This is a genomic window from Alkalicoccobacillus gibsonii (assembly GCF_016798245.1).
Lineage (GTDB): Bacteria > Bacillota > Bacilli > Bacillales > Bacillaceae_D > Alkalicoccobacillus > Alkalicoccobacillus gibsonii.
Map to the genome: position 1 here is coordinate 561,857 of NZ_JAEUZA010000001.1, position 57,671 is coordinate 619,527.

Here is a 57,671-nt window from a genome sequence, read left to right on the forward strand (position 1 = left end):
AAAAGTGTTTCTAACAGCTTCTGTATCAGAACGTGCGCGTAGACGTCATGAAGAGCAGCTAAAGAAAGGAATGTCGTCTGATTACGAACAACTTAAGGTTGATATTGCAAGGCGGGATGAGCTTGATTCAACAAGAGCATTTGCCCCTCTGAAAAAAGCGGAGGATGCAATTGAGATCGATACAACTACTTTATCCATTTCAGAAGTTGCCCAAGCTATTACTGATTTAGCGAAGGAGCGAACAAGCTAAATGGGATTATACCAATTTGGTCAGTTTGTTTGTCGAACCTATTTATCGGCACTTTATAAGATTGAAATTGAAGGTAAAGAAAATATTCCTGAGCAAGGTGGAGTTCTACTTTGCTGCAATCATATTAGTAATTTTGATCCGCCGTTTCTTGGAGCCTATATTAAACGTCCTACACGATATATGGCTAAACAAGAGCTATTTGAAAAGCCAATCTTAAAGCAATTGTTACCTAAGCTAGGAGCATTTCCGGTTAAGCGTGGTGGGGCTGATAAGCAAACATTACGTAAAGGAATGAACTATCTAAATGATCAAGAAATCTTAGGGTTGTTTCCTGAAGGAACAAGAAGCAAAGACGGGAAGCTTGGAAAAGGATTAGCAGGTGCAGGTTTCTTTGCATTAAAAACCGATGCGGTCGTCATTCCATGTGCGATTATTGGATCTTACAAGCGCGGAAAACGCTTAAAGCTTGTATATGGAAAACCGTTGGATTTATCCATACAGCGAGAAACAAAAGCAAGCTCAGGAGAAGTTACAGAGCTTATTATGAGTGAAATTCAAGCATTATTAGACACACACAAACAACCTCACGATTAAAATGCTTTCACTTTAGTTGAAAGTTTTTTATAAATATAGTTTCATTACCACTGTACGTAGTGGGTACTGAAGGAGGCAAATGTCAATGATTGAAGATATGAATAATGAAGTATCAGAACTGAAATCATTTACTGTAGGAGACATTGTGACGGGGAAGGTAACAAAGGTTGAAGATAAACAAGCCTTTGTTGATGTAGGCTTTAAAGTAGATGGTATTTTACCAATTAGTGAACTATCTAGCTTACACATTGAAACCGTTGGTGATGTTTTGGCAGTTGATGATGAACTGGAGCTCAAAATTCAAAAAGTCACTGATGAAGAGTTGGTCCTCTCTAAGCGAGCTGTACAGGCTGAAAAGGCATGGGAACGACTTCAAGACGCCTATTCTTCAGGGGAAATTATTGAGGCTGAAGTAGCTGATGTTGTAAAAGGTGGACTTGTAGTAGACGTAGGCGTTCGTGGATTCATTCCAGCCTCTCTCGTTGAACGTCACTTTGTAGAAGATTTCTCTAACTATAAAGGTCAGACACTCCGATTAAAAGTTGTGGAGCTGGATCGGGATAATAATAAACTTATTCTTTCACAACGTGCCGTTCTTGACGAAGAAGTTGAAACAAATAAGCGTCAGGTCCTTGATTCATTAAAAGCTGGAGACACTGTCGAAGGAACGGTTCAACGTTTAACGAACTTTGGTGCCTTTGTAGATGTTGGTGGCGTTGATGGGCTTGTACACATTTCTCAGTTAGCGCATCATCGCGTGGAATCCCCATCTGAAATTGTCTCTGAAGGCCAGAGTGTCAGGGTGAAAATTCTCTCTGTTGATACGAACAGCGAACGTGTCTCTTTATCTATTAAAGATACAGAACCAGGACCGTGGGAGAAAGTAGCCGAGCAGTTTTCTGTAGGTGATGTTGTGGATGGAACCGTAAAACGACTCGTATCATTTGGTGCCTTCGTTGAAATTGCAGCAGGTATTGAAGGTCTAGTCCACATTTCACAAATTGCTAACCGACATATTGGTACACCTAGTGAGGTCTTATCTGAAGGTGAAACCGTACAAGTGAAAGTACTTGAAGTAAGTGCTAGTGACAAACGGGTTTCCTTAAGTATTAGAGAACTACTTGAAAATGAAGATGGTAGTCAGGACTATGCTCAGTACGAAAGATCACGAGATGAAGATTCTGGTGGATTTTCATTAGGAGATATGATTGGCGACCAATTAAAAAAGTATAAATAAACATTGTTAAAGAGTAGCGTACATATCATTTGGTATGTACGCTACTTTTCTATGCTTTTCTATTCATAATAGGTTTAGTTGCTACTATTTCTGCCCATACTAGCTTATGAAACTAGGGGGGAGAAATGAATGGAAGGGTTATTTATGTTTTGGCTGAGTTGGGTGGCTTGGATTATTGTCACTTTTTTAATGGGGAAGTCAAAAAAGAGAATAATGTTAGCAGGTTTTATCCTACTTTTTATTATCTTTTATTCGGTTCACATACCTGTACCAATGGGAACGATTAATGCAGGGTTTATTTGGCTGGCCTTAGGCTGTTATTGGATGTTTCACAGACAAGCCAGAAAAAGACTGTTTGTTTCATTTTTGTTTGGATGGTTCATTGCAGCTGTCTACGCAGGCTTTTCCTTGTGGACGATGTATGATCCTATAATTATGATTGTTCAAAAGGAATGGATGATGGCTAGTATTCTATTTCTTCTATCCATTTTCTTAATGAAAAATGCTTTACTACGTGTAACGGTTGTTACACTTGGTATGATTCATGGTGAAGTGTTGACACACTTTGTGACAGCGAATATTTGGGGATTTTTTGAGGTTGGAAGTAATCTGTTTTTTGATGGTTTGGCTCTCAGTCTCGTGATTTTGTCGTTGCATATTCTTCTGCAGACGGTTAAAGGCTTCTTACAAGATGCGACAGAGAAATGGCGGAGTGCAACGGAGAGCCTATAAAACCTTTACTGATAGGGTCGACAAGCTCCGTTAGATTTAGTAAGATGAGTAAGTTAGAAACGGCAAAGAATGCACTTATAAAGGTGTGAGCTCGTGTCGTTTTTTCGTATGAACAATGACTGTCTCCTTTTATTTTATAAAGGGATCAGCATTTTAGAGAAAGGTTGTGGCGCTGTGACTAAACCAGTCGTGGCCATTGTAGGACGTCCTAACGTCGGAAAATCTACAATTTTTAATCGTATTGTTGGAGAAAGAATTGCGATTGTGGAAGACATTCCTGGTGTAACTCGTGATCGTATTTATAGTCAAGGTGAATGGCTAGATACAGAGTTTCAGGTGATCGATACAGGCGGAATTGAAATTGGAGACGAGCCATTGCTTGTGCAGATGCGTGCTCAGGCGGAATTGGCTATTAAAGAGTCTGACGTCATTATCTTTATGGTAAATGGACGTGAAGGGATTACTAATGCAGATCAGGAAGTAGCCAAGCTATTATTCCGATCAAAAAAACCAGTCGTTCTTGCGGTGAATAAAATTGATAATGTGGAGATGCAACAGCAGCTGTATGAATTTTATTCATTAGGGATGGGAGAGCCTTTTGGAATCTCTGGATCACACGGACTTGGACTTGGTGATTTATTAGATGAGGTGAAAAGCCATTTCCCTGAACAAGAAGAGGAAGTGTATGATCCTGATACAATCCGTATTGCATTGATTGGTCGTCCAAATGTCGGTAAATCTTCATTAGTAAATGGCATGCTTGGAGAAGATCGAGTGATTGTAAGTGATATTGCAGGTACAACTCGTGATGCCATTGATACACCGTTTACAAAGGATGATCAGGATTATGTGGTTATTGATACAGCGGGTATGCGTAAGCGCGGAAAAGTGTACGAAACCACTGAGAAGTACAGTGTACTTCGAGCACTTAAAGCAATTGAGAGAGCGGATGTTGTCTTGGTTGTGTTAAATGCAGAGGAAGGCATTATTGAACAGGATAAAAAGATTGCAGGTTATGCTCATGAAGCAGGACGCGCGATTCTGTTTGTTGTGAATAAATGGGATGCGGTTCCTGGTAAAGACGATAAAACAATGCAGAACTTTGAACGTAAGATCCGTGAAGAATTCCTTTTCTTAACTTATGCACCTGTATTATTCTTATCTGCTTTAACTCGTCAACGGATGCAGCATTTATTGCCACTTGTTAACAAAGTAGCAGAGAATCATACACTTCGAGTGGCTACTCATGTATTAAATGACATGGTAATGGATGCTGTTGTTATGAATCCAACTCCAACAGACAAAGGAAAACGCTTGAAGATTAATTATGTGACTCAAGTGGCTGTAGGTCCACCTACGTTTGTTTTCTTTGTAAACGAACCAGAATTAATGCATTTTTCGTATCAACGTTTCTTAGAAAATCGCTTGCGTGCAACGTTTGATTTAGAGGGTACACCAGTTAAAATTATTGCTCGTAAGAAAAATGATTAACGTTTTGACAATGGGAGGAGAACATTTATGGGAATAGGCCTTCTGGTTTCCATACTTATTGGTTATTTACTTGGGTCTATTAGCTTTAGTTATCTCATTGGTCGTAAATTACTAAAGCTAGATATTCGCACAATGGGGAGTGGGAATGCTGGGGCTACAAACACACTAAGAGTGATGGGGAAAGGCCCGGCCATCTCCGTCTTAGTGTTAGATATTGCAAAGGGTATTGCTGCTGTATGGATTGGCGTTTGGTTAGGTGCAGGTAATGCATGGGTACCGGCGCTAGCAGGTTTAGCTGCAATACTCGGTCATAATTGGCCCATTTATTTTGGTTTTCGAGGTGGAAAGGGTGTAGCAACCACAATAGGTGTTATTGCCACTCTTGTATTAATTCCTGCTTTAACTGCTGGGGTCATTGCGATTCTAAGTATTGTTTTTACACGTTATGTTTCCCTTGGATCTTTACTATTTGTAGGGTTAACGCCAATTACAGTTTGGTTATTTATGAATGGCTTGAATATACCGGTTGAGTACTTTTATTTAACAATAGCAGTAGCACTTTTATCTTTTTGGAAGCACCGTACAAATATTAAACGATTAACTACAGGTACAGAGAATAAACTAGGATCTAAAAAAGGTGCATAAAACGCGTGTGATAAGGGGTTGATTCATATGACTACGATTGCTGTAGTAGGATCTGGAAGCTGGGGTACAGCTCTAGGGATGGTTTTAGCTGATAACGGACACGACGTTCGCATGTGGGCTAGACGTGCTGATCAAATTGAAGAAATGAATACAAAAAAAACAAATGAAAAATATTTGCCTGAGGTTACACTCCCAGAAAGCATGTGTGGGTTTACAAGCCTTGAGGAAGCCGTTCAACCTGTAGAGGTTGTTGTGCTTGCTGTACCAGTAAAAGCGATTCGTGAAGAAACGAAAAAACTGCTTGAAGTTTCAAGCCGTCCTCTTACGATCATTCATGTGAGTAAAGGGATTGAACCTGGTACACAAAAAAGAGTATCCGAAATGATTGAAGAAGAAGCTAACGGTCATGCAAATCTTCATTCTGTGGTTGTCTTATCTGGACCTAGTCATGCTGAAGAGGTAAGCCGACGACAGCCTACAACTGTTACAGTTTCATCAACAAATCTTGAGTCTGCTCAATATGCACAGGATTTGTTCATGAACCAGAATTTCCGTGTGTATACTCATTCCGATCTAGTTGGTGTTGAGCTCGGTGGCGCATTAAAGAATATTATTGCACTTGTATGCGGTGTAACGAATGGACTGGGATATGGAGATAATACTAAAGCTGCTATTATGACTAGAGGACTCGCTGAGATTACCCGCATGGGTGTAAAGCTTGGTGCAGATCCCTTAACATTCTCAGGTTTGTCCGGTCTCGGTGATTTGATTGTAACGTGCACAAGTGTGCATTCAAGAAATTTCCGTGCAGGCAGGTTAATTGGACAAGGACTATCACTTGATGATGTGCTAGAGCAAATGGGAATGGCTGTTGAAGGTGTTAGAACAACGCAAGCTGCATTTGAGATGGCTAATCGCTTTGAAGTGGAAATGCCGATAACAAGTGCGATTTATCATGTTCTCTTTAATGGAATAAAGCCTGAAGATGCAGCTGGTGAGTTGATGGGCCGAGTGAAAAAACACGAGGAAGAAAAGTTAACTGACTAAAATGTTCTAGGCATTTACCATGCACCATCTTTCTCTGTACGCATACGATATGTTGATACTACGTACGGAGGAGGAGAGAGCACATGACTCAAAACCGAGATTCATCGTTCTTTGACCAGATTCAAAAGAATACGAAGGTTCGACCTGATGAACTATTAAAACTAGCAAACTCTGTAAGTAAATCAAACTTAAAAGACGAAGCAACAGTTAGACAATTAATTCATCAAGTGTCTCAGCTTGCAGGTAAACCTGTTTCTAAAGAAAAAGAAGATCAGCTTGTTCAAGCTATTATTAAAAACAACGTGCCTGCTGATTTTGCTTCCCTTTCAAAAATGTTTAATAAAAAATAGCACTCCGTTAGGCATATGCTCGTGCACTTTCAGTAGTCGTGCATATACTTGTAAGGAACACAAATATAGGGCTTACACATTAGGGTTATGTCATGAGTCGGAGAAAGGCCCCACTTTCTCCGATTTAATTAGTAACATGGACAAGCTTAAGTGAAGTCTATTGAGGAGGAAAAGAATGTCACAAGCCATGCTTCATATGTACATTTCTTTTGCTGGTATGATTTTGATGTTTGTTTCGGCTGGACTGGCTCTTTTTAGTCGGACAAAATTAAAAGGAATCATTCAAAAGATTGTTTTGTCCATTTCATTTGTATGTTTAATGGTTTCAGGAATTATTGTTTTTTATATTGTAGTAGGGGGACCAACGTCAAGCTAGGGAGGAGATACATTATGAAACGATTTCTTTTGAAAGCGTTGTTTTTGGGGAGTCTCCTTTTACTTGCAGGGTGCTTTTATCCACAAAACGAGCGACAAGCTTCTCAAGCAGCGTATTTAGATCAATTGGCTTCAGTTCAATCAGCTGTTGACTCGTTTCAAGAGGATACCGCTGTTTTACCTATTCAGACTTTTGATGAGAACACACCTACGTATCAACGATATGTTATTGATTTTAGGCAGCTGGTGCCACGCTATATGCAGGAACCTCCAGGTACAGCATTTGAAAACGGAGGAATGTATCAATATACTCTTATCGATGTTGAAGAGAATCCGACCGTTAAACTCATTGATTTAAGTTCATTAAAGACCATACAAGAACTAATGAGTCGGATTAATAATTATCGGGCAAATCATACATATGCACCAGTAAATGAGATTGTGGCAGAGGGTTTATTTACGATTGATTTTGAAGCGTTATCCTATAAAGAAGAACCAGTGATTATTAGCCCTTATACTGGAAACAGTCTTCCTTTTCTTTACTCAAACACAGGAGAATTAGTGATTGACTATGCGAGTGATATTAACATTCGTATAAATGAATTGGATGAAATAAATGAAGATGAGGATTTACGCCCGTTGCTATATGAAGAAGCTCCCTTTGTTCCATTTCATTCGGTACCTTATACATTATCCGAATCTGGGGAACCTGAGCTAGATCCATCGTTTGAAGCCGAATAAAAATAATTAAATAGAAAATGGTCTATTCTGCCCCTCCACTAGATATATATACGGTAATGGAAGGGGCATTTTTTTGTTGGTCGGGCTCCCCTTCTCGAAAAAGAGTGAACCGTTTGAATGAAAATCCAAAAAAATAGATCATATTTTTGGGACAACGTTCATAGCATGAACTATGTGAGGATTTCAGCGCAAATGGGAGAACTCTTATATTGAAATGATCGGGAGGGGATCACGTGGAAAAAGTCGACATCTTTAAGGATATTGCAGAGCGCACAGGCGGGGACATTTACTTAGGTGTAGTAGGTGCCGTCCGTACAGGTAAATCTACGTTTATTAAAAAGTTTATGGAGCTAGTGGTTTTGCCGAATATTGAAAATGAGTCAGAGAAGGTAAGGGCTCAGGATGAATTGCCACAGTCGGCAGCAGGAAAGACGATCATGACGACAGAACCGAAATTTGTGCCAAATCAAGCGGTCTCCATCAATGTTGGTGATGGGTTAGATGTAAATATTCGCTTAGTCGATTGCGTAGGATATGCTGTACCAGGTGCAAAGGGATATGAAGATGAGAATGGCCCTAGAATGATTAACACGCCTTGGTATGAAGAACCGATTCCTTTTCAAGAGGCTGCCGAAATTGGTACTCGTAAAGTCATTCAAGAACATTCAACCCTTGGTGTAGTCATTACGAGTGATGGAACGATTGGAGATATACCACGTTATGACTATGTTGAGTCTGAAACAAGAGTCATTGAAGAGTTAAAAGAAGTGGGTAAGCCGTTTATCATGGTTGTTAACAGTGTGAGACCGTATCATCCTGAAACGGAAAAGCTTCGTGCGCAATTAGCGGAAGAACATGATATTCCAGTCTTGTCTATGAGTATTGAAAGCATGACCGATCAGGATATTCAAAATGTACTTCGTGAAGTATTGTTTGAATTCCCTGTACATGAGGTGAATGTAAATTTACCAAGCTGGGTGATGGTTCTTCATCAAGATCATTGGTTGCGCCAAAGCTATGAGGAATCCGTTCGTGAAACGGTTAAAGATATTAAGAGATTACGAGATGTAGACCGAGTGGTTGGTCATTTCACAGAATTTGATTTCATAGATGATGCTAGACTTGCCGGCATTGAAATGGGTCATGGTATAGCGGAGATTGATCTCTATGCACCAGATACCCTTTATGATGAAGTCCTAAAAGAGGTAGTTGGTGTAGAGATCCGTGGAAAAGATCATTTATTATCTTTGATGCAGGAATTCGCACATGCGAAGTCAGAGTATGATCAAGTATCTGATGCACTTCAAATGGTTAAGCAAACAGGCTACGGCATTGCAGCTCCAGCATTATCTGATATGAGCCTTGATGAACCGGAGATCATCCGCCAAGGAGCGCGATTTGGCGTCAGGTTAAAAGCTGTTGCCCCGTCGATTCACATGATTAAGGTTGACGTAGAATCTGAATTTGCACCAATCATCGGCACAGAAAAGCAAAGCGAAGAGCTTGTCAGATATCTAATGCAGGACTTTGAAGAGAATCCACTTTCAATCTGGAATTCTGACATCTTTGGTCGCTCTCTTAATTCAATCGTTAGAGAAGGGATTTCTGCAAAGCTATCGCTTATGCCAGAGAATGCTCGGTACAAATTAAAAGAAACACTTGAACGAATAATTAACGAAGGTTCAGGTGGACTCATTGCGATCATCCTATAAGCGGAAAAGGGACTCTCTAGAGAGTTCCTTTTTGCTTTTGTTAAGCGAGATATGCTAAGATTTACAGCAGAATAGCGTTTAAACGGGCTTCGTTTAAACTAGCCAGGGAGCGATTAAGATGGGCAATGAAAAGGATTATATCGTCATTAAAGCAAAAGAAAATGGTGTAACGGTCATAGGTCTTACACGAGGCACTGATACTAGGTTTCATCACTCTGAAAAGTTAGATAAGGGTGAGGTATTAGTCGCTCAGTTTACCGATCATACATCTGCCATTAAAGTGCGTGGCAAGGCTGAGATACAAACAACTCATGGTCATGTTACCTCTGGTCAAGAAGATCAATAGAAAAGCTCGTCAGGTAATGTCGAGTCACGCATGGTTGGGACATAAAGACTATGCTATACTGAAATTATGAATTTGTTATACACTGGAGGATACATACGATGGTGAATCCCAGCCACCTAACCAAAGAAGTAACAGCTATTATAGAGAAATTTAACCAACTCACTTATCATCCCTATATAGAGAAATACATTCCATCTGTAGGCATTGATGAAGAGAAATGTCGCTTATTTTACGCGTCTTTATCGAAAAAAGCGTCAAAAGAGGACGCATTTGTGATTACATTATGTGCGATGCTCGTTCAAGCTGCTCTAGATGTACACGAAAAAGTTACTTTACACCCCGTTCATTCAGATGATGCTAGAAAGAATCGCCAATTACATGTACTAATTGGTGATTATTATAGTAGTTTATATTATCACTTACTTGCCGGATCTGACCATGTACCATTAACTCGTCTCTTTAGTCACACACTACAGGAGATAAATGAACAAAAAATGAACGTCTATGAAGTAAATCATGATGAATACGCTGAAATGGCTGACCATGTGATGTTTATTGAGTCTGGATTATATGGAAAACTTCTTGAAGAGTATAATCTATCTTTTGATAAAGAGATTTTTGAGCAATTGTTTTTCTACAAACGGTTTATGGATGAATGGAATAATTGGAACAGTGATCGAGATTCAGCGTTAATTCAGACATTCCTTAAGCAAACGCCAGTTTCAGGGCACCAGGATGCTTTAATTCAAAAACAGGATGAGTTACGAGCGTCTATACAAAGACTATATGTAAGCCACCCTGATTTTACTGATCATATTGATCAATATCTAAATGAAGCCATCCAATCTGCTCCTGTGGAGGAAATGGAAAGAAAGGTGAGATAGATGGGGCAACAAACAAAGGAAGAACGAGTTCACGAGGTGTTTGAGTCGATTTCCACTCAGTACGACCGAATGAATTCAGTTATTAGTCTGCAGCTTCATAAAGTGTGGCGTAAAGATGTCATGAAAATAATGAATGTTAAGCCTGGAGATGCCTCGTTAGATGTATGCTGTGGTACAGCCGATTGGACGATTGCTCTTGGACAAGCTGCGGGTGCTAATGGAAGAACGGAAGGGTTAGACTTTAGCCAAAACATGCTTGATGTCGGTCAAAAGAAATTAGAAGATCAAGATCTTACATACATTAACCTTCATCATGGAAACGCAATGGAACTACCATTTGAAGACAATCAATTTGATTATGTGACGATTGGGTTTGGATTACGTAATGTACCAGACTATCTTCAAGTCTTAAAAGAGATGGAGCGTGTTGTGAAACCAGGTGGAATGGTTGTTTGTCTTGAGACGTCAAATCCAACAATGCCTGTGTATAAACAAGTCTATCAACTATATTTTAGACATCTCATGCCTCTTGCTGGCCGCATTTTTGCTAAAAGTCATAAGGAGTATTCATGGTTACAAGAATCCACTCAAACATTTCCTTCGAAACAGCAATTAGCTAGTTTGTTTCAAGAAGCTGGCTTAAAGGATGTTACCTTTAAAAGCTACTCTGGGGGAGCTGCAGCGGTGCATTATGGAAGAAAGAATAAGTGATTACTAGAGTATAGATATACGTGGTCATTGTTGTCCGCATAAGAAGAGTTAGGAGCAGATATTGTGATACGAAAGTTAAAAATCATTCTTGAAATGATTAAGTTTGAGCATACGGTGTTTGCACTGCCGTTTGCGTTTATGGGTACCATTTTAGGGAGTCTGATTATTAATGATCGGTTTCCACTTTGGACGGATTGGATTTGGATTATTGTTGCGATGTTCGGTGCAAGAAGTGCAGCGATGTCCCTTAATCGATTAATAGATGAAAAAATTGATCGGCATAATCCGAGGACAGCGGATCGCGCCATTCCGGCAGGGCTAGTGTCTAAGGTGGAAGTGCTGGTCTTTATTGTGGCTTCCTTTGCCTTACTGATTGTAGCTGCTTTTCAATTAAATCCTTTGGCAGTGGTTTTTTTACCTTTGGCAGTATTTTTGTTGGTCTTTTATTCATATACAAAACGATTTACATGGGCTTGTCATATTGTGTTAGGTTTGACCATCGGTTTTGCTCCCCTTGGTGGTTGGATAGCTGTAACGGGTGAAATTACATGGGTGGTAATCGTCTTGTACTTCGCAGTCGCATTTTGGCTTGCAGGCTTTGATACTGTGTATGCAACTCAGGATGCTGATTATGACCGTGAACGTGGCTTATACTCCATCCCAAGTCGTTTTGGTGTAGCAAAAGCCTTAATCATCGCGAGAGGGTTTCATGTCGTAAGCTTTTGCTTGTTTTTAGCTTTGTTTTTTATGACAACTGTATTAGGTTGGTTCTACTTAGTTGGTGTGATCATAGCTGGTGGTATGATGATATATCAACATGCACTTGTATCTAAGGATGATCTTTCAAGAGTGATGTTTGCCTTCTTTCCAATGAACGGAACGCTAAGTGTTGTTATGTTTCTCTTTACACTTGGAGACATCTTCTTATGAGTTCCCAGGGTCCGTACATTGTTGGAATGACAGGAGCAAGCGGAGGTATTTACGGAATAAGACTGGTTCAAGAGCTGCTTGGAACTGGTCACGATGTTCACCTTGTTTTAACGGAAGCAACATGGCAGGTTTTTCAAGCAGAGATGAAGCTAGATATATCGGATCGAGATCAAGTAATAGCTGAATTATTTAATGAACGTCAAGAGAATCTCCATGTGTATGATCTTCATAATTATGCCGCTCCGATTGCGAGCGGCTCCTTCCGAACAAAAGGAATGATTGTCATTCCATGTTCAATGGGGTCTCTCTCTGGAATGGCGATTGGAGCATCAGGTAATCTTATTGAACGGGCAGCGGACGTGATGTTAAAAGAAAAACGTCCTTTGGTCATTGTTCCTAGAGAAACGCCACTTCACCAGATTCAACTGGAGAATATGCTGACGCTTTCAAAAGCAGGAGCAACTATTTTACCTGCTATGCCAGGATTTTATCATAATCCAACTACAATGGAAGAACTGATTGATTTTGTGGTGGGAAAAGCGTTAGATGTTTTAGGAGTAGAGCACGAATTGTTTAAAAGGTGGGGAAGTGAATCATGACGCTTCGCATTGGTGAAATTGAGTACGCTAATATTCAACCGTTTTTTGATAAATTGAATCGAAATGAATTAACGGAAAATGGATTTCAACTTATGACAGATGTACCAAGTCAGGTGAATCGTCGTCTGGCAGAAGGCGCTGTTGATGTTGCTGGCATATCCTCGTTTTCTTATGCTCAGCATGCAGACGATTACTCGATCCTTCCAGACTTATCGGTTTCGTCAAAAGGCGAGGTTCGTTCATTATATTTGTTTTCTAAGGTACCGATTGAACAGCTAGACGAGAAACGAGTTGCGTTAACAGCCAGTTCAGCTACAACCGTTCATTTACTTAAAATTATCTTACGTTCGTTCTATGAGCTTCGAGTACAGTATGAAACGATGAAGCCAGATCTAGCTGAGATGCTCTTGACGCATGATGCAGCCTTACTTATTGGAGATGATGCCATTCGAGCGGCGCGAACGAACACAACTCTTTATCAATATGATCTTGGTACGTTATGGTATGAGCAAACTGGCTTACCAATGTCCTATGCAGTGTTTGCTGTTAGAAATGAGGTTTTATCAACCCATTCAGATGAGCTCGACACCATTTATCAAGCATTCGTGCAAAGTAAAATCTCGAGTCATCATAATGACTACAAGGATTTATCAAATCGATTTGTCTTAAAACAAGGTGGAACCTTTGACTTTTGGCAATCATATTTTCAAAATTTGTGGTATCATTTTAATGAAGAAAATAAACGTGGATTATTATATTATTATAAGCTGGCTTATGAGTATGGATTCTTGTCAAAGTCAATTCACTCAATCAGTGTGTGGAGTAAGGTCCACTCCTGACATGGCGGGTAGAATAAGGTGAAAGAATGAAACTAGCAGATATCTATGGACATTTTCAGTCAGATATTAAAGTCATTGAAAAAGAATTAGAAGAAACCATCCAAGCAAGGCATGATGTGTTACGGAAAGCTTCAACCGATTTACTTCATGCAGGTGGAAAGCGTATTCGACCAGTATTTGTGTTGCTTGCTGCCAGATTCGGAAACTATGATATACATGCATTAAAGCATATTGCTGTCTCACTTGAGCTAATACATATGGCTTCTCTTGTACATGATGATGTCATAGATGATGCAGAGCTTCGTCGTGGACGTAAGACGATTAAGTCGCAATGGGACAATCGTGTGGCTATGTATGCTGGCGACTATATTTTTGCCAAAGCTGTTCAAACGGCCGCTTATTTTGATAATCGTTCCATTCATTTAATTATTTCAGATGCCATTATGGAAATGTGTATCGGTGAGGTTGAACAAATACGTGATCAATTTAATTGGGATCAAAACATTCGTACGTATTTCCGTAGAATCAAACGCAAGACAGCTCTTCTTATTGCCGTGAGTTGTAAGCTAGGAGCCATTGCTGCTGATGCTTCAGATGAGATCCAACGTCGATTGTATTTGTTTGGCTATTATGTAGGAATGTCCTTTCAAATTACCGATGATATCTTAGACTTTGTTGGAACGATGGAGCAAATTGGTAAACCAGCTGGTGGAGACTTAAGGCAAGGAAATGTAACGCTACCTGCCTTATATGCAATGCATCACAACCCAGACTTAAAAACAGAAATTGTTGAGACGATTTCAAAAGATCACCATCACGCAGACATGGATTCGATTATCAACCAAATTAAAGAATCAGGCGGAATTGAATATTCCGTTTCTGTTAGTGACCAATATCTAGCTAAAGCGTTTAAACAATTAGAAGCATTACCTGACGTAGAAGCGAAGACATATTTCTTACAATTAGCCGCGTACATTGGAAGACGTAAATTCTAATCCTTTATGAAGAGCCTGTTACTGATATTGTCAATGACTGGCTCTTTTGCTATACTAGTCTATGTAAGCGGATGCAAGATACTTTTTCACAGAAAAGAGAGGGTATACATATGGAGCGTACATACTTAATGGTTAAACCTGATGGTGTACAAAGAGGTTTGATCGGAGAAATCATTTCACGTTTTGAGTCAAAAGGATTTACATTAGTGGGTGGAAAGTTCAAACAAATTTCAAGAGAATTAGCTGAAACTCATTATGGTGAGCACAAAGAACGTCCTTTTTTTGGAGAGCTTGTTGATTTTATTACGTCCGGACCTGTATTTGCAATGGTGTGGGAGGGCGACAATGTGATTAAGTCCTCACGTACATTAGTAGGCGCAACCAATCCAACTGAAGCTGCACCTGGAACAATCAGAGGAGATTATGGTGTCCACGTAGGAATGAATATCATTCATGGCTCTGATTCGGAAGAAAGTGCAAAAAGAGAGATCGATCTCTTTTTCACAAGTAATGAACTTATTACATATGAAAAAACATTAAAACAATGGATTTAATTTAATCACACAAAACCTGTTCTATTCATGAACAGGTTTTTTTATTGTTTTGACTAGTTGAGCCTATGTTAGAGATAAGGTATGATGAGCAAAAGATAACCAAAAGGGAGACATCATGAGCCACAACGATTACGAGCGATTTATTCTCACCATTAAACAAATGACAGGAATTGATTTATCATCTTATAAAGAAGCTCAAATGAAGCGCAGATTAACGTCTTTTAGAGAGAAAAAGGGCTATGCGGATTTTGAATCTTATGTAAAAGCGATGAAAGGCAATCAAGCCTTGCTAGAGGAATGCCTAGAACGAATGACCATAAATGTCTCTGAATTCTATCGCAATCGTTCTCGCTGGGATGTGTTGGATCAAACCATTATTCCTTTATTACTAAAGACTTCACAATCTCTAAAAACATGGAGTGCGGCATGTTCTTCCGGGGAAGAGCCTTATACACTGACAATGATCTTACAAAAACACCTTAAAGCGAGTCAATTTTCTGTTTTGGCCACAGACCTAGATCGAGTCATTCTTGAACGAGCGAAGCTAGGTTTTTACGGAGAACGATCCATAAAAGAAGTTCCTGAAGACATGTTACATACTTATTTCACTAAAAAGGAATCCATTTATGAAGTAGATCCTACTCTTAAAAAAAATATCACATTTAAACAACAGAACCTTTTAACAGATTCATTTGAAACAGGCTATGATTTAATTATATGTCGGAATGTCATGATCTATTTTACGGAAGAAACAAAGCATGCACTTTATCAAAAATTTAGTAAGGCACTTCGTCCTGGTGGAATGTTGTTTGTAGGTAGTACAGAACAAATTTTCAATCCAGATACATATGGTTTTAAAAGTAAGGAAACCTTTTTCTATGAGAAGGTTTAGTAATCACGCATGAATAAGCATAGGTACAAGACAGGTATCAAATTATATGTTATAATTTAACGCATAAAAGCGATAAAGAATTTAGTGTTGGTTATTTGAATAGGAGGAAGTACAGATGAGATACTTAACAGCAGGTGAATCGCACGGACCACAACTAACAACAATCATAGAAGGCCTTCCAGCTCAACTGGAGCTTTTAGCTGAAGATATTAATACGGAGCTTGCAAGACGTCAAGGAGGATATGGACGCGGTCGTAGAATGCAAATTGAGAAAGATCAGGCTCAGATTACAAGTGGAGTTCGTCATGGGAAAACAACGGGAGCTCCAATTGCTTTAGTTGTTGAAAATAAAGACTGGACACACTGGACAAAAGTTATGGGTGCAGAACCAATTTCTGAGGATGAAGAAAAAGAAGTTAAACGCAAGCTGTCACGCCCAAGACCGGGACACGCTGACTTAAACGGAGCCATTAAATACGGTCACCGTGATATGAGAAATGTTTTAGAACGATCTTCTGCACGTGAGACAACCGTTCGTGTAGCTGCAGGAGCAGTTGCTAAAAAAATTCTAAAAACATTTGGAATTGAAGTAGCAGGTCATGTGCTTGAAATTGGTGGCGTTCGTGCAGTGGAGACAGATTACACGTCTGTAGCAGATCTTAAAGAACGTTCGGAAGCTTCTCAAGTACGTTGCTTAGATGAACAAGCTTCAGAACAAATGATCGCAGCCATTGATCAAGCAAAACAAGATGGGGATTCCATTGGCGGCGTTGTTGAAGTGGTCGTTCAAGGTGTACCGATTGGACTTGGAAGCCATGTTCAATATGATCGGAAGCTTGACGCGAAAATTGCAGGTGCCGTGATGAGCATTAATGCCTTTAAAGGTGTTGAAATTGGAATTGGCTTTGAAGCAGCTCGTTTACCAGGAAGTCGTGTGCACGACGAAATTCTTTGGACTGAAGAAGACGGGTATACTCGCAAAACAAATAATCTCGGTGGATTTGAAGGTGGAATGACAAATGGCATGCCAATTGTTGTGAAAGGTGTTATGAAACCTATTCCAACGTTATACAAACCGCTACAAAGTGTAGATATTGATACAAAAGAACCTTTCCAGGCAAGCATTGAGCGCTCAGATAGCTGTGCCGTTCCAGCAGCATCTGTCGTGGCCGAGGCGGTTGTAGCTTGGGAAGTAGCCAATGCTCTTCTTGAAACATTTGGATCTGACAGGGTTGACGCTATAGCTGAGAATATTCGTCGTCATAAAGCAGAAGCGAAGGACTTTTAATGATGAAAAAAGTGCCAGTAAACATTGAACATCATGCTTACAAGGTTTACCTTGATAAGGGACTTAGATTTCGTCTTGGTGAGCTATTAAAAAATAGCTTAGACGAACAGCCATCTTCAATCTTTATTGTGACTGATTCTACAGTAGCTCCTCTCTATTTAGAGGATGTTCTGAACGGTTTACCGGATGACTTAAACGTCACAACAGTAACGATAGATAGTGGAGAGCAGTCTAAATCATTTAAGGAATATGAGTATCTCTTAACAGAGGCATTAAAAGCAGGACTTGACCGCAAATCTGTGTTGATTGCATTAGGTGGAGGAGTGGTTGGTGACATTGCTGGTTTTGTTGCCGCCACCTACATGCGTGGTATCAGATTTATTCAGATGCCGACCACATTGCTTGCACAGGACAGTAGTGTAGGTGGTAAAGTAGCCATTAATCATCCGCTCGGAAAAAACATGATTGGCGCTTTCCATCAACCTGAAGCTGTTTATTATGATATTGAGATGTTAGCTACTCTGCCAGAAAAAGAATGGAGATCTGGTTTTGCTGAAGTGTTTAAGCACGGATTAATTCTTGATGAAGCTTTTTATCAATGGTTAAACAAACATGTGCAACAGTTACCAATTCATGACCAATATATGAACGAATTATTGGCTCGTTCCATTGCAATTAAAGCAGAAGTAGTCTCAAAAGATGAACGTGAACAAGGGATTCGTGCATATCTTAACTTAGGTCATACGCTTGGTCACGCAATTGAATCGGTTTCTGGTTACGGAACACTTACACATGGTGAAGCTGTGGTTATTGGAATTGTGTTTGCAATGAAGATTAGTGAAAAGCACTACCAAACTGATCTTCAGATTTCAGATTTTGTGGACTGGGTTGAATCTCTAGGGTACGAAACAAACATACCAAGCAACTTAGACCGCTCTAAACTTTTAGAGGCGATGAAAAAAGATAAAAAAACAGAAGCTGGCTCTATCCGAATGGTTCTTTTAAAGAAAGTCGGAGAAGCCTCAGTTGAAAAAATAGATGAGAAACTTATTCTATCAATCTTAAATGAGCAGTAAGGAGGCACGTAATGGTTAGAGGAATACGTGGCGCAACAACCGTTAAAATAAATCAAGAAGATGAGATTTTGCATGAAACAGAGCAATTATTTTTAGCCATTGCTGATCAAAACGAGATTGATCCAGAGGACGTCGCACAGGTTTTGATTACAGTAACAGAGGATTTAAACGCAACATTCCCTGCGAAAGCAATGCGCAGACTCCCTGGATGGGACTTTGTACCAGTGACGTGTGCCAAGGAAATCAATGTACCTGGTAGCTTACCACAGTGTGTGCGTATCTTGATGACGGTTAATACTGCTAAGACGCAAAAAGAAATTCATCATGTGTATTTAAATGAAGCCGTTAAGCTTAGACCTGATTTAGTAAAACAAGTATAAATCGTTGACGGATGAAAGTGTTCAAGGTACAATTTACAAAAGTGTACGGACCAGAGGGTCTGTAGCTTCAGTTGAGAGTTTAGTTGAGATTTACCCATTAATGAGAAGAGCTGAGATGAGAAGAGCAGAGCAGAGCTTGAGCAGAGACGAGATTCTATTTCTAATGACACGTCCCTGGGCTAGCCTCAGTGGGCGTTTTTTATAAGATCTGCCTCATTCCTCCTTCGTTTTTTCCACTTCAGCCCTCATAATTTGAGGAGCGAGAGACATGAAACATACTTCCTATGAAACATTTGAAAAAGCCTATCACACGTATAAAACAGTTGTCTATTCGTCACGTTATTTTGTGGACGGATTAACACCGATTCATATCACCCAGCAGCTTCATGAACAAGTGGCCTTCTTACTTGAGAGTAGGGATGACGAGTCTTCATGGTCACGTTATTCATTCATTGGATTAAACCCAATCTATCAGCTGAAAGAAGTAGCTGGTAAATATCAGACACTTAACCAAAGTGGAACTCCGGTTTTTGAGGAAGATTCATTCAAAGAGGCGTTGGATCGCACAATGAATTACCTTAACGTCGAGCCTGTGGATTTGCCAATTCCATTTCGTGGTGGCGCAGTAGGGTATATGAGCTATGATGCCATTGAAACAATAGAGCCAAAATTAAAAAGAGATGATAAGAATGCGGTACCTCATTACCACTTCTTATTTTGTGAAACCCTCCTTGCCTATGATCATGAACAAAAAGAGTTAATTATTATGGCTCATTTACCTGTAGAGGAACATTCGGATCCCAAAATCCTTTATAAAGAAGGAGAACAAAAAGTAGCTACTGTTCTTGGTCAACTCGAGAAATCTGTATCTCATTTTTCACCAATGGGTATGCCTGAAAAACATACAGACGTATCCTTCGATGGTGTTCAGTCAAATTATACGAAACAGGCGTATATGAAAGATGTTCAGATTATTCAGGATTATATTAAAGCTGGAGATGTATTTCAGACTGTTTTATCACAGCAGTTTACAATGCCTGTAACGGTTTCTGCTTTAGATATATACCGAGTTTTACGGTTAATCAATCCTTCTCCTTACTTGTTTTATCTCAGGTACGATCAGCTTGAGATTGTTGGTAGCTCACCGGAACGACTTGTTCAAGTACAAGATCGTCACGTTGAACTTCATCCAATTGCGGGTACAAGACCGAGAGGAGAGACTCCTGAAGAAGATAAACAGCTAGCGGAAGAGCTGTTAGCTGATGAGAAAGAGCGAGCAGAGCACTATATGCTTGTAGACTTAGCTAGAAATGATGTTGGACGCATTGCCACATACGGCTCGGTGAAAACACCTAAGCTAGTGGAGATCGGATTGTTTTCACATGTAATGCACATCGTATCGAAAGTAACGGGGGAGCTGCATACGAATACTCAACCTTTAGAAGCACTTATGGCTTCATTCCCAGCAGGTACCGTTTCCGGTGCTCCTAAAATAAGAGCAATGGAGATTCTTCAAAAACTTGAACCGACAAAACGAGGAATTTATGCTGGTGCCATTGGATACTTAGGGTATGACGGTAATATTGACTCATGTATCGCGATTCGTACAATGACGATTCAAAACGGAAAGGCAACCATTCAAGCAGGAGCTGGTATCGTTGCAGATTCGGATCCGGTATCTGAATACAAAGAAACACAAAATAAAGCAAAGGCACTAATCCGTGCTGTACAAGTGGCTGAGTCCATGTTTCAAAAAAAGGAGGCGTCTCACCATGTTTAAACAATTCCTTGAGAAATGCGCAGAGGGTCAATTTTTAAATGAAGATGAGTCGTATAAGGCGATGGACTTAATCATGAAAGACGAAGCGGAAGTGAGTCAGATTGCTAGTTTAATTAGTATGATGAGACTTAGAGGTGAATCTGTAGACGAGTTAGTGGGATTTGCCCGAGCAATGAGAGCTCACGCCGTTACGATACCGCATCAAGTAGAAGGAGTCCTTGACACATGTGGAACGGGTGGTGATCGCCTCGGAACCTTTAACATTTCAACGGCTGTATCATTTGTAGCCGCTGCAGCAAGGGTACCGGTTGCGAAGCATGGAAATCGAGCTGTGACCTCTAAAAGCGGTAGTGCAGACGTACTTGAATATTTAGGAATTAATATTCAACAAACCCCTGAAGAAGCAGCTAGGGCACTTAGTGAGAAGGGGTTAAGCTTTTTATTTGCTCCACTCTATCATTCTTCTATGAAATATGCCGCTCCTGCCAGAAAACAAATCGGTTTTCGAACCATTTTTAATCTGTTAGGGCCACTTACTAATCCTGCTGGAGCAGCGCACCAATTAATTGGAGTTTCGGGTAGAGAGCATGCATTAAAAATGGGTGAAGCCATTCGGAGACTAGGAACTACCCATACCGTTCTAGTAACAGGGGAAGACAACTTAGATGAATGCTCCGTTCACGGTTCGACACAAATTGTTGATGTCATTGGAGATTCCATTGAAGTCTATGAGCTTCACCCCGAGGACGTAGGAATCGAGCTAGGCGAGCTCTCACATATTCAGGTTACAAGCGTTGAGGAGAGCGCAGCACTCATTCAACAAGTGTTTGAAGGATGTGCAAATCAATCGGCAACATCGACTGTGCTTATGAATGCAGGAGTTGCTTTATATGCCGCAAATCATGTTTCATGTATTCAAGAAGGAGTCCACAAAGCTCGAGGGTTACTTCAATCAAAAAAAGTATTAGCTTATATGCAGACTTTACACATACAGCAGCAGGGGGATTTTAAGCATGCTTAAAACAATATTGGAAACCAAGAAACAAGAACTAAAATCACTTGAGTTACCACCCGCTCAACAGGTAATAAAAAGGTCCCTTTACAAAGCTCTAAGAGAACCGAATCGAAAAATAGGTCTCATTGCAGAAGTAAAAAAGGCTTCGCCGTCTAAAGGGTTAATACGGGAGGATTTTCAACCAGTGGAAATTGCCCTTGCTTATGAAGCGTCGGGAGCAGATGCAATCTCTGTTTTAACAGATCAGCAATACTTTCAAGGACATCGTGATTATTTAACTGCTATAAAGAAAGAAACAACCATTCCAATTATGAGAAAAGACTTTATTATCGATGAACAGCAAGTGGAGGAAAGTGCCCGAATTGGAGCAGATGCTATTTTGCTCATTGCTGGAACAGTCACGGACGAAAATTTACACCAGCTTTATCAATCTGCTCATAACAAAGGAATGGAATGTTTAGTGGAGGTTCATGCTGCCGATGAGCTTACAAGCTTGTTAAAGGTCTTTACACCACAATTAATTGGAATTAATAATCGTAACTTAAAAACATTTTCAACCACTCTTCATCAAACAGAGGAAATAGCAAAAGGGGTACCAGCTGGCACGATGTTTGTAAGTGAGAGTGGAATTCATACTCCAGAAGATCTCATACAAGTGGGCAAGGCAGGAGCTTCAGCTGTTTTAGTGGGAGAATCACTTATGCGTGCAGAGTCTCCGAATCTTGGAATCAAGCACCTTTTTGGAGAGAAGTAGATGAGACCTCTCCTCAAATATTGCGGAAATCGTAGCGAGGATGACCTCGCACTTACAAAGAAAAGCAAAGCAGACTATCTAGGATTTGTTTTTGTACCAGGCACGAAACGGTTTGTACAGGCTGAAGATGTTAATAGGTGGTTAGTAAACCAACCTGTGACACAGCAAAAGTTGGTTGCTTTATTTGTAAATGAATCAATCGAGACCATTACATCGGTTTGCACTATTTGTCCGATCGATATCATTCAATGTCATGGTACAGAGTCGAGCACGACTGTTGCTAAAATAAAACAAGCAACAAAAAAAGAAGTATGGAAAGTTATTCATCATCACACACATGGTGTTTCCCAGATGAAAGAATATGATGGTATCGCGGACGGCTATATTATTGACACAAAAGTAGCTGGAAGCTGGGGAGGAACTGGACAAACCTTTGATTGGGAGAGTATTCCTAATTATTTAAGTGAAGGAAAACGTCAATCGGTTCCTGTCTTTATTGCAGGAGGTGTGAATGCAGAGAATATCTCCGCACTCACCAGATACAAGCCAGACGGTATTGATTTATCAAGTGGATTGGAGCGCGAAAATAAAAAGTCGTACGAAGCGATTAGAGAGATAGAGAGGGAGCTGTTTAGAGATGAAGAATTATAATCCAGATGCAAATGGTCGCTTTGGAGAGTTTGGTGGAAAGTACGTTCCTGAAACACTTATGAGCGTCATAGAGGAGCTTGAGCACGCGTTAGAAGAGGCTATGGCTGATCAAACGTTTATTGATGAGTACCATGAACATTTACGAGAGTACGCTGGACGACCTACAGCTCTTTCCTATGCTAAAAATATAAGTGAACAGATTGGTGGAGCAAAAATTTATCTAAAACGCGAAGATTTGCTTCACACCGGCGCACATAAATTAAACAATGCGATGGGTCAAGCATTGCTTGCAAAGCGGATGGGTAAAACAAAGATTGTGGCAGAAACAGGTGCAGGTCAACATGGTGTGGCAACTGCAACCATTGCTGCTCGCTTTGGGCTTGAGTGTAAAGTGTTTATGGGGACAGAAGATATTGAACGCCAGTCTCTGAATGTTTTTCGAATGGAATTACTTGGAGCTGAAGTAATTCCGGCTGAATCCGGAAGTCGTACATTGAAGGATGCAACAAATGAAGCCATTCGCTATTGGGTTGCTAATGCAGAAGATACATTTTACTTAATTGGCTCGGTTGTTGGGCCACATCCATATCCAAAAATGGTACGTGATTTTCAACGAATCATTGGAGACGAAGCAAAGCGTCAGCTCCTTGTGGCAGAAGGGTGCCTACCTACTGAAATCGTTGCGTGTGTTGGTGGGGGAAGCAATGCAATTGGAACCTTCTATCCTTTCCTAGAAGATGATGTTGTGCTTACAGGCGTTGAAGCCGGTGGTTTAGGTGTAGATACAGATCAGCATGCTGCTACCATTACTAAAGGTACGCCTGGAGTGATTCACGGTTCATTAACATATTTAATACAAGATGCGGCAGGTCAAATTATCGAACCCTATTCGATATCCGCTGGACTTGATTATCCTGGAGTAGGTCCTGAGCACGCATTTCTTGCAAGTGAAGGACGTGTGAACTATAAGTCAGTAACAGATCAGCAAGCTCTTGACGCCCTAAGTCGACTTGCTAAAGAGGAAGGTATTATTCCAGCAATCGAATCCTCCCATGCGTTAGCAATTGCTTTTGAACATGCTGCAAATCGTTCAAACGATGAGATCCTTCTCGTTTGTTTGTCAGGTCGAGGAGACAAGGATGTTCATACCATTCGTAAACATCTACAAGGAGGCGACGATCATGAGCAGTGAACGCTTGCAGAATCAATTAGAAAAAGATAAAGAACTATTTATTCCATTTATTACAGCTGGTGATCCAACTCCCGAGGTTACGATTGATCTCGCACTTACTTTACAGGAGGCAGGAGCTTCAATCCTTGAGCTTGGCATTCCATATTCAGATCCATTAGCTGATGGTCCAACCATTCAAGCTGCTTCCAAACGTGCACTTTCAAATGGTATGAGTTTAACTGACGCACTGCAGCTTGTTCCTAAGATGAGAGATAGAGGGTTAACCATTCCTGTTATCATTTTTACGTATGTGAACCCATTATTACAATACGGTATGAAGCGTTTTACAGAAGAGGCAGCAGCATTTGGAGTAGATGGAATATTAGTTCCAGATCTACCTTATGAGGAAAGTGACCAACTTAGTCAGTACTGTGAAAATGAAAATTTGTCACTTATTTCACTTGTAGCTCCTACGTCGAAAGAACGGATTAAAAAAATTGCTAGTCGTGCGCAAGGGTTTTTGTATTGTGTCTCCTCCCTAGGAGTAACGGGAGCAAGAACAGATCTTGATCCTCGTATCGAAACATTTCTACAGACAGTAAGAGAGGCAAGTAGGGTACCGATAGCTGTTGGTTTTGGTATTTCAACAAGGGAGCAGGTACAGACCATTCAAGGGTTGGCAGATGGAGTAGTTGTAGGGAGTGCGCTTGTTGAACAAATTGAGAAACAAGGGGAGAGTTTAAAAAATCCAGCCGAAAAAGAATTAGCGCTTCAACGTATTAAATCATTTGTCAAAGCACTCATTTCAGAGTAACATAGTCTAAGTAGATACTTAGACGATAAAGAGGTGCAATGATGCAGGCTAAACCACAGCTCTACGGACTGCCCGCTTATAAACCGGGTAAACCAATTAGCGAAGTGAAAGAAGAATTAGGACTTAAGAAAGTAATCAAACTCGCATCTAACGAAAATCCATATGGTTCATCTGAACATGCAAAACAAGCCATTATTGATGCGGTGATGAATTCTGCAATCTATCCGGATGGTTATTCTGGTGAGTTACGAAAAAAGGTAGCAAGTCATTTAAGCGTTAACGAAGATCAATTGATTTTTGGAAACGGGACAGATGAAGTGATTCAGTTTCTTTGCCGCGCCTTCTTAACACCAAATGATAATACAATTACTGCGGATCCAACATTTTCTCAATATAAATTAAATGCAGCAATTGAAGGAGCAGAAATTCGCGAAGTTCCTTTAACAAAAGCTGGAGAACATAATTTAAATGAGATGCTGAATCAAATTGATGAGCATACAAAAATTGTTTGGGTTTGCAATCCGAATAACCCGTCCGGAAATTATATTGGGAAAGAGGAATTCGAACAATTTTTAAGTCAAGTACCTGAGCATGTCATTGTGGCTAGTGACGAAGCGTATATTGAATACACAGTGGCAGATGATTATCCTGATACGATTCCATTATTAAATCAATATAAAAACCTAGTCATCCTACGTACTTTCTCTAAGGCGTACGGACTTGCATCGCTTCGAATTGGATACGGAGTCGCGCACCCTGAGATCATTCAAGTTATGGAACCTCTGCGCCCTGCTTTTAATACGACGGCCTATGCGCATGCAGCAGCTATAGCAGCACTTGAAGATCAAGAGTTTGTTGAGCAATCAGCTAAGAGAAATCGAGAAGAGCTTGAAAAGTTTGAGGCATTCTGTCAAAAACATCACCTGTTCTTTTATCCTTCACAAACCAATTTTATCTTAATTGATTTAGAAATGCCTGGTGATGATATTTTTGCGTTTCTTCTGTCGAAGGGGTATATTACTCGGTCGGGACAAGCACTTGGGTTCCCAACGTGTATCCGAATATCGATTGGGTCAGAAGAAGAAAACGCTGGTGTATTACAGGCTTTAGAAGACCTTTTACAAGAACGCAAGTAAGGATCTGAATCATAGGAACAAAGATGTTGGAGTGAAATGGATGAAACGTGAAGTAGTAGTCATTGGGCTTGGATTAATCGGAGGATCCATTGCCCTTGGAATTAGAAAAGAACATGATGTCAAAATGATTGGGTTTGATATCAATGAAGATCAAGTGAGAATGGCCGTGTCCCTCGGTATTATTGACGAAAAAGCACATTCTTTAAAAATGGCTGTAGCTACCGCAGACTTAATCGTACTTGCTGTACCTGTGGCAGCATCAGAAAAGCTACTAACAGACATGTTAAGCTTTACTTTTAAAGAAGGCGCGATTATTACAGATGTAGGTAGCACCAAACAAACCATATGTGCTAAAGCAAAGGAATTACAAAATAAGGTCTCCTTTGTTGGTGGACATCCTATGGCAGGCTCTCATAAAAGTGGTGTGAGTGCAGCTAAAGTTCATTTGTTCGAGAACGCTTTTTATGTGTTCACACCTGATGAGGCTACCTCTCCACAAGTGATGGATACATTAAAGGATTGGCTTAAAGGTACAAAAGCAACGTTTCTTGAGATGTCTCCAGAAAAGCATGATGAAATTACAGGAGCGATCAGTCACTTCCCACATATTATTGCGGCTAGTTTAGTTCATCATGTGGAAACAGAAGAAGATCGCAATCCAACTGTTACAAGACTTGCTGCTGGAGGATTCCGTGATATTACACGAATTGCTTCCTCAAGTCCTGAGATGTGGCGTGATATCTTATTGCAAAATCAGTCGAGTTTATTACGATTACTCGACACTTGGGACCTGGAAATGCAAAAAGTCAGGTCTTTACTCGAATCAAGTGACAGTGAGGGGATTTTCTCTTATTTTGAGCAGGCAAAGCATTTTCGTGAAAAGCTTCCTGAACGAAAAAAAGGGGCCATTCCAGCGTTTTACGACTTATTTGTTGATGTACCCGACCATCCAGGTGCCATTTCAGATGTAACAAGTATTCTTGCTCAATCTGATATCAGCTTAACGAACATTCGCATTTTAGAGACTCGCGAAGATATTATGGGCGTTCTGCGCTTAAGCTTCCGTTCTGAAGAAGACCGAGAACAAGCAAAAGAGCAGCTTGGATTACACACGTTTGAAAGCTATACTTTATAAAATGATGCCTCTAAGGGTTTTGCCTTGGAGGCTTTTTTGCATAAAAAAAGCCCTGTTACTTAAAGCGATAGCGCTTACAATAACAGGGTCAGCAAATGTGCTGATTCAATAGTATGGATAGGAGTGGAGAGAAACCATACGCTTAACCTTTATTATATAGAAAACGCTTACATTGTCAATACATCTTTAAAAAAAGTCTATATTGTTTTTTGTTCTGTTCTTTCTTTTACCATCATAGCTTGTCTTAATAACGATTTTAACGTAAGGAGACGGGCTAATGTATTTGTTAAATGAAGCGATACGGATTAAACACGGTCAAGTGTGTAAGCTTTCTTACGTAATCAAAAATGGCAAGGTTGATTATATAAAAGAAAGAATGCCATATTGGAAAAATTGGCGAGTGGAGTCATCCTCCTTTGTGTTGGCACCTAGTAAAGTTGGCTTTGAATCCTCTTTTTTACGATCGGATCAATCCATGGAAAGAACGCAGATGGAGCGTAAGTGGTTACAATGCGGAGTGACGACTCTAGCAGTGACTAAGGCCGCTCAAAGTGAGAGGAATCTGTCGAAAGCTTTTCACGAGGCACACGAACAAATGAAAACAAGCACTCTCGATTATGTAATCGGTCTAACGATTCCCTTACGACTGTTAACACCGTCGCTTCTACATCAATGCCGACGTTTAAAAATCCCGTTTTTACAAGTCATGATAAATGAAGATACATTAAGTCACCTTCCTTGGAGCCACTTGTCAGATGCATTAGTGAGCTATCAAACCATGCTGCTACCACGTTATAGTGGACAGGCTTCTAAAAACCAAGTAACTGAGCGAAAATGGAAGGATTTTTGTAAGCAATATGGAATATCTACAGCAGGTACAGATGAGATTTGGACAAAGGAAACGCTACAAAAAAGTGGATTATATCCAACAAAAGGTGAGCTATTGATCGGAAGCGATGCCGATTATCTGTTATATCATCAGCACAAGGATCATTATATGACGAGGCGAGCCCGAATGGTTGCGGCAAGTGATAATCTTGATTATGATAAAGATGAGCCAGCAATTGTTGTCCGTCGTGGACAAGTACTAAAGGCTGGGCCATCCTATTTCCTAAATAATCAAGGAAATTCACTGAGTATATTAAAGCCTAGACGCTTATTGTCAATTGAATATGCTTCGTCTACAATAGGCACACAGCACGTACAGGATGAGTTGAATCGAGTAATATAAACGGAGGATTTGATTACTACATGACAATAATTAAAGAGGCGATTCGCGCAATTGAAGCAGGACAAACCGAAGAAGGGTTAAAAAAGCTTGAACGCGCTAGTCAAACCGATAATCATGAAGATAAATTTACAGTAGCCGAGCTATTTTATGAATTAGGTCACACACAAAAAGCACAAGCGCTGCTTGATGAACTAATGGTACTTTATCCTGACGAAGGTAGTTTATCCGTTTTTTCGGCTGAGATGATGATTGATGATGACCGAGAGGACGAAGCCATAGAAATACTTCTGGAGATATCTCCTTCAGATGAGTCTTATTTGCAGGCACAAATTTTACTCGCTGACCTATACCAAATGCAATCATTAGATGAAGTTGCCGAACAAAAGCTTTTAGCAGCAAGTGAGCATGCACCAGATGAAGTGATTATCACTTATGGCCTAGGTGAGTTCTATCTTGAAAGAGGCGATTACGCAAAGAGTATTCCCTATTTAAAAAAAGCGGTGCACCAAAAAGAAGATTTAAAAGGAGTGCCCGTAGAACTTAAGCTTGCAGAAGCCTTTAGTGCAACGGGTGAGTTTGAGGATGCATTAATTTATTACCAACGGGGTATTGATGAATCAATGACTCCTGATGCGTTATTCGGATTTGGATTTACAGCGTATCAAGCAGGAGATATGACGGTTGCCATTGAACAGCTTGAAGCTCTCAAGTCACTCGATTCGGACTTTACGAGCTTATATCCTTACCTGGCTAAAGCATATGAATCCGAGAACCGCTTAACGGAAGCAGTTGAGGTATTAAAAGATGGAATGTCTACAGATGAGTTTAATGATCAGCTTTATTTGCTAGCTGGTAAGATAAACTTTAAACAGCAGGATCCGATTCAGGGAGAAACAAATCTTCGTCAAGCTCTAGCGTTAAATCCATCTAATATGGAAGCTCTACAGACACTTGCAGCTTATTTACGGCACGATGAACAATTTGAGGAGCTACTTGAGCTATGCACCCATGCAAGGTCCTACGGAGAAGAAGACGCTATGCTCGACTGGTACGAGGCCTTTGCATTACGCTCGTTAGATGAGTATGAGAGAGCTTATCCATTGTACGAAGAGGCCCTTCAAGCATTTAGCGATGATGTTGATTTTCTTGAAGAATATGCACACTTTCTGATGGAGTATGGGAAACGAGATTTGGCTTATACGTACTTCAAAAAGCTTCTTGAACAAAAGCCTGAAAGAATGGATATCATTGAGCTGCTTGAGGAATTCTAAATTATCTCAGCAAAAAAGAGGATTTTCTTCTAACGCACAGAAATGTAGTGTATAGCAACTAACTTGTTTCGAGTGTTAATGATGAGCTGTCAGGATGATCTTAAAGGAGGGAACGGAATGGGAAATACGATTCCAGTTGTTGAAAAGAAGGACTTTCTTAAAAGCTTCTTAAAACAGTATGAGCTTAAGCGTCGTGAATGCGCATGGCTGTTAAACTACCTCATGAGTGATGATAACTTAATGGAACGAGTTCATTTTATTGAGCAAGCTGAACAAACACCTAAAGCACTTGTTATATCTGCTCAGGGTGTAAGCACCATTCCCTTTTCATTTAGAAAAAATCAGCATGTCACCACGGATGCCGAAAAAGCATTTCACGATATTCGCTTAAATCAAACAGAAGAAATTTATATTGAACTTCATTTTAAAGGGGCAAAAAGCTACTCGTTATATCTTGCGGTTCTTGAAGATAACCCGTATTTACCAGAAAACCAAAAACGTGCTGAAGTCATGGAGAATGAAGCCGAGCAATTGCTTTCTCATTCTTTGTACATGTTTAACCGGAAAAAGCTTTTAGAGCAAATTGATAACGCACTTGATACGCGGGATCAAACGCTGTTCATTCAGTATACGGAAGCACTTCGTCTGTTAGACTCTGAGCATAATGGCACGTAGAAGGCTCTCAACCTGAGAGCCTTTTGTTTTTACATAGAAAAAGGAGTGAATGATGATGAAGTGGACAACAAAAGATATTCAAACGTATCAGAAAGAGAAAGAATTCATTGATACACTATTAATTCCGCTTATGCCTCTCGGATTTCAACAGGAGCAAAAAAAAGCGGCGATGGCAAGTGAATATATTGAAATTCTCTCTCAGGAGTTAGAGCGCCTTTACCAAGGGAGAATGCTTCTCAGCCTGCCTTTTACCTATTATTCTGGTGAAAATATAGAAGATAAAGTAAATCGGTTAGAATCATGGATTGAGGCTTGGAAAAAAGACGGGATAAAACATATTTTACTTTTGACAAGTGATTCCAACTGGAGAGAGGTAGATGTATCAGAACGGATTGAATGGGTGCCAGCCATTCAATTACAAGGATTAAGTGCAAAAGATCGCACAAATCTTTGTTCAGATGTTGCACAAGATTTGTCTTTAATTTTGACAAAAAAGTGGTCATAAAGTCACATTTATATGAAAACGGAACCAAACCGCCCATGATGAGATATTGCGCTATGAAACCGGTTGTAGTATCATTACATTGTCCTAGTATTATTTCGTTTTATGTCCAATGATTGGGCTTACAATCTGTTGGTAGGAGGGAGAACCGTGAGCGAGAAAGAGCACAAAGTGTCAAGACGACAATTTTTGACGTATACGCTTACAGGTGTTGGTGGATTTATGGCGGCAGGAATGCTAATGCCAATGGCAAGATTTGCCCTTGATCCGGCTTTGAAAGCAAGTGCTGAATCAGACATGCATTATGTGTGTGAATTAGATGACTTGACTGAAGAACCACAACGATTTGTCTTTTCGTATGATCAAGTAGACGCCTGGTATGAGTCAGAAGTGCAACACGAAGCGTACATATTTAGACAAGGTGATGATGTTATTGCCTTATCCTCTTCCTGTACCCATTTAGGCTGTACAGTAGCGTATCAGGAAGATCAAGGAGAATTTGCTTGTCCATGTCATGGAGGAAGATTTGAGAAAAACGGTAAAAACGTACCGAATTTACCTCCACAACGTCCGTTGGATAGGTATGAAGTATTAGTTGAGGATGGACGAGTATCAGTAGGACAAGTGAATCAGCAAACTTAGTGGGAGGCGTAGTGGATGCTTCAAAAAATTTATGATTACGTTGATGAACGTCTAGATATTACGCCTATGTGGCGAGATATCGCTGACCATGAAGTGCCTGAGCATGTCAATCCTGCTCATCATTTCTCAGCATTTGTTTATTGTTTTGGTGGATTGACATTTTTTGTAACAGTTATTCAGATCTTATCTGGTATGTTTTTAACCATGTATTATGTTCCTGATATTATTAATGCCCATGCTTCCGTATATTATTTACAAAACGAAGTAGCTTTTGGGGTCATTGTACGAGGAATGCATCACTGGGGAGCTAGTTTAGTCATAGTTATGATGTTCTTACATACATTACGTGTCTTCTTTACAGGTTCATATAAGAAACCGCGTGAATTAAACTGGGTTGTAGGTGTGTTAATTTTCTTCGTTATGTTAGGTCTTGGTTTTACCGGTTACCTACTGCCGTGGGATAACAAGGCGTACTTCGCAACGGTCGTTGGACTGCAGATTGCTGAAAGTGTGCCAATTATCGGTGACTTTACAAAAACATTGCTTGCAGGTGGAAACATTATTGGTGCGGCAACGTTAACTCGTTTCTTTGCCATTCATGTATTCTTTTTACCGGCAGCACTTCTTGGGTTACTAGGAGCTCACTTCTTTATGATTCGTAAACAAGGGATCTCTGGACCGTTGTAAGAACAAAACATGTGATTCTCGGCAAAAGGAGGGAACAAGATGCATCGAGGAAAAGGAATGAAATTTGTTGGGGATTCCAGGGTAAAAGTGAATGGCAGAAAGCCAAACATACCAAAGGATTACTCAGAGTATCCTGGAAAAACAGAGGCATTCTGGCCAAACTTCTTATTACGTGAATGGATGGTAGGTGCTGTGTTTTTAATGGGGTACTTGTGTTTAACCGTTGCACACCCTGCACCACTTGAAGGATTAGCTGATCCAACAAACTCTGCGTATATCCCGTTACCTGACTGGTACTTCTTATTTCTGTATCAATTATTAAAGTATACGTACGCTTCTGGTGACTACAATGTACTCGGAACGGTCATTATCCCAGGGGTTGCGTTTGGTGCATTGTTACTTGCTCCATGGCTTGATACGGGCAAAGAACGTCGTCCTCAAAGAAGACCTATTGCTTCATCTATGATGCTGCTAGGGGTTATTGCGACCATTTTTCTAACATGGGAAGCTGTTGATCAACATGACTGGGTTGCAGCTGCGCAGCAAGGTCAATTAGTTGAAGAAGGTGACGTTGACATCAACATGGAAGCACAGGGTTATGAAATTTATCAAGCTCAAGCTACATGTTTAAATTGTCACGGGGAAACATTATCAGGAACGGCAATGGGACCAAACCTTCTTGAAACAGAGAAATCTGTAGAAGAAATTATTGATGTGATTCATAATGGCCAGGGTGCCATGCCTGCAGATCAATTTGAAGGCTCAGAAGAAGAGCTTGAAATTTTAGCAGATTACATTGCAAATCATGGCGATGTAGAAGAATAAGGGTATAATAAGGATGTCTACTTAAATCAATTTAGTATGCTGGTAAAAGCTAGCGTCTAATATATGATTGTAGTAGGCATCTTTTTTATTTTACCTGAAAAGGAAAGAAGGGCATCTCATGATCCTACCGATTTTATCTTATTTTAGAAAACCGTACGTTCTACTTTTACTCCTATTGATTAACGTTCCTGGCACCATTTACGGGTTTGTATGGTATTGGAATCAATTAAAAGCTACGCCTTGGTATTTCACCCCATTTGTACCTGATAGTCCAACAGCCAGCCTATTTTTTGTCTTTGTTCTTATCGCTTTTCTATTGAAAACGAATTGGCCGCTATTTGAGGCGTTAGCTGGCGTTACATTAATAAAATATGGAATTTGGGCCGTCGTGATGAATAGTTCTTCGGTTATGGCAGGAGCGCCGCTCACGTCAGACATCATTATGTTAAATCTTTCTCATGCTGGTATGGCCATTCAAGCGCTTATCTATGCTCCCTATTTCCGAATAAAGCCTTGGCACCTAATCGTAGCCCTAATTTGGACTGTACATAATGACATCATCGACTATGTGTTTGGCATGTTCCCGTGGTTATCATCTGGTCTAATGCCATATCTTTCGCAAATCGGCTATTTTACGTTCTGGCTTGGTCTGTTCTCAGTAGGGTGTATCTATTGGTTATGCCTTCGCAAGGACCGTTTACAGCTGTCGCTCTGAAGCAGTTGAGTTCAGAATTCCTGGTCTACTCTTGTCCTACCTTTCATAGGATGTAAGGAATGGGGGAGGGATACTGTGCGATACGTAAAGGGAATCTTACTTTTTCTTGTTTGTTTTGGGTGGTTAGGGGTGCAGAACGTACAAGCAAGTTCTGAAAGTCATTGGACTGATGTGAGTAAGACGGCAGATCTTGTGCTGCAATTAACTAAACAAGAAAATTTAACTGAAGCGAATCAATTACTTGAATCATTTAATCATACATGGCAAAACGTGAATCACGAGCAGTCACCTTTTTTTGATACAGAGAGTGAACAAGCCATCTCTCTCACATTGCAACAAGCTCAAGTGGCTCTCCAATCATCAGATATGGAGCAGGTGGAGCGGGTAGATCGAGTGACAACGTTTAGACTTGCTGTTGATGCCGTATCAAATAACAGTCAGCCTCTATGGCTTTTGAGTGAAACATCTCTTCTTAAAGCAGCAGAGGAGCTTAAAGTGGTAGCTGAAGATCAAACATCTGACGTATTTTATCAACAATTAAATGAGATTAATCGTCAATACCAAGTCATTCGTCCGGCTTTGTCTATTCAAGCAGCAAGTGACCTGTATTTTATTGATACACAGCTAGATACGTTCTTATCTTCAAAAAAGCAGTTGGACGTGGGTGCTAGAACGGCTTATGCTGCTCAACTAGAGGAAGATATCCAAACGATGTATGAAGAGTATGATCAAGAAGAAGCGGATCCATCTTTATGGTGGATGATCTTCACAATTGGTGGAATGATTATAGTATCTCTTTCCTATGTTGGCTGGAGAAAGTATGCGGCTTCTCAAGTGAAACATCAAGAAAAGGAAAAAGAGAAAGAGAAAATGTAACGTAGTAGCTGGGATACTTACACTTTGACTTTTCCTGACGTTTTAAGTACACTATAATCATATAGTAATTCTAGGTAAAAGGATGAGGTGAGTGTATCGTGTCAATTAGTTTTCTTGTTTATTTTGCTTTACTGCTCATTATTCCGATATGGGCAAGCAGCAGGGTAAAAAAAGCGTATAACAAATATTCTCAGGTTCGTAATTCTGCAGATATGACCGGAGCAGAGGTTGCTCGTAAAATTCTTGATGATAATGGATTATTTGACGTGCGAATTGAAGAAGTAAAAGGTCAGCTATCAGATCACTATGATCCTCGCGCGAAAACAGTGCGGTTGTCCTCTGAAAACTATCATAGACCATCAGTTGCAGGGGCAGCGGTTGCAGCGCATGAGGTGGGACATGCGATTCAAGATGCTGAAAGTTATTCGTTTCTAAACTTCCGTAGCGCGCTTGCGCCAGTTGCTAGTTTGGGCTCAAATGCTTCCTTCTTCTTTTTGATTGCTGGTATGATTTTCTCTATCTCAAATTTGGTTTTTGTTGGGATAATTTTTATGGCGGCTGCGGTATTATTTCAGCTTGTCACTTTACCGGTTGAATTTAATGCAAGTAATCGTGCGATGGAGCAAATGGTATCATCTGGTATCATTCGAAACAATGAAGAACGTGAAACGAAAAAAGTCCTAAATGCAGCTGCAATGACGTATGTTGCAGGAGCGCTAGTTGCCCTACTTGAACTTGTTCGTTTTGTTTTAATGTTTATGAATATGAATGACGACTAATCGCGAAAGAGGTTAGGAGATAACGGTAAAATCCTTATGGAAACACGAACATAGTAACCAATCCGCTACAGGAGAATCCCTCGCACCCGCAAACACGGCTTCAGCCTCATCCGTGGAAGAACACCACTGCTGAGTCTTCAGACACGTGTTTTTCCGCAGGAGTCTCGGGTTCTCCTTTCGCTCGTTTCGCAAAAGACACGAATGGCGAATGATTCGCTCATTGAATCATTCGCCATTTTCTCGTTTATTTTTGAGTCATGTCCTAGTCGCCTTTTTCTAAAGATGTAATGGCTGCTTATTTTCATCTAACGTAAATCCTTCTCCACTAACATCTGTTACATTACTGATGGTAACAAAGGCATGTGGATCAATGCGTTGAACGAGGTTTTTAAATCGTGCTAATTCGTTTCTTGCGACAACGCAATACAATACATCTTTCTCGGAGCCTGTAAAGCTTCCTGTCCCCTTTAAAGAAGTCGCTCCCCGACCCATTTCTCTTAAAATGGCTTCAGATATATCTGGAATCTGTTCGGATATAATAAAGGCTGCTTTGGCGGAATACGCACCTTCTTGTATAAAATCAATCACTCGCGCTGCGATAAAAACAAGAACTAGTGTATACATGACCTCTCGATAATTAATATAGAGAAGCGATGTAGCAATTACGCACGCATCAAAGACAAACATCGTTCGTCCGATACTCCATCCAAAGTAGCGTAAACAAAGCTTGGCGATAATATCAACGCCTCCTGTTGTCCCACCGTAGCGGAAAACAAGACCTAAGCCAACTCCTATAAAGGCTCCAGCAAATAATGCAGCTAACGTTAAGTCATCGTGAAGCGGTATGTAAACTAGTTGAAACCGTTGAAACAGGTCTAGAAAAACAGATACAGCAACTGTACCTACAATCGTATAAATAAATGTAGTTCTGCCAAGTAGCTTCCATCCAATAAAAAATAAGGGGATGTTTAAAACTAAATTCGAAATGGCTGGATTAAGATTAAATGCATAAAATAAAATGAGTGTGACTCCAGTAAATCCTCCATCTGCTAACGAATTCTCCATATTAAAATAAACAAGTCCAAATGACATTAGTGCGGATCCGACAATCACAAAAAAGAGATTGCGAATATGTTGATAGATCATAATTTTCCTCCTTTGTCCCTTCATTACTCTATAAAATATTTCAAGAAAAAGCTAGTTTCATTTTTAAAAGGATCTTATCTCACACAATTTTAATTGTACATATAGGCATATATTGAGAGTGAGGTGATCATTATGAAGTCATTTATTTCATTATTCTTTATCTTATGCTTAAACAGTCTGTTCTTTGCGAGTGTCATCATGTTAGTCATAGCGAAATGGCCTGTGATTGACCAACTGACCGGAATTCTTGTGATTATTTTAAGTTTTGTGCTTGGTTTGTGGAATGTGATAGCCTTTGTAGACCTTGTTAATGCACGACGAAAGAACTAGAAGTATTGCAGAAAGATGTCAAATTAATTTCATTTATATTATTTTCAACATTATAGGTTTTAAGTCATGTTAAGTTGGGAAAAGAGACAGTATAAATTTTTGTAGAAGAGAGGTTAGACCGTGGACAAATATTTATCCGTCGAAGTGTTAAGAGCTGCGTACAGGCAAGCAATATTAAATGATCATGATCAAGACTTTATTCAATTAATCCGTGAAGAACTTATTAAAAAGGAAGCGGATTCATCTGATAAAACGTTAGTTCAGTTTGAACATGTTATGGAAAGAGAATAATCATACCACTACGTACATAAACCTATTTAATCGCCTGCCTTGCTCCTATTCAATTGAGAGGGTGGGTTTTTTAGCGTTAAAAAGCTTTCAGCAGGATTATACGGCTATAGAATTGCGAAATTGCACGTAATTCGCTAACATGGTAATTGAACAAACATTACATAAGCGATTGAATTGGAAGTACTGGAAGAAGGGTGATAAAGATGAATGAAATAAAACTTGTTATTGCAGGACCTAGAGGGAATATGGGACGGGAAGCCGTTACATTAACTCAGGAAACGGAACATTTTTCACTAGTTGCTGTGATTGATTCTAAACATGATGGAAAGCGGTTATCTGAAGTAGATGGAATGCCGGAATTAGACATTCCTGTTTATACAGATATTAAGCAATGTTTTACGGAACAAAAGCCAGACGTATTAATTGATCTGACCTCTCCAGAAATTGGGAAAATTCATCTTGAGGCTGCTTTAGATCATGGAGTACGTCCAGTTATCGGAACAACAGGTTTTACTCAAGAAGAGATTGATCGATTACGCACGAAGGCAGAGGATAAAGGCATAGGCGCGATTATTGCACCTAATTTTGCCATAGGTGCTATTTTAATGATGAAGTTTGCACAAACGGCAGCTCGCTATATGCCAGATGTAGAAATATTAGAAATGCATCATGATAGAAAGCTGGATGCACCATCAGGAACTGCTCATAAAACGGCTCAATTAATTTCAGAAGTAAGAGAAGCGAAAAAGCAAGGACACGAAAATGAAACAGAAGATCTACAAGGAGCACGCGGGGCGGATATGGAAGGCATGCGCATTCATAGTATTCGTCTACCTGGGTTAGTCGCTCACCAAGAGGTTATTTTTGGTGGACCAGGTCAAACCTTAACGATCCGTCATGATTCCATTAATCGCGCGTCCTTTATGCCGGGTGTTCGTTTATCAGTGGAAACGGTTCTTTCACTAGATACATTGGTATACGGATTAGAACATATTATCGAGTAGAGGGGATATAACATGAGAATCGCACTAATTGCTCACGATAAGAAAAAAGATGATATGGTAGAGTTTTCACTTGCATACAAGGATATTCTGGCAGAACATGAGCTATATGCCACGGGAACAACGGGAACCCGCATCTCGGAAGCGACTGGCTTGTCCGTGACGTTGTTCAAGTCAGGCCCATTAGGTGGAGATCAGCAAATTGGTGCGCGAGTCGCTGAAAATTTATTTGATCTGATCATTTTTTTGCGAGATCCACTAACTGCACAACCTCATGAACCAGATGTTACAGCACTTGTCAGGCTATGTGACTTGCAATCCGTTCCACTTGCAACAAATTTAGGAACGGCAGATATTTTAATTAAAGGGTTAAAAAATGGTGACTTTAAATGGCGGGAAGTATTGTAAAAAAGGAATGAGACGATGGACTCACTAGATATTCTGGCATTCGGTGCACATCCGGATGACGTAGAGATTGGTATGGCGGGTACGCTTGCCAAATATGCAAGCTTGGGGAAAAAAGTTGGCATTTGCAATCTTACAAGAGCTGAACTATCTTCAAACGGTTCGGTTGAAATCCGTCAACAAGAAGCAGAGGAAGCGGCTCGTCATCTAGGTTTGACTAAACGAATACAGCTTGATCTTGCAGATCGCGGATTAAGTAGGAATGAAGCCGAAAGCTTAGCGGAAATCACTTCTGTAATTCGTACATATAAGCCGACCATTGTTTTTGCACCAAGCAGTCCTGATCGGCACCCCGATCATGTTCATGCAGGTCGATTAATTCAGGAAGCGGTTTTTAATGCTCGTATTTACAAATATCAATGTATGAACAACTTACCAGCGCACAAAGTACGCGATGTGTTCACTTATTTTATTAATGGATTAGCACAGCCGGACTTTGTTGTGGATATCGCAGAATGGAAAGAGCAAAAACGCAAAGCGCTTCAAGCGTATAAGAGCCAGTTTGAACACTCTGCATCAAGTGTTGAAACTCCACTTAACTCAGAATATATAGCAAGTGTGGAAGCAAGGGACAAAGTGTTTGGAAGTCAAGCGGGTCTTCAGGTTGCAGAAGGCTTTCTAACGGTCAAACCTTTGGTTATCTCTAATTTACTGGAAGGGAACCTGTAACAGATGAAGTATCGTATTGGAATAAGCTGTTATCCTACGGTTGGTGGATCAGGAGTAGTAGCTACTGAGCTTGGGAAACAGCTTGCAAGCAAAGGTCATGACGTTCATTTTATTACTTCGAGCATTCCCTTTCGGTTAGATCGAGTGTATCCCAACGTCTATTATCACGAAGTACAGGTAAATCAATATGCTGTTTTTCAGCATCCTCCTTATGATCTAACGTTAGCAAGTAAAATGGCAGAAGTGATTGATAGAGAAAAACTTGACATTCTTCATGTGCATTATGCGGTGCCTCACGCAATTTGTGCCATTTTGGCGAGAGATATGGCCAAACATCCTGTGAAGATTGTCACCACATTACACGGGACTGACATCACCATTCTCGGTGTGGATCAATCGTTAAAGCCATTAATCAAATATGGAATTGATGCGTCTGATGCTGTTACTGCGGTATCAGATGATTTAATTAAACAAACCTATGAATTAGTTCAATCAGCAAAAGATATTCAAACCGTCTATAACTTTATTGATGAGTTACAGTATCATCCGGTAGAAACTGGTGACTTAAAGAAGAGATACGGAATTGAAGCGGATGAAGCTGTTTTTATCCATATCTCCAATTTCAGGCCGGTGAAGCGAATTCAGGACGTTATAAAAAGCTTTTCACTTATCAACCAATCGATCAGAGCCAAATTATTGTTAATTGGTGACGGACAAGAGCTACCGGCTGCAAGGGAATTAATTAGCGAGCTCGGTTTAGAAGAACAGGTGCTTGTGCTTGGTAGTCAAAAGCATTTAGCAGAACTTCTATCAATAAGTGATGTGATGCTTCTACTGAGTGAGAAAGAAAGCTTTGGCTTAGTTGCTTTAGAAGCGATGGCCTGTGGGGTCCCTGTCATTGGTACAAGGATAGGAGGGATTCCTGAGGTTATTAAAGATGGAGAAACTGGCTTTTTATGTGAAGTTGGAGACGTAGGCGATGTAATGAAGCGAGCAATTCAACTAGTGGAGGATCCGAGCACTCTTCAACGATTCAGAGAAGCTGCGATGCAGGATGTAATTGAACGCTTTAATGCAGATAAGATTGTCGCTGAGTATGAAGCCATTTATCAATCTGTATTAGCGGAAAGGAATGATTAGCTCTTGAATCCTTTGGCTAAGCAAGCAGCAGCACAAGTGATGAATCAACTCCTTGAGCACGGATACCGTGCTCATATGGTTGGTGGAGCGGTTCGTGATGGATTGTTGCAAAGGGAAGTATCTGATATTGATGTGACGACATCTGCTAAATCAGCAGAGATCTGTGCGCTGTTCAAACGGGCGCACCAGATGAACACGGAGCATCAAACGGTTCTGGTTCGAATAGGCGAGATGCATATCGAAGTGACAACCGAACGCGGGCTTTCATTAGCAGAAGATCTTGCTTCTCGTGACTTTACAATCAATTCAATGGCGCAAACATTAGAAGGGGAAATTATTGATCCCTATAACGGACAAGAGGATCTTACTCAGAAACTAATACGGTCGTTCAGCCCGGAAGATCGCATGGACGAAGATCCTTTACGCATGCTCAGGGCGATACGTTTTTGCAGTGAATTAACCTTTTTAATTGATAGAACGCTATTAGAGGTCATAAAGCAAAAGGCTCCGTCTATTCAGCACGTGGCAGGCGAACGAATCGTTACTGAATGGGACAAGCTGCTGAGTGGTAGCAACTTACAACAAGCGTTTCATTATTTAAAAGAGACTGAACTCTATTCCTATTTACCGGGACTACATATGTCAATAGATGAGATTGAACGACTTAAAAGTGTTCCGAAGCTTCAGAACTTAGATTCAGTTAATCGTTGGGTGTTATATTTTCTCTGGATTAAAAAGCCATCTCATTCAGCTACACAGGACTTACCTTTATCAAATGAAACCAAAAGACAGATTAAGTCACGTTTGACTCTTTTTGAGTACCGAGAGCAGCACCCATTAACGGATTGGGTACTCTTTCAGTCCAGTTTGTCGGTTGTTCGAGATGTAGAACAGCTACGTCGCTTTTTCCAATTGACAAGCATGAATGATCAACTGCTACAGGAAAAGTGGGAGGCCCTTCCGATTCATTCAAGCAAGGAGTTAAAAATATCAGGTAGAGATCTTATGGAAAATCGAAAGATCCCTTCTGGACCATGGATAAAAGAGGAATTAGAGTGGCTTCTGCGTCTTGTTATCAGCAGGTCTATTACACATTCAAAAGCAGCACTTTTAGATGCGATTGAAAGGAGGAGAAATGATGAGAAATGAACTCGTTCAAAAACTAGTGGAATATCAGGGTGAATACGTATCTGGTGAACGACTTAGTGAATCATTAGGTGTATCAAGAACGGCCATCTGGAAACAGATTGATGTGCTAAAAAAACACGGGTATCAAATTGAATCCGCACCTAAAAAAGGATATCAATTAATGGGGCGTCCTGATGGATTGCAGGAGCATGATATTCATTTATATTTGCATACAAAGCGTCTAGGACAAAGCGTTTCTTATTATGCTACCGTCCCTAGCACCCAGGCTGTTGCACATGAATTAGCTCAAGCAGGAGAGCCAGAGGGACATGTTGTTGTTGCAGATGAACAAACAAGTGGACGTGGTCGATTTGGGCGTAACTGGAGTTCAGCGGCAGGCACAAGCATATCTATGAGCTTGTTATTGCGGCCAGCACTCGCACCTGAAAATGTACCTCCACTTACTCTTGTGGCAGCAGTCGCTGTAACTAGAGCGATCGAAAAAGTAACAGGACTCGAAGCTGATATTAAATGGCCAAACGATATTTTACTGAATGGAAAAAAGATTGTTGGTATTTTAACAGAAATGCAATCTGAGCCAGGGCTAGCGAATGTGGTTATTCTAGGAATTGGCATTAATGCAAATCAAACTGACGAAGAGCTCATCCATGATGACCGCAATCAATCCACTTCTCTCGCTACAGAAAAAGGGGAATTAATTAATCGCGCAGAGCTTTTAGCTAACATTCTTGAAGAATTTGAATGGTTATATGACGCGTATCTGAAAAATGGGTTTAAGGAAATAAAGCTTCTATGGGAAGCGAGATCAATAAGTATTGGTTTGAATCTTGAAGCGAAAAGTATTCATGGGACGGTAACTGGACGATCTGTTGGCATTTCCGAAGATGGAGCTCTTTTAGTAGAGGACGCACAGGGAATCACTCACAAGGTGTATTCAGCAGACGTACAATCAAAGAACTAGTCGCCACGTTTAGCTTTTGTTATAATGTGTATTGCGGGTTGTATTACAGTCGTAAACAATACCGTTGCTTATTTTTTTTTAAAACATGCTGCCTTGATCTATGTAGACAGGGACAGAAAGAAATGAACCAAGTTAAAGCTTGTTAGTGTAACAGGTGTCTTTGACTTGCTCACACCTTTCTTTCTTAGGCAGAGAAGGTTTTTTTGCGTATATGCAGAAAGGGGAAGTGTGATGAAAACAACAGCAGATTTTAAGAAGAGAAAACGTGAAAACGAACCAATCTCCATGGTTACGGCCTATGATGCACCTTCCGCGAAGTTCGCAGAAGCAGCAGGAATTGATGCAATCCTTGTAGGAGATTCTTTAGGAATGGTTGTTTTAGGATATGATTCAACGATCCCGGTGACAATGGATGATATGGTTTTGCATACAAAAGCCGTTAAACGCGGTGCTGCCTCGACGTTTGTTGTCGCAGACTTACCTCATTTAAGCTATCACGGAAGTATTGATCTGACGCTCGCCAATGTACGACGCCTTATTCAAGAAGCGGGTGCAGATGCAGTGAAGCTTGAAGGAGGATCAACCGTTATAAATGAAATTCGTACATTAACAGAAGCTGGTGTTCCAGTCATGGCTCACCTCGGACTAACTCCTCAATCGGTTGCCGTAATGGGTGGGTACCGTGTTCAAGGGAAAGATCGGAAAGGTGCAGAAGCATTATTACAAGATGCTTTAGCTGTTGAAAAAGCCGGCGCATTTAGTCTGGTTCTTGAATGTGTGCCAACAGAGGTTGCTGCTTTCATAACTGAAGCTCTCTCTATTCCTGTTATAGGAATAGGCGCAGGACCTAAAACAGATGGTCAGGTCTTGGTCTATCATGATCTAATTGGATATGGCGATGTACATGTTCCGAAGTTTGTAAAAGCTTATACAAACGTTAGTGAAATGATTGTTGCTTCGTTAAAAGAATACCATCAAGAGGTTAAGCAGCGTGTGTTCCCGGCAGCTGAACATAGCTTTACGGTGAGTGAAGATGTCATCTCCGGCTTATACGGAGGAGGTCATAATGAAAGTCATTAAAACAATTGATTCACTGCGAAGAGATCTGCAATTAAGAAAAGCAGATGGTCACAGCGTAGGATTTGTTCCAACTATGGGGGCTTTACATGAAGGGCATCTCTCGCTTATTCATCAAGCACGAGATAACCATGAGGTAGTAGTCGTTAGTGTGTTTGTAAATCCTTTACAGTTTGGTGAGGGAGAGGATTTTGAATCCTATCCGCGTGACATCGAGCGTGATCAACAGCTTTGCGAAGAAGCGGGTGTCGACATTCTCTTTTATCCATCCGTAGAAGAGATGTACCCAAGAGAGGCATCCGTAGAGATTAGAGTTGTTCAAGGTGTAGATGTTCTTTGTGGAAAAAGTAGACCAGGGCATTTTGATGGTGTAGCAACCGTTGTATTAAAATTACTTCACATGGTTGAACCGAATGCTGCTTATTTTGGACAGAAAGATGCTCAACAAGTGGCTGTTATCAAACAAATGGTTCAAACCTTGTCCATGTCCGTTCAAATTATCGCTTGCCCGACTGTTCGAGAAGAGGACGGCTTAGCAAAAAGCTCGAGAAATGTAAACCTTAATACGAGAGAGCGAGAACTTGCACCGGCACTTTACAGCACGCTTATAAAAGCGGCTGAACTTGCTAAATCAGGCTCTAGCCGGACTGAATTAATGGAGTATGTAGTTAAAAACCTTGATCAACTTGAACTAGGTTCAATTGATTATGTCGATGTTTTAACGTATCCAGAACTCGTTGCAAGCGAGCAGTTATCTGGAACAGTTATCATAGCTGTTGCTTATCAATTTAGTCGAGCTCGTTTAATTGACCATATCTTAGTTGAGTTATAAAGGAGACGAACCAAATGTTTGTTACTATGATGAAATCTAAAATTCATCGTGCCACTGTTACAGAGTCTGACTTAAATTATGTAGGTAGTATCACAATTGATGAAGAGATTATGAAGGCGGTAAATGTCTTAGAGAATGAAAAGGTTCAAATTGTGAATAACAATAACGGTGCCAGATTTGAAACGTATGTGATAAAAGGGGAATCAGGCAGCGGGCAAATGTGTGTTAATGGAGCTGCCGCTCGTTTAGTTCAACCAGGTGATACGATTATTGTCATTGCTTATGCAATGATGGATGCCAAGGAAGCGGCTGACTTTAAACCAAATGTAGCTATAATGAATCAAGACAATACTGTTAAACAACTGCTCGGTACAGAACCAGCTTATACCGTCTTATAAAGCGCATAAAACCCTTCTCCCGATGCAAACTGAGGTAAACAAGAGGAGAGGGGTTTTCTTATGGACAAATGGATGACAGATTGGCAAGATGCCTACAAAGAAATTTGTACATTGATTGAAAAAGGTGATACAAACCATGTATGGATCGAATTAAATAAATTAGAGCAAAAGTCGGCAAAGGTTTTAGACTTGTGGTCGGTTATGGATGAGAAGGTAGCGCTTATCAAGGAACATCTAGCTCATGAGCCAAGTGTGAACGGATATCAGTCGATGGGTACAGTCTACCTTGAACAGAATCAATTAAAACGTGCCGTTTTATCTTTAGAACAAGAGCAGGCAGAAGGGGTTAACGAAGAATGGAGACGACTGTTTCTTGCCTATGCTCACTTAATGAATGGATCCACTAACCAAACGATTGAACAATTTATGTATTTGATTCAGACAGCTAAAGATGAGAGTGTTCGTCATTTTAGCTTTGCAGGACTCGGCTGTTATTACACCGTTAACCATCAGGTAGATCGTGCCGCAGAGTTGTTTGAACAAGCAAAATTGCTCACGCCAACTTCTGATGTCGTGTATAATTTAGGTGTATGTTATTATTTAATAGGTGCAATGGATGTGTCAGCAGAACACTTTGAACAATATACGATGCATGTACAACAAGATGGTGAAGCTCTTTGCTTTCATGGATTGGTTCGTGCACGATTAGATCAATTTGAACATGCAAAGCAATTATGGGAACGTGCACTCGAAGTATATACAACATCCGAAGATATGATACGACTGGCTTTAATGAGTGAGTGGTATGGTTTCTTTGAGATTGCGATAAAATGCTACCAGAAGGTTATAGCATTAGGAGAAGAAGAAACGTTTGCCATGCACGGACTTGCGTGGAACCTGGCTTTAAATGATCAGCTTCGTTTAGCTTGGCCTATTTTTGATCGACTTTTAAAGGAACATCCCCATGATCCGCATGTAAGAAGGTCCTTACAGCACCTTGGAAAACTAGCAGAAGAGAAAAACAGTATGAATTAGAGATGTGAACGGTTAGATAGAGGTGGGAAGATGAGTAAGCAATATGTGGTACTTGATCTAGAAACAACAGGACATTCTCCCACTAGAGGAGATCGAATCATCCAGATCGGTGCTGTAAAAATCGTTAATGATCAAATAGTGGATCGATTTGTAACATTTGTGAATCCAGAACAATTAATCAGTCCCTTTATTCAAGAGTTAACCGGGATTAATGATGATGATGTGTCTGATGCACCTCTATTTAGAGATGTAGCGTCTGAACTTCTCGATTTTATGAAGGACTGCTCATTTGTTGCCCATAATGTCCAATTTGATTGGGGCTTTCTTTCTGCCCAGTTGAAATTAGAAGGGTACGTGGTCCCAAATGTACCGATCTACGATACGGTTGAACTTGCGCGTATTCTTTTGCCAAATGAAGAGAGTTACAAGCTTGGTATGCTAGCTGATGGGATGGGTTTTACTCATGAGCGCCCTCATCAAGCGGATAGTGATGCAGAGGCAACAGCGATGATTTTTCTTCACGTGCTTGAAAAATTACGTCAGCTGCCTTTATTAACTCTTCAGCAACTACTGCCTTTGAGCAAGCGATATAAGAGTCATATTGAGTCAACGATCCAAGAGATTATTGCAGAGAAGCTTAAAGTAGGTAATACAGGTGAATCAGAATATGATGTTTTTCGTGGACTTGCGTTAAAAAAGCAATCGACCGATGAGCAAGAGGACACTGAAAACAGTGAAGAGATCGAGCAATTTAGAGAGTCATTTTTTACGAACGACGAGTCGCTTCAGACGGTGTTTGAGCACTATGAGCAACGTCCAGGACAAAAGGAAATGATTCAAACGGTTTACCAGTCATTTAAGAATAATACACATGCGATGATCGAAGCTGGAACAGGGACAGGAAAAAGCTTAGGCTATTTGATTCCAGCCGCCATTCATTCTTTGGAGGATCAAAAGCCTGTTATTATTAGTACTCAAACCATTCCATTACAAGATCAACTTTTGTCTAGAGACGTCCCGCTTTTAAAGCAGTTATTGCCGTTCCAAATACGTGTGACCTTACTTAAAGGCAGAAGCCATTATATAGATCTGCGGAAATTTGAGCTTAGTTTAGAGTCAACTCAAGAATGTTCGTATGATGTGATCTTAATGAAGTCTCAAATTTTAATTTGGTTAACTGAAACAGAGCATGGAGATATTGAGGAACTAAACATGCCATCTGGAGGCAGGAGCTACTGGTTTGAAATTCAAAGCGATGCAGCCTCTGATCTAGGTAGGTTCAGCCCTTGGTTTTCAAGGTGCTTTTATCATCGAGCCAGAAGACGGGCTCATGAAGCTCACGTTATCATTACAAATCATTCATTGCTTCTTACTGATATTGTACACAAGCAATCCTTGCTACCATCCTACAGTCATGTTGTGCTGGATGAAGCACATCATCTAGAAGACACGGCTAGTGAGCGGTTAGGACTTAGAACAGATTATCTTTCCTTTGCATTTCTGTTGCAACGTTTGGGTGATACAAGTGAGGATGGAATGCTTGTTAAAATGTCTGATCTCGCGAAGAAAGTAGGCGTGCAGTCAGATATATGGTTAGATTCAGCGGAAGAGTTGGGTGAAATTAAAGAGGAGTTGGATGATTTATTCCGGATGATCCATGCCTATGCTCTTAAAGCAAAGAAAAAAGCGTCGTCTGATACTGGACGAACTCGTTACACGTATAAATCATTTAATGAGACCGGTGAGCTTTGGTCTGCTATTTTAGAGATTGCCATGCGTGTGCATTCATCCTTGTCCCATGTGTGTCTCCAACTTGAATCCATCTCACGAAGCATTGATGCGAATGATGATACATTCTCGTATCGGGAGCGTGCTCAATGGTCAGATGGCATGCGTTTAATTGCATCGCTTCTGGAAGAGGACGAACAATTGTACGAACTCTTACTTGAATATGATCCAAACCAAGTGTATTGGATTGAAGCAGAACCAAAAGGTGCAAGAAATGCAACATTTTTATATAGTAAGCCAATTGATGTATCTGAACGTTTAGCGGATGACTTATTTGGACGTAAAAAAAGTGTGATTTTAACGTCTGCTACGTTAACGGTAAATGGGTCATTTAATTATCAAAAAAACCGTCTTGGTTTGCAGGATTTTGGCATTGAAACCTCACTCATTGAATCTCCCTTCTCATATGTAAATCAAGCAAAAGTTCTCATTCCTTCTGATCTGCCAGCGATAAAGGATGTAACGGATGAAGAGTTTGCAGTGGAAGTAGCAATCAAGATCTGGAGAGTTGCTGAAGCGAGTAAAAGTAAGCTGATGGTTTTATTTACCTCATACGAAATGCTTCGAACAGTCTATCAATATGTAAAAGACTTTAATGAGCATGAAAGCTTTCAATTAGTTGGTCAAGGAATTACAAGTGGTAGCCGCTCAAAGCTTATGAAATTGTTTAAACAATCAGATGTGGGTATCTTGTTTGGCACAAGTAGCTTTTGGGAAGGTATCGATTTGCCGGGGGATGAGTTAAAGCATGTTATTATTGTACGCTTACCTTTCTCGCCACCTGATGAGCCTTTACTTGCAGCCCAGCTTGAGCAAGCGAAAGAACAAGGGAAAAATCCTTTTATGGATGTTTCTTTACCTCAAGCCATTATTCGCTTTAAGCAAGGATTTGGACGACTTATTCGAACGCAGCATGATAAGGGATGCGTATTTATTTTTGACCGTCGGATTACGACAACAAGGTACGGCTCATTGTTCATCAAGTCGTTACCTAATGTTCCCGTGCATGAGGGCAAACTAGAGGACTTACTTGAGGAACATCAGACATTCCTTTAAGTATAGAATAAAGGTGGCAGAGCAATGAACACGTTATTAACAAATGCAAAAATAGCAACCATGGATGAATCATTTTCAATCATTGAATCAGGCTATGTATTCATATCAGGTAAAACATTTAAACAAATTGGTGCTGGTGCACCACCTCAAGATGTGGTACAGCAAGCGGATGTTACAACCGATCTAAAAGGGAAATGGATTGTACCTGGACTTTATAATACACACGGACACGCGGCGATGACATTAATGCGTGGATATGAAGATGATCTGCCCTTAGACAGATGGCTAAAGGAACGAATTTGGCCATTTGAAGGAAAGCTGACAAAAGAATCGGTTGCTGCTGGACGAGATCTAGCTATGGTTGAAATGATTAAATCTGGAACGATTGGCTTTTTAGAAATGTATCATTTAAACATGGATGATTTTGCGTCCAGGATCGAACAAGTAGGCATGAGAGCTGTTTTAACGCGTTCTGTGATTGGATTGTGCCCTAGAGAAGAGCAGGATGCGAAATTAAATGAGTCAGCTGATTTTGCAGCAAGGTGGGACGGGGCGGCTAATAATCGAATTCATACGATGCTTGCTCCACACGCACCATATACATGTCCGATTGATTATATTGAACGTATTGTAGATAGGGCACGTTCGCTTTCGTTACCAGTACATATGCATTTAGCTGAAACAAAAAAAGAAGTGGACGATTATCACACTTCGTTTGGGTTGCATCCATTGGATCACTTAGTTGAGTACAATTTACTTGATGATACGAGTTGGCTTTTTGCTCATGCTGTTCATTTAGAGGACTCGCATGTATCAATACTCGCTAAATCAAAAGCGAGTATTAGCCATAACCCAATGAGTAATTTGAAGCTTGGATCTGGAATCGCTCCAGTAATGAACTTTATTCAGGCGGGAATTCCCGTTTCAATTGGGACGGACGGAGTATCTGCTAATAATACACTGGACCTATGGCAGGAACTACGTACAGCTGTTCTTTTGCAGAAAGGAATGGTTCAAAAAGCTGATGCGATATCAACACAGCAGGCACTTCGGATGGTTATGAGAGAAGGTGCAAATGCCCTCCAGACCGGGCAAAAAGGAATGATTAAAGAAGGGGAAGAGGCAGACTTTATTGTGGTTGATCATACCGCACCACATCTTCAGCCTGAAACTCAATTACATTCACATCTTGTTTATACTGCGGTTGGCTCAGATGTGAGCGATGTTTATGTACAAGGGCACTGTTTAATGAAAAACCGTGAACTCCTTACTCTAGATGAAGAGAAAATCAGATATGAAGTAAACAACCAATACCAGGCAACGGTTCAATCTCTATAGAAAGGGCGCGCATTACTCATGTAGCGCGCACCCGCCTGAGGTATGGGTGAAGGTTTTTAGATTGGATCAGCCATTATGGTTTCATTGTTTGTTGATCAGTTTGAAAATAAGAGTACGGAAATTCCGTTTGTCGGATCGTCACAGGCCATAACGTGTCGAGTGTTTTGCCTTGACGGCTTAAAAGTGACATCGAATGTTTGTTTAGCTGATACCAATCGGCTGTTTGCAGGCCGCCTTTGCCTTGTTCCATACTCGCGCCCCCCTTCACTGGCGTACACTTAGTATGGGTTATCTCACTAGAGATATTACAGGCAATACCTGCATTGTATAGAATGAAATGACCACAATTAGGAGGAAAAAGTATGGGTTCAAAAAAAGAAGTTCTTTCCACTGTTAAAATTCAAAAAGCCCCAGACGTATATAAAATGGTCGATTCATTGAATCGAACATTAAAGGATCGCGATTTACTTTTCGGTCTCGCATTGGACGAGGAGAACGAAGAGAAAATGGTGTTTACGATTTATAAAACGTAAGGAGGCAACACCATGAAAAAATGGATAATTACGAGTTGTGTAGGGCTTGTCATTTTAGTCTTAGCACTTTTTATTTACGCATATACAACCGTTCGCGCACCGCTCGCAGATGGGTATGATATGGCCAAGGAGAAAGTATTAAATGAAGATTTACTTCAATCGGTTCGTGACGTATCCTACTATCACGGGGAAGATGCTTTTTATGTAGTTTATGGAACGGATCAAGATGGGGATCAAGCGATCGCTTGGGTTTCACAGGATGAAGAAAACGACTCCGTCACTGTATTTAAAGAATCCGACGGTATTTCTATAGAAGATGCATCAAGCTTAACAGAATCTGCAGTGAATCCTTCTGCCATCCAATCCATCAAATTAGGTAAAGAAGGCAATACTCCCTTATATGAAGTGAAGTATCGTACAGAATCGAACCAGCAAGGATATTATTATGTGGCATTTCAGGATGGCTCGTTTATCAAACGGTTTAGTTTAAATAATGACTAACACTTGAATGTCGAACGTAGTCAACTTATAGTAAAAGAGGACACGAGAGGAGAGGGAATCATGAAATTAGCAAAAAGAGTAGATGCACTTACACCATCAAGCACTTTAGCCATTACAGCCAAAGCAAAAGAATTAAAAGCACAAGGGCATGATGTAATTGGTCTTGGCGCAGGAGAGCCTGATTTTAATACACCACAATACATTATAGATGCGGCGGTTAAGTCAATGGAGGAGGGACATACAAAGTATACCCCTGCTGCAGGACTTCCTTCTCTAAAAAAAGCAGTAATTGATAAACTGAGTCAAGATCAAAAGCTTGAGTATTCAGCAGACCAAATCTTTGTAGGGACAGGTGCTAAGCATGTTCTATATACACTGTTTCAGGCTTTATTAGATGAGGGAGATGAAGTAATCATTCCAACTCCTTATTGGGTAAGCTATCCGGAGCAAGTGAAATTAGCATCAGGAGAACCTGTTTATGTGACAGGTCATGAGGAGTCTGGATTTAAGTTAACACCTGAACAGTTGGATTCAGCCATTACGTCAAAAACACGTGCACTAATCCTGAATTCACCGAGTAACCCGACTGGAGCGATGTACTCTAAAGAGGAACTTCAAGCGCTTGGTGAGGTTGCCTTAAAGCATAATCTTCTCATCGTATCAGATGAAATTTATGAGAAATTGATTTATGATGGAGCCACACATACATCGATTGCAGAAGTGAGCCCAGAGCTTAAAGCACAAACAATCATAATTAATGGTGTATCCAAGTCTCATTCCATGACTGGCTGGAGAATCGGCTATGCTGCGGGCGATGCAACACTTATTAAAGCAATGACGAATTTAGCTAGTCATAGTACATCAAATCCAACAACAAGTGCTCAGTATGGTGCAATTGCAGCCTATAGCGAGGATGATGGATCAGTTGAAACCATGCGACAAGCATTTGAAGAGCGTTTAAATGCCGCGTATGAAAAGCTCATTCAAATTCCTGGTGTAACCTGCGTTAAACCAAAGGGAGCTTTTTATCTCTTCCCAAATGTTCGTAAGACGGTTGAAGCATGCGGATACACAGATGTTGATGCGTGGGTTGAAGCATTACTTGAAGAAGAAAAAGTAGCGCTTGTTCCTGGATCAGGCTTTGGTGCTCCGGATAATGTTCGTTTGTCCTATGCTACATCACTTGATCAATTTTTAGCGGCACTTGAGCGAATTGAGCGATTTGTTCAAACGAAAACAAAAGGATAACATCCTTTTGTTTTCCTACATAGAAAGTAACTAGATATCGGAGGATATAAAATGAAAACAACCATTTCGAAAATTGGAGCGTACGCAGATCAAGAAGTAACTATCGGTGCGTGGTTAGCAAATAAACGTTCAAGTGGAAAGATTGCCTTTCTACAGCTTCGTGACGGAATTGGATTTATTCAAGGCGTTGTTGTTAAAGCTGATGTTGGAGAAGATTTATTTGCGCAAGCAAAAAATATAACACAAGAAAGCGCTTTGTATGTTACGGGTACAGTTCGTGCGGAGGAACGATCTCCATCAGGATATGAATTAACGGTTACAGGATTTACTGTAATAAGTGAGTCTAAAGATTATCCAATTACACCTAAAAAACATGGAACGGATTTCTTAATGGATCACCGCCATTTATGGTTGCGTTCAAAACGTCAACAGGCAGTGATGAAAATCCGTGATCAAATCATACACGCAACATACGAGTTCTTTCACGAGCATGGTTTCTCTAAGCTCGATTCACCAATCCTAACAGGAAGCTCTCCTGAGGGGACATCTGAATTATTCGCGACAAAGTATTTTGATGAGGATGCATATCTGTCTCAAAGTGGTCAATTGTATGCAGAAGCAGGTGCAATGGCTCTAGGAAGAGTTTTTACATTTGGTCCTACCTTCCGAGCGGAGAAGTCTAAAACGCGTCGCCATTTAATAGAGTTTTGGATGATCGAGCCGGAGATGGCTTTTGTTGAATTTGATGAAAACCTAGAGTGGCAAGAGAGATATGTGTCTCATTTAGCTGCTTCAGTGCTTGAGAACAATCAAATCGAGTTAAAAACACTTGGAAGAGATTTATCTAAGCTTGAAGCGATTCAAGCTCCATTCCCACGTATTACGTATGACGAAGCACTTAAGCTTTTACACGAAAAAGGCTTTGATGATATTAGTTGGGGAGACGATTTTGGTTCCCCACATGAAACAGCTATCGCTGAGCATTATGATAAGCCTGTATTTATCACACATTATCCAACATCGTTAAAACCATTCTATATGCAGCCTGATCCAAATCGTGATGATGTTGTATTATGTGCAGATTTAATTGCTCCAGAAGGGTACGGAGAGGTCATTGGTGGTTCTGAACGTATCCATGATTATGATCTACTGAAACAGCGTATTGCTGAGCATAACCTATCTGAGGAAACATACGAATGGTATTTAGATCTTCGTAAATATGGGTCTGTGCCGCATTCTGGTTTTGGTCTTGGCTTAGAGCGTACAGTTGCCTGGTTGTCAGGGGTAGAGCATGTTCGTGAAACCATCCCATTCCCTCGTTTATTAAATCGTTTATACCCTTAATGTGAAAAGCATAGAGGTCGGTGGTAACTCTTACCGATCTCTTTTTTTCATTTTGTTTATGGTCAAGCCCGTTCCACTCCATGTTATAATAGCTTGTGAGGTGTTGAAAGATGAACAAAAATCAGTTTGCTAAATGGATGGCGCAAAAGCAAGTAACCATCCCAGCTTTATTACTTGAAAACTATACCGTACTCGGTTTAAACGAACAGGAGCTTATCGCGCTTCTTCATATACAATCATTTTTAGATCAAGGGGAACGGTTTGTTACCCCGATGCAGTTAAGTGAACGAATGACACTTAGTCATGAGGACTGTACAAAGCTATTAAGTAAATTAATCCGGTCTCAAATGCTTTCACTTGAGAAGAACTCAGACGAATCTGGAATGTTTTATGAAACGTACTCATTGGAGCCTTTATGGCTGAGATTGATTGAGTGTTTAGAAGCAGAAAATCAACGTACAAATGAAAATCAGTCCATAGAACTCGAAGGTAAGCTATATAAGCAAGTAGAACAAGAATTCGGAAGACCCTTATCACCAATTGAAGGTGAGACGTTGTCAATGTGGATTGATCAAGACAAGCATCAACCTGAATTAATTTTCGCTGCGCTAAAAGAGGCAGTCATTTCCGGTAAGTTAAACTTCAGATACATTGATCGTATTCTATTTGAATGGAAGAAAAATGGCATCCGGACGCCAGAGCAAGCTCGAACCCATAGTGAAAAATTTAGAAATCATACTCAGACAAGAAAGCCTGCAAAAGAAGTGGTTCAAACCAATTCCGTTCCTGGGTTCAACTGGCTGGAGCAATAAAAGGAGAAGCATTTGCATGTTAAGTAAAAAAGCAACGATACATGCCATCGATGTGATGGGTGAACTTTTTCCCGAAGCAGAATGCGAATTAGTTCACAAGAACCCGTTTGAATTATTAATTGCGGTTGTGTTATCAGCCCAATGTACTGATGAACTTGTTAACCGAGTGACACCGGCCCTCTTTGAGAAATATCAAACGCCAGCTGATTACGTAAATGTACCTGTTGAAGAACTTGAAAAGGATATCCGATCCATTGGATTATTTCGAAGCAAAGCTAAAAACATCCAAAAGCTTTCACAGTCATTAATTAATCAATACGGTGGAGAGGTCCCGAAAACAAGAGATGAGTTAGTTGGACTCGCAGGTGTTGGACGCAAAACGGCAAATGTTGTAACGTCCGTTGCATTTGGTGTACCAGCAATCGCAGTGGATACGCATGTGGAACGCGTAAGTAAACGACTAGGGATCTGTCGCTGGAAAGACAATGTAAAAGTTGTAGAAGAAACGTTGATGAAGAAGCTACCAGAAGAGGTATGGTCTGATGCACATCATCGAATGATCTTTTTTGGTCGTTACCATTGCAAAGCCCAATCACCTAAATGCTCCACCTGTCCATTACTCGATGAGTGTCGCGAGGGTAAAAAGCGAATGAAAGAGAGGCTAACCAAAGCATGACACAGGTTCCTGAAGCATTTTGTCGTTCTCCGTTTTATGAGCAACATTCAAAGATAAACTGTGACTCTTTTAAACGGGGTGAAAATAATCAGTGGCCTCTTTTCTATTTTGATATGAACATATGTGATCAAGCCCATGCCTGGAGTAGGGACGTGTATCTTCCGCAATTATTTACACGTTGGTATGAGCTTGATCACGTGCTATCTATTTATCATGAAGAGGAAGATAAAGCGAAGGTGGCAAGCGTAACCCCAGAGTATACAGCCTTGCTACTCGAAGCGCTGTTCTGGATTAATCATCAACTTGTGCCTACACTTATACATATTGAAGACAACATTAAAGAATTAACCTATACACCGCCAAACAGTCGCGAGCGGATCGAATTTGTTTTGCTGGCACCTCATCGGTATCGTAGTTTTGTTCAAATGAAATCATTTATGGAAGAGCTTGAGAAGTTATATGCTCGAGTAAAAATACTTGAAGCAAAAAGCACAAATTGAAAGGGGCTACCTTTTAAATGCAGACATCTGAGATTCAGTGGACGGATAGCGAACAGAAACGATTTAATGTGATTACACAGAAACAATCAAACAAACGATTTCAGATAGCTTTTTGTGGTCATTTTTCAGCTGGGAAATCAACACTACTCAATGAATTTATAGGTTCAGCGGTATTACCTACAAGCCCTATTCCAACTAGCGCAAATATCATATCGATTCAGTACGGTGATTTAGGAGTCGTCGTTAAATCAAGAGAAACACATGAGCAAAAGTGGGAAGGTCATATCCCGTGGGAAAAAGTAGCCGAATGGGGAAGAGATGGCGTCTCTATAGAAGAGGTAGCAATCTACGCTCCTCTTACTTTTCTTCAGAATGATGCTGCTGTATTTGATACACCTGGAGTAGACTCTACAGATCCTACACATCAGTCGATTACAATGGAAGCGCTATATTCGATGGATATGATTGTATATGTGATGGACTATAATCATGTACAATCTGAAACAAACCTATATTTCTTAAAGCAATTAAGTCAAGAAAAGAAGCCACTTTACATCGTGATTAATCAAGTAGATAAGCATGATGACTCGGAGCTTACATTTGAAACCTTTCAAACAAGTGTTAAAACGGTTTTTGATCAATGGAAGATTCAAACATCAAGAATTTTTTACACAACAATGAAAAAAAGAAATCATCCGCTTAATCAATTCACGGAGCTAGAACGTGAGCTTAAATCGATATTATATCAAGGTAGACAGTTAGCTGAGCATTCAGTTACTCGTCTTAAGCAAGGATTTTACTTAAGTCAGGCTGCTAGGGCCCATGAAGAGGGAGAAGCAGAGACTGAAGTAGTCATTTCAGCTATGCAAGAAAAGGGATTTCAAGAATCTGATCTTGAACGACAAGAAGAATTGACCCGTCAAAAAGCATGGCTTCAAACGGCAAATAAACAATTCATCGAAGAGTATGAATCGAAGTGGGAGCCTTTATTTAAGCAAGTAACGATCTTTCCTGCTACGACAACCGATCTAGTCAGAGAGTGGTTAGAAGCAATGGACCCTTCGTTTAAAATGGGACTATTATTTTCTAAAAAGAAAACGGAGCAGGAGAGGGAGCGTCGACTTGAGGCGTTAATCCAAGAAGCTCAGGATAAGGTAAATAGTCAGCTTACCTTTCATTTACAACAATTGTTCGAAGAAGTGGATCGCTCAAAACTTCGTCATAAAGATAAGGTCGATGAGGCCATCCAGTCATTCACATATGAGATCACTCCAGAATTCTTTCTCTCCCATGTGAAGACAGGTCCAAAAAATAGAGAATATGTGTATACATTTACTAAAGAACGGACGGCTGCCATCGTGCGCGATGTCAGAGAAAGGGCTAGACAATTAATTGAACTAATGGCGAACGAGCAACAAGAGTATTGGCATCATGAGCTAAACGAAGTAGAGAAAGAATTAAGCCGTCTTAAACAAGTAGAAACATTCGCATATAAAGTGCATACAATTAAAGCCGAAACGGCTCTATTAATTGAAAAGTGTGAGCAAGAGGCCGCACAATTCGATGATGCAGGACTACTTGAACGAAAGATCGATGAAGCAAAAAATATTGGAATACCAGATCAATCTGAGGAGCAGATTGTATGGACTGATGTAAACGAGGGGCCACAATGGCTAGAAACATCCGAAGAAGATCCATTGGAGTTAACGGTCTCGTCCACTAGCTATGATGCTAGCTGGTTGGAGCACGTTAAAGAGGCTATTGCACCTTATCATCAGACGAAGGCGTTACAATATGAGAGAACTCAATTACGGTTGCGGATTGAGCGTGCGCAAAAGCAGTCCTTTGTCATTTCTCTTTTTGGTGCGTTCAGCGCAGGCAAATCCAGTTTCGCAAATGCCATATTAGGGGACGCTGTGTTACCTGTTTCACCTCACCCGACAACAGCCACGGTCAGTACGGTTAAGCAATCCGATGCAGAGCATCCAGATGGTACCGCAACCGTTCAAGTGAAATCAAGAGAAGAGCTGACTGAAGAGATACGTATGGTTGCC

65 protein-coding genes (2 of these 65 running past the window's edge) are annotated in these 57,671 nt (G+C 40.4%); 63 read left to right on the top strand and 2 right to left on the bottom strand.

What is annotated here, in order from left to right:
- The 41 genes from cmk to JNO66_RS03285 all read left to right on the top strand — a co-directional run.
- Positions 1-250: the end of a (d)CMP kinase gene (gene cmk, locus JNO66_RS03085; RefSeq protein ID WP_203086729.1), read on the top strand. 425 nt of this gene lie to the left of the window's left edge; 250 of the gene's 675 nt are visible here — the last part of the coding sequence; the start codon falls outside the window, past its left edge; its stop codon occupies positions 248-250.
- Entirely contained in the window at positions 251-844 is a 594-nt protein-coding gene (locus JNO66_RS03090) for a lysophospholipid acyltransferase family protein (protein WP_203086730.1), read from the top strand.
- An 85-nt stretch (positions 845-929) separates the two neighbouring features.
- Positions 930-2,081, top strand: a complete 1,152-nt coding sequence (rpsA, locus tag JNO66_RS03095; RefSeq protein ID WP_203086731.1) for a 30S ribosomal protein S1 — start codon at positions 930-932, stop codon at positions 2,079-2,081.
- Positions 2,082-2,210: 129 nt separating this feature from the next.
- The gene (locus JNO66_RS03100; RefSeq protein WP_203086732.1) at positions 2,211-2,813 is read left to right on the top strand and encodes a YphA family membrane protein; all 603 of its coding nucleotides are present in this window, start codon (positions 2,211-2,213) and stop codon (positions 2,811-2,813) included.
- A 174-nt stretch (positions 2,814-2,987) separates the two neighbouring features.
- Positions 2,988-4,304 (top strand): ribosome biogenesis GTPase Der, encoded by a 1,317-nt coding sequence (der, locus tag JNO66_RS03105; RefSeq protein WP_203086733.1) that lies wholly within the window; start codon positions 2,988-2,990, stop codon positions 4,302-4,304.
- Between the two features lie 27 nt (positions 4,305-4,331).
- Positions 4,332-4,949 (top strand): glycerol-3-phosphate 1-O-acyltransferase PlsY, encoded by a 618-nt coding sequence (gene plsY, locus JNO66_RS03110; protein ID WP_203086734.1) that lies wholly within the window; start codon positions 4,332-4,334, stop codon positions 4,947-4,949.
- A gap of 27 nt (positions 4,950-4,976) precedes the next feature.
- Positions 4,977-5,996, top strand: a complete 1,020-nt coding sequence (locus JNO66_RS03115) for an NAD(P)H-dependent glycerol-3-phosphate dehydrogenase (protein ID WP_203086735.1) — start codon at positions 4,977-4,979, stop codon at positions 5,994-5,996.
- Between the two features lie 83 nt (positions 5,997-6,079).
- On the top strand, positions 6,080-6,346 hold the full coding sequence (locus JNO66_RS03120; protein ID WP_203086736.1) for a stage VI sporulation protein F: 267 nt from the start codon (positions 6,080-6,082) through the stop codon (positions 6,344-6,346).
- Positions 6,347-6,521: 175 nt separating this feature from the next.
- Positions 6,522-6,722: a DUF2768 domain-containing protein gene (locus JNO66_RS03125; protein ID WP_203086737.1), complete on the top strand. Its 201-nt coding sequence runs from the start codon at positions 6,522-6,524 to the stop codon at positions 6,720-6,722.
- Positions 6,723-6,736: 14 nt separating this feature from the next.
- Positions 6,737-7,462: a hypothetical protein gene (locus JNO66_RS03130; RefSeq protein ID WP_203086738.1), complete on the top strand. Its 726-nt coding sequence runs from the start codon at positions 6,737-6,739 to the stop codon at positions 7,460-7,462.
- Positions 7,463-7,695: 233 nt separating this feature from the next.
- A complete protein-coding gene (spoIVA, locus tag JNO66_RS03135; protein ID WP_203086739.1) occupies positions 7,696-9,174 on the top strand; it encodes a stage IV sporulation protein A in 1,479 nt (492 codons plus the stop codon).
- A 118-nt stretch (positions 9,175-9,292) separates the two neighbouring features.
- A complete protein-coding gene (gene mtrB / locus JNO66_RS03140; RefSeq protein ID WP_203086740.1) occupies positions 9,293-9,520 on the top strand; it encodes a trp RNA-binding attenuation protein MtrB in 228 nt (75 codons plus the stop codon).
- Positions 9,521-9,618: 98 nt separating this feature from the next.
- Positions 9,619-10,404 carry a heptaprenyl diphosphate synthase component 1 gene (locus JNO66_RS03145; protein ID WP_203086741.1) on the top strand — a complete coding sequence of 262 codons (786 nt, stop codon included), beginning with the start codon at positions 9,619-9,621 and terminating at the stop codon, positions 10,402-10,404.
- Complete coding sequence (locus JNO66_RS03150; protein WP_203086742.1) at positions 10,405-11,115, top strand: demethylmenaquinone methyltransferase; 711 nt, start codon at positions 10,405-10,407, stop codon at positions 11,113-11,115. It abuts the gene before it with no gap.
- A gap of 60 nt (positions 11,116-11,175) precedes the next feature.
- Positions 11,176-12,045: a UbiA-like polyprenyltransferase gene (locus JNO66_RS03155; RefSeq protein WP_308807430.1), complete on the top strand. Its 870-nt coding sequence runs from the start codon at positions 11,176-11,178 to the stop codon at positions 12,043-12,045.
- Positions 12,042-12,644 (top strand): UbiX family flavin prenyltransferase, encoded by a 603-nt coding sequence (locus JNO66_RS03160; RefSeq protein WP_203086744.1) that lies wholly within the window; start codon positions 12,042-12,044, stop codon positions 12,642-12,644. The genes JNO66_RS03155 and JNO66_RS03160 overlap by 4 nt, the downstream gene beginning before the upstream one ends.
- Positions 12,641-13,483, top strand: a complete 843-nt coding sequence (locus tag JNO66_RS03165; RefSeq protein ID WP_203086745.1) for a menaquinone biosynthesis protein — start codon at positions 12,641-12,643, stop codon at positions 13,481-13,483. Before JNO66_RS03160 ends, JNO66_RS03165 begins: the two co-directional genes overlap by 4 nt.
- 26 nt (positions 13,484-13,509) lie before the next feature.
- A complete protein-coding gene (gene hepT, locus JNO66_RS03170) occupies positions 13,510-14,478 on the top strand; it encodes a heptaprenyl diphosphate synthase component II (protein ID WP_203086746.1) in 969 nt (322 codons plus the stop codon).
- Positions 14,479-14,588: 110 nt separating this feature from the next.
- Entirely contained in the window at positions 14,589-15,032 is a 444-nt protein-coding gene (ndk, locus tag JNO66_RS03175) for a nucleoside-diphosphate kinase (protein WP_203086747.1), read from the top strand.
- Positions 15,033-15,147: 115 nt separating this feature from the next.
- A complete protein-coding gene (locus tag JNO66_RS03180; protein ID WP_203086748.1) occupies positions 15,148-15,924 on the top strand; it encodes a CheR family methyltransferase in 777 nt (258 codons plus the stop codon).
- Between the two features lie 115 nt (positions 15,925-16,039).
- Positions 16,040-17,212, top strand: a complete 1,173-nt coding sequence (gene aroC, locus JNO66_RS03185) for a chorismate synthase (RefSeq protein WP_203086749.1) — start codon at positions 16,040-16,042, stop codon at positions 17,210-17,212.
- 2 nt (positions 17,213-17,214) lie between these two features.
- Complete coding sequence (aroB, locus tag JNO66_RS03190; protein ID WP_203086750.1) at positions 17,215-18,288, top strand: 3-dehydroquinate synthase; 1,074 nt, start codon at positions 17,215-17,217, stop codon at positions 18,286-18,288.
- A gap of 11 nt (positions 18,289-18,299) precedes the next feature.
- Positions 18,300-18,668: a chorismate mutase gene (gene aroH / locus JNO66_RS03195; RefSeq protein WP_203086751.1), complete on the top strand. Its 369-nt coding sequence runs from the start codon at positions 18,300-18,302 to the stop codon at positions 18,666-18,668.
- Between the two features lie 268 nt (positions 18,669-18,936).
- A complete protein-coding gene (gene trpE, locus JNO66_RS03200) occupies positions 18,937-20,448 on the top strand; it encodes an anthranilate synthase component I (protein ID WP_203086752.1) in 1,512 nt (503 codons plus the stop codon).
- Positions 20,441-21,469, top strand: a complete 1,029-nt coding sequence (gene trpD / locus JNO66_RS03205) for an anthranilate phosphoribosyltransferase (RefSeq protein ID WP_203086753.1) — start codon at positions 20,441-20,443, stop codon at positions 21,467-21,469. The genes trpE and trpD overlap by 8 nt, the downstream gene beginning before the upstream one ends.
- A complete protein-coding gene (gene trpC, locus JNO66_RS03210; protein WP_203086754.1) occupies positions 21,462-22,217 on the top strand; it encodes an indole-3-glycerol phosphate synthase TrpC in 756 nt (251 codons plus the stop codon). Before trpD ends, trpC begins: the two co-directional genes overlap by 8 nt.
- The gene (locus JNO66_RS03215) at positions 22,218-22,868 is read left to right on the top strand and encodes a phosphoribosylanthranilate isomerase (RefSeq protein ID WP_203086755.1); all 651 of its coding nucleotides are present in this window, start codon (positions 22,218-22,220) and stop codon (positions 22,866-22,868) included. It begins immediately after the preceding gene.
- Complete coding sequence (gene trpB, locus JNO66_RS03220) at positions 22,855-24,060, top strand: tryptophan synthase subunit beta (RefSeq protein ID WP_203086756.1); 1,206 nt, start codon at positions 22,855-22,857, stop codon at positions 24,058-24,060. The genes JNO66_RS03215 and trpB overlap by 14 nt, the downstream gene beginning before the upstream one ends.
- On the top strand, positions 24,050-24,853 hold the full coding sequence (trpA, locus tag JNO66_RS03225) for a tryptophan synthase subunit alpha (protein WP_203086757.1): 804 nt from the start codon (positions 24,050-24,052) through the stop codon (positions 24,851-24,853). The genes trpB and trpA overlap by 11 nt, the downstream gene beginning before the upstream one ends.
- A gap of 41 nt (positions 24,854-24,894) precedes the next feature.
- A complete protein-coding gene (gene hisC, locus JNO66_RS03230; protein ID WP_203086758.1) occupies positions 24,895-25,989 on the top strand; it encodes a histidinol-phosphate transaminase in 1,095 nt (364 codons plus the stop codon).
- Between the two features lie 4 nt (positions 25,990-25,993).
- A complete protein-coding gene (locus tag JNO66_RS03235) occupies positions 25,994-27,124 on the top strand; it encodes a prephenate dehydrogenase (RefSeq protein ID WP_373367154.1) in 1,131 nt (376 codons plus the stop codon).
- A gap of 277 nt (positions 27,125-27,401) precedes the next feature.
- The gene (locus JNO66_RS03240; protein ID WP_203086760.1) at positions 27,402-28,355 is read left to right on the top strand and encodes a hypothetical protein; all 954 of its coding nucleotides are present in this window, start codon (positions 27,402-27,404) and stop codon (positions 28,353-28,355) included.
- A gap of 20 nt (positions 28,356-28,375) precedes the next feature.
- Positions 28,376-29,626, top strand: coding sequence for a tetratricopeptide repeat protein (locus JNO66_RS03245; protein WP_203086761.1), 1,251 nt, complete (start codon positions 28,376-28,378; stop codon positions 29,624-29,626).
- Between the two features lie 117 nt (positions 29,627-29,743).
- On the top strand, positions 29,744-30,301 hold the full coding sequence (locus JNO66_RS03250) for a ReoY family proteolytic degradation factor (RefSeq protein WP_203086762.1): 558 nt from the start codon (positions 29,744-29,746) through the stop codon (positions 30,299-30,301).
- A gap of 55 nt (positions 30,302-30,356) precedes the next feature.
- Entirely contained in the window at positions 30,357-30,806 is a 450-nt protein-coding gene (locus JNO66_RS03255; RefSeq protein ID WP_203086763.1) for a DUF2487 family protein, read from the top strand.
- Positions 30,807-30,953: 147 nt separating this feature from the next.
- Entirely contained in the window at positions 30,954-31,445 is a 492-nt protein-coding gene (locus JNO66_RS03260) for a Rieske 2Fe-2S domain-containing protein (protein ID WP_203086764.1), read from the top strand.
- A 15-nt stretch (positions 31,446-31,460) separates the two neighbouring features.
- Positions 31,461-32,132 (top strand): menaquinol-cytochrome c reductase cytochrome b subunit, encoded by a 672-nt coding sequence (gene qcrB / locus JNO66_RS03265; protein WP_203086765.1) that lies wholly within the window; start codon positions 31,461-31,463, stop codon positions 32,130-32,132.
- Between the two features lie 39 nt (positions 32,133-32,171).
- A complete protein-coding gene (locus JNO66_RS03270; protein ID WP_203086766.1) occupies positions 32,172-32,957 on the top strand; it encodes a menaquinol-cytochrome c reductase cytochrome b/c subunit in 786 nt (261 codons plus the stop codon).
- Positions 32,958-33,075: 118 nt separating this feature from the next.
- Positions 33,076-33,672, top strand: a complete 597-nt coding sequence (locus JNO66_RS03275; RefSeq protein ID WP_203086767.1) for a DUF1405 domain-containing protein — start codon at positions 33,076-33,078, stop codon at positions 33,670-33,672.
- A 75-nt stretch (positions 33,673-33,747) separates the two neighbouring features.
- Positions 33,748-34,548, top strand: a complete 801-nt coding sequence (locus tag JNO66_RS03280; RefSeq protein ID WP_203086768.1) for a sporulation protein YpjB — start codon at positions 33,748-33,750, stop codon at positions 34,546-34,548.
- A gap of 104 nt (positions 34,549-34,652) precedes the next feature.
- Positions 34,653-35,327 (top strand): zinc metallopeptidase, encoded by a 675-nt coding sequence (locus JNO66_RS03285; protein WP_203087487.1) that lies wholly within the window; start codon positions 34,653-34,655, stop codon positions 35,325-35,327.
- A 276-nt stretch (positions 35,328-35,603) separates the two neighbouring features.
- Here JNO66_RS03285 and JNO66_RS03290 read toward each other — a convergent pair whose 3' ends face one another.
- Entirely contained in the window at positions 35,604-36,473 is an 870-nt protein-coding gene (locus JNO66_RS03290; protein ID WP_203086769.1) for a YitT family protein, read from the bottom strand.
- Positions 36,474-36,605: 132 nt separating this feature from the next.
- On the opposite strand from JNO66_RS03290, the gene JNO66_RS03295 reads away from it, so the two are divergent.
- From JNO66_RS03295 to JNO66_RS03360, 14 genes are all read left to right on the top strand, one after another.
- On the top strand, positions 36,606-36,803 hold the full coding sequence (locus JNO66_RS03295) for a hypothetical protein (protein WP_203086770.1): 198 nt from the start codon (positions 36,606-36,608) through the stop codon (positions 36,801-36,803).
- 120 nt (positions 36,804-36,923) lie between these two features.
- Complete coding sequence (gene sda / locus JNO66_RS03300) at positions 36,924-37,094, top strand: sporulation histidine kinase inhibitor Sda (RefSeq protein ID WP_203086771.1); 171 nt, start codon at positions 36,924-36,926, stop codon at positions 37,092-37,094.
- A 203-nt stretch (positions 37,095-37,297) separates the two neighbouring features.
- Entirely contained in the window at positions 37,298-38,098 is an 801-nt protein-coding gene (gene dapB, locus JNO66_RS03305) for a 4-hydroxy-tetrahydrodipicolinate reductase (protein WP_203086772.1), read from the top strand.
- Positions 38,099-38,110: 12 nt separating this feature from the next.
- Positions 38,111-38,503, top strand: a complete 393-nt coding sequence (gene mgsA, locus JNO66_RS03310) for a methylglyoxal synthase (protein WP_203086773.1) — start codon at positions 38,111-38,113, stop codon at positions 38,501-38,503.
- Positions 38,504-38,518: 15 nt separating this feature from the next.
- Positions 38,519-39,229, top strand: a complete 711-nt coding sequence (gene bshB1, locus JNO66_RS03315) for a bacillithiol biosynthesis deacetylase BshB1 (protein WP_203086774.1) — start codon at positions 38,519-38,521, stop codon at positions 39,227-39,229.
- Positions 39,230-39,232: 3 nt separating this feature from the next.
- Entirely contained in the window at positions 39,233-40,369 is a 1,137-nt protein-coding gene (gene bshA / locus JNO66_RS03320; RefSeq protein WP_203086775.1) for an N-acetyl-alpha-D-glucosaminyl L-malate synthase BshA, read from the top strand.
- Between the two features lie 12 nt (positions 40,370-40,381).
- Positions 40,382-41,518, top strand: coding sequence for a CCA tRNA nucleotidyltransferase (locus JNO66_RS03325; RefSeq protein ID WP_210340754.1), 1,137 nt, complete (start codon positions 40,382-40,384; stop codon positions 41,516-41,518).
- Complete coding sequence (locus JNO66_RS03330) at positions 41,508-42,479, top strand: biotin--[acetyl-CoA-carboxylase] ligase (RefSeq protein ID WP_203086777.1); 972 nt, start codon at positions 41,508-41,510, stop codon at positions 42,477-42,479. Before JNO66_RS03325 ends, JNO66_RS03330 begins: the two co-directional genes overlap by 11 nt.
- A 231-nt stretch (positions 42,480-42,710) precedes the next feature.
- Positions 42,711-43,559, top strand: coding sequence for a 3-methyl-2-oxobutanoate hydroxymethyltransferase (panB, locus tag JNO66_RS03335; protein ID WP_203086778.1), 849 nt, complete (start codon positions 42,711-42,713; stop codon positions 43,557-43,559).
- Positions 43,546-44,388, top strand: a complete 843-nt coding sequence (gene panC / locus JNO66_RS03340) for a pantoate--beta-alanine ligase (RefSeq protein ID WP_203086779.1) — start codon at positions 43,546-43,548, stop codon at positions 44,386-44,388. Before panB ends, panC begins: the two co-directional genes overlap by 14 nt.
- Positions 44,389-44,402: 14 nt before the next feature.
- Entirely contained in the window at positions 44,403-44,786 is a 384-nt protein-coding gene (gene panD, locus JNO66_RS03345; protein WP_203086780.1) for an aspartate 1-decarboxylase, read from the top strand.
- A 60-nt stretch (positions 44,787-44,846) separates the two neighbouring features.
- Positions 44,847-45,821: a tetratricopeptide repeat protein gene (locus JNO66_RS03350; protein ID WP_203086781.1), complete on the top strand. Its 975-nt coding sequence runs from the start codon at positions 44,847-44,849 to the stop codon at positions 45,819-45,821.
- 30 nt (positions 45,822-45,851) lie between these two features.
- The gene (gene dinG / locus JNO66_RS03355) at positions 45,852-48,665 is read left to right on the top strand and encodes an ATP-dependent DNA helicase DinG (protein ID WP_203086782.1); all 2,814 of its coding nucleotides are present in this window, start codon (positions 45,852-45,854) and stop codon (positions 48,663-48,665) included.
- Between the two features lie 24 nt (positions 48,666-48,689).
- Entirely contained in the window at positions 48,690-50,003 is a 1,314-nt protein-coding gene (locus tag JNO66_RS03360) for an amidohydrolase (protein WP_203086783.1), read from the top strand.
- A 73-nt stretch (positions 50,004-50,076) separates the two neighbouring features.
- Here the strand turns inward: JNO66_RS03360 and JNO66_RS03365 are convergent, their stop codons facing one another.
- A complete protein-coding gene (locus JNO66_RS03365) occupies positions 50,077-50,253 on the bottom strand; it encodes a hypothetical protein (protein ID WP_203086784.1) in 177 nt (58 codons plus the stop codon).
- Between the two features lie 112 nt (positions 50,254-50,365).
- On the opposite strand from JNO66_RS03365, the gene JNO66_RS03370 reads away from it, so the two are divergent.
- The 8 genes from JNO66_RS03370 to JNO66_RS03405 form a co-directional block, all read left to right on the top strand.
- Positions 50,366-50,536, top strand: coding sequence for a YpmA family protein (locus JNO66_RS03370; RefSeq protein ID WP_203086785.1), 171 nt, complete (start codon positions 50,366-50,368; stop codon positions 50,534-50,536).
- Positions 50,537-50,548: 12 nt separating this feature from the next.
- Positions 50,549-51,037: a cell wall elongation regulator TseB-like domain-containing protein gene (locus tag JNO66_RS03375; protein WP_203086786.1), complete on the top strand. Its 489-nt coding sequence runs from the start codon at positions 50,549-50,551 to the stop codon at positions 51,035-51,037.
- 60 nt (positions 51,038-51,097) lie between these two features.
- A complete protein-coding gene (locus tag JNO66_RS03380; RefSeq protein ID WP_203086787.1) occupies positions 51,098-52,285 on the top strand; it encodes a pyridoxal phosphate-dependent aminotransferase in 1,188 nt (395 codons plus the stop codon).
- A gap of 51 nt (positions 52,286-52,336) precedes the next feature.
- The gene (asnS, locus tag JNO66_RS03385) at positions 52,337-53,629 is read left to right on the top strand and encodes an asparagine--tRNA ligase (protein ID WP_203086788.1); all 1,293 of its coding nucleotides are present in this window, start codon (positions 52,337-52,339) and stop codon (positions 53,627-53,629) included.
- Positions 53,630-53,739: 110 nt separating this feature from the next.
- Entirely contained in the window at positions 53,740-54,441 is a 702-nt protein-coding gene (locus JNO66_RS03390) for a DnaD domain-containing protein (RefSeq protein ID WP_203086789.1), read from the top strand.
- A gap of 16 nt (positions 54,442-54,457) precedes the next feature.
- The gene (gene nth / locus JNO66_RS03395; protein WP_203086790.1) at positions 54,458-55,117 is read left to right on the top strand and encodes an endonuclease III; all 660 of its coding nucleotides are present in this window, start codon (positions 54,458-54,460) and stop codon (positions 55,115-55,117) included.
- 113 nt (positions 55,118-55,230) lie between these two features.
- Entirely contained in the window at positions 55,231-55,617 is a 387-nt protein-coding gene (locus tag JNO66_RS03400; RefSeq protein ID WP_210340755.1) for a YpoC family protein, read from the top strand.
- A 17-nt stretch (positions 55,618-55,634) separates the two neighbouring features.
- Positions 55,635-57,671: the 5' portion of a dynamin family protein gene (locus JNO66_RS03405; RefSeq protein WP_203086792.1), read on the top strand. Its footprint extends 1,536 nt past the window's final position; the window shows 2,037 of its 3,573 coding nt (coding positions 1-2,037); it begins with the start codon at positions 55,635-55,637; its stop codon lies beyond the right edge, outside the window.

Excerpts from the sequence above, each read along its gene's own strand:
- JNO66_RS03090 (WP_203086730.1), top strand. The coding sequence starts at position 251 with ATGGGATTATACCAATTTGGTCAGTTTGTTTGTCGAACCTATTTATCG.
- rpsA (WP_203086731.1), top strand. The coding sequence starts at position 930 with ATGATTGAAGATATGAATAATGAAGTATCAGAACTGAAATCATTTACT.
- JNO66_RS03100 (WP_203086732.1), top strand. The coding sequence starts at position 2,211 with ATGGAAGGGTTATTTATGTTTTGGCTGAGTTGGGTGGCTTGGATTATT.
- plsY (WP_203086734.1), top strand. The coding sequence starts at position 4,332 with ATGGGAATAGGCCTTCTGGTTTCCATACTTATTGGTTATTTACTTGGG.
- JNO66_RS03115 (WP_203086735.1), top strand. The coding sequence starts at position 4,977 with ATGACTACGATTGCTGTAGTAGGATCTGGAAGCTGGGGTACAGCTCTA.
- JNO66_RS03120 (WP_203086736.1), top strand. The coding sequence starts at position 6,080 with ATGACTCAAAACCGAGATTCATCGTTCTTTGACCAGATTCAAAAGAAT.
- JNO66_RS03125 (WP_203086737.1), top strand. The coding sequence starts at position 6,522 with ATGTCACAAGCCATGCTTCATATGTACATTTCTTTTGCTGGTATGATT.
- JNO66_RS03130 (WP_203086738.1), top strand. The coding sequence starts at position 6,737 with ATGAAACGATTTCTTTTGAAAGCGTTGTTTTTGGGGAGTCTCCTTTTA.
- mtrB (WP_203086740.1), top strand. The coding sequence starts at position 9,293 with ATGGGCAATGAAAAGGATTATATCGTCATTAAAGCAAAAGAAAATGGT.
- JNO66_RS03145 (WP_203086741.1), top strand. The coding sequence starts at position 9,619 with ATGGTGAATCCCAGCCACCTAACCAAAGAAGTAACAGCTATTATAGAG.
- JNO66_RS03150 (WP_203086742.1), top strand. The coding sequence starts at position 10,405 with ATGGGGCAACAAACAAAGGAAGAACGAGTTCACGAGGTGTTTGAGTCG.
- JNO66_RS03160 (WP_203086744.1), top strand. The coding sequence starts at position 12,042 with ATGAGTTCCCAGGGTCCGTACATTGTTGGAATGACAGGAGCAAGCGGA.
- JNO66_RS03165 (WP_203086745.1), top strand. The coding sequence starts at position 12,641 with ATGACGCTTCGCATTGGTGAAATTGAGTACGCTAATATTCAACCGTTT.
- hepT (WP_203086746.1), top strand. The coding sequence starts at position 13,510 with ATGAAACTAGCAGATATCTATGGACATTTTCAGTCAGATATTAAAGTC.
- ndk (WP_203086747.1), top strand. The coding sequence starts at position 14,589 with ATGGAGCGTACATACTTAATGGTTAAACCTGATGGTGTACAAAGAGGT.
- JNO66_RS03180 (WP_203086748.1), top strand. The coding sequence starts at position 15,148 with ATGAGCCACAACGATTACGAGCGATTTATTCTCACCATTAAACAAATG.
- aroC (WP_203086749.1), top strand. The coding sequence starts at position 16,040 with ATGAGATACTTAACAGCAGGTGAATCGCACGGACCACAACTAACAACA.
- aroB (WP_203086750.1), top strand. The coding sequence starts at position 17,215 with ATGAAAAAAGTGCCAGTAAACATTGAACATCATGCTTACAAGGTTTAC.
- aroH (WP_203086751.1), top strand. The coding sequence starts at position 18,300 with ATGGTTAGAGGAATACGTGGCGCAACAACCGTTAAAATAAATCAAGAA.
- trpE (WP_203086752.1), top strand. The coding sequence starts at position 18,937 with ATGAAACATACTTCCTATGAAACATTTGAAAAAGCCTATCACACGTAT.
- trpD (WP_203086753.1), top strand. The coding sequence starts at position 20,441 with ATGTTTAAACAATTCCTTGAGAAATGCGCAGAGGGTCAATTTTTAAAT.
- trpC (WP_203086754.1), top strand. The coding sequence starts at position 21,462 with ATGCTTAAAACAATATTGGAAACCAAGAAACAAGAACTAAAATCACTT.
- JNO66_RS03215 (WP_203086755.1), top strand. The coding sequence starts at position 22,218 with ATGAGACCTCTCCTCAAATATTGCGGAAATCGTAGCGAGGATGACCTC.
- trpB (WP_203086756.1), top strand. The coding sequence starts at position 22,855 with ATGAAGAATTATAATCCAGATGCAAATGGTCGCTTTGGAGAGTTTGGT.
- trpA (WP_203086757.1), top strand. The coding sequence starts at position 24,050 with ATGAGCAGTGAACGCTTGCAGAATCAATTAGAAAAAGATAAAGAACTA.
- hisC (WP_203086758.1), top strand. The coding sequence starts at position 24,895 with ATGCAGGCTAAACCACAGCTCTACGGACTGCCCGCTTATAAACCGGGT.
- JNO66_RS03240 (WP_203086760.1), top strand. The coding sequence starts at position 27,402 with ATGTATTTGTTAAATGAAGCGATACGGATTAAACACGGTCAAGTGTGT.
- JNO66_RS03245 (WP_203086761.1), top strand. The coding sequence starts at position 28,376 with ATGACAATAATTAAAGAGGCGATTCGCGCAATTGAAGCAGGACAAACC.
- JNO66_RS03250 (WP_203086762.1), top strand. The coding sequence starts at position 29,744 with ATGGGAAATACGATTCCAGTTGTTGAAAAGAAGGACTTTCTTAAAAGC.
- JNO66_RS03255 (WP_203086763.1), top strand. The coding sequence starts at position 30,357 with ATGAAGTGGACAACAAAAGATATTCAAACGTATCAGAAAGAGAAAGAA.
- qcrB (WP_203086765.1), top strand. The coding sequence starts at position 31,461 with ATGCTTCAAAAAATTTATGATTACGTTGATGAACGTCTAGATATTACG.
- JNO66_RS03270 (WP_203086766.1), top strand. The coding sequence starts at position 32,172 with ATGCATCGAGGAAAAGGAATGAAATTTGTTGGGGATTCCAGGGTAAAA.
- JNO66_RS03275 (WP_203086767.1), top strand. The coding sequence starts at position 33,076 with ATGATCCTACCGATTTTATCTTATTTTAGAAAACCGTACGTTCTACTT.
- JNO66_RS03290 (WP_203086769.1), bottom strand. The coding sequence starts at position 36,473 with ATGATCTATCAACATATTCGCAATCTCTTTTTTGTGATTGTCGGATCC.
- JNO66_RS03295 (WP_203086770.1), top strand. The coding sequence starts at position 36,606 with ATGAAGTCATTTATTTCATTATTCTTTATCTTATGCTTAAACAGTCTG.
- dapB (WP_203086772.1), top strand. The coding sequence starts at position 37,298 with ATGAATGAAATAAAACTTGTTATTGCAGGACCTAGAGGGAATATGGGA.
- mgsA (WP_203086773.1), top strand. The coding sequence starts at position 38,111 with ATGAGAATCGCACTAATTGCTCACGATAAGAAAAAAGATGATATGGTA.
- bshB1 (WP_203086774.1), top strand. The coding sequence starts at position 38,519 with ATGGACTCACTAGATATTCTGGCATTCGGTGCACATCCGGATGACGTA.
- bshA (WP_203086775.1), top strand. The coding sequence starts at position 39,233 with ATGAAGTATCGTATTGGAATAAGCTGTTATCCTACGGTTGGTGGATCA.
- JNO66_RS03330 (WP_203086777.1), top strand. The coding sequence starts at position 41,508 with ATGAGAAATGAACTCGTTCAAAAACTAGTGGAATATCAGGGTGAATAC.
- panB (WP_203086778.1), top strand. The coding sequence starts at position 42,711 with ATGAAAACAACAGCAGATTTTAAGAAGAGAAAACGTGAAAACGAACCA.
- panC (WP_203086779.1), top strand. The coding sequence starts at position 43,546 with ATGAAAGTCATTAAAACAATTGATTCACTGCGAAGAGATCTGCAATTA.
- panD (WP_203086780.1), top strand. The coding sequence starts at position 44,403 with ATGTTTGTTACTATGATGAAATCTAAAATTCATCGTGCCACTGTTACA.
- JNO66_RS03350 (WP_203086781.1), top strand. The coding sequence starts at position 44,847 with ATGGACAAATGGATGACAGATTGGCAAGATGCCTACAAAGAAATTTGT.
- dinG (WP_203086782.1), top strand. The coding sequence starts at position 45,852 with ATGAGTAAGCAATATGTGGTACTTGATCTAGAAACAACAGGACATTCT.
- JNO66_RS03360 (WP_203086783.1), top strand. The coding sequence starts at position 48,690 with ATGAACACGTTATTAACAAATGCAAAAATAGCAACCATGGATGAATCA.
- JNO66_RS03365 (WP_203086784.1), bottom strand. The coding sequence starts at position 50,253 with ATGGAACAAGGCAAAGGCGGCCTGCAAACAGCCGATTGGTATCAGCTA.
- JNO66_RS03370 (WP_203086785.1), top strand. The coding sequence starts at position 50,366 with ATGGGTTCAAAAAAAGAAGTTCTTTCCACTGTTAAAATTCAAAAAGCC.
- JNO66_RS03375 (WP_203086786.1), top strand. The coding sequence starts at position 50,549 with ATGAAAAAATGGATAATTACGAGTTGTGTAGGGCTTGTCATTTTAGTC.
- JNO66_RS03380 (WP_203086787.1), top strand. The coding sequence starts at position 51,098 with ATGAAATTAGCAAAAAGAGTAGATGCACTTACACCATCAAGCACTTTA.
- asnS (WP_203086788.1), top strand. The coding sequence starts at position 52,337 with ATGAAAACAACCATTTCGAAAATTGGAGCGTACGCAGATCAAGAAGTA.
- JNO66_RS03390 (WP_203086789.1), top strand. The coding sequence starts at position 53,740 with ATGAACAAAAATCAGTTTGCTAAATGGATGGCGCAAAAGCAAGTAACC.
- nth (WP_203086790.1), top strand. The coding sequence starts at position 54,458 with ATGTTAAGTAAAAAAGCAACGATACATGCCATCGATGTGATGGGTGAA.
- JNO66_RS03400 (WP_210340755.1), top strand. The coding sequence starts at position 55,231 with ATGAACATATGTGATCAAGCCCATGCCTGGAGTAGGGACGTGTATCTT.